56 protein-coding genes (1 of these 56 only partly in view) are annotated in these 56304 nt (G+C 56.3%); 35 read left to right on the forward strand and 21 right to left on the reverse strand.

The annotated features are described in order from the left end of the window. Positions 1–159 precede the first annotated feature (159 nt). From ulaA to ACW14G_RS07240, 6 genes are read left to right on the forward strand one after another with little or no spacing between them, the layout of a single operon-like run. The gene (gene ulaA, locus ACW14G_RS07215; RefSeq protein ID WP_249022420.1) at positions 160–1560 is read left to right on the forward strand and encodes a PTS ascorbate transporter subunit IIC; all 1401 of its coding nucleotides are present in this window, start codon (positions 160–162) and stop codon (positions 1558–1560) included. Positions 1561–1571: 11 nt separating this feature from the next. Continuing rightward, entirely contained in the window at positions 1572–1877 is a 306-nt protein-coding gene (ulaB, locus tag ACW14G_RS07220) for a PTS ascorbate transporter subunit IIB (RefSeq protein WP_163445848.1), read from the forward strand. A gap of 9 nt (positions 1878–1886) precedes the next feature. Continuing rightward, on the forward strand, positions 1887–2354 hold the full coding sequence (gene ulaC / locus ACW14G_RS07225; RefSeq protein WP_167577050.1) for a PTS ascorbate transporter subunit IIA: 468 nt from the start codon (positions 1887–1889) through the stop codon (positions 2352–2354). A 12-nt stretch (positions 2355–2366) separates the two neighbouring features. Beyond that, entirely contained in the window at positions 2367–3017 is a 651-nt protein-coding gene (locus tag ACW14G_RS07230) for a 3-keto-L-gulonate-6-phosphate decarboxylase UlaD (RefSeq protein ID WP_163445846.1), read from the forward strand. A 10-nt stretch (positions 3018–3027) separates the two neighbouring features. Continuing rightward, positions 3028–3882 carry an L-ribulose-5-phosphate 3-epimerase gene (locus tag ACW14G_RS07235; RefSeq protein ID WP_167577049.1) on the forward strand — a complete coding sequence of 285 codons (855 nt, stop codon included), beginning with the start codon at positions 3028–3030 and terminating at the stop codon, positions 3880–3882. Beyond that, entirely contained in the window at positions 3882–4565 is a 684-nt protein-coding gene (locus tag ACW14G_RS07240) for an L-ribulose-5-phosphate 4-epimerase (RefSeq protein ID WP_223803446.1), read from the forward strand. Before ACW14G_RS07235 ends, ACW14G_RS07240 begins: the two co-directional genes overlap by 1 nt. A gap of 80 nt (positions 4566–4645) precedes the next feature. On the opposite strand, the gene ACW14G_RS07245 is transcribed toward ACW14G_RS07240, so the two are convergent. Next, a complete protein-coding gene (locus ACW14G_RS07245) occupies positions 4646–4921 on the reverse strand; it encodes a YdgH/BhsA/McbA family protein (protein ID WP_163445843.1) in 276 nt (91 codons plus the stop codon). A 338-nt stretch (positions 4922–5259) separates the two neighbouring features. Here ACW14G_RS07245 and rpsF point away from each other — a divergent pair, with 338 nt between their 5' ends. The 5 genes from rpsF (at position 5260) to ACW14G_RS07270 (ending at position 7776) form a co-directional block, all read left to right on the forward strand. After that, a complete protein-coding gene (gene rpsF, locus ACW14G_RS07250) occupies positions 5260–5655 on the forward strand; it encodes a 30S ribosomal protein S6 (RefSeq protein WP_001216676.1) in 396 nt (131 codons plus the stop codon). Positions 5656–5661: 6 nt separating this feature from the next. Continuing rightward, positions 5662–5976: a primosomal replication protein N gene (gene priB / locus ACW14G_RS07255; RefSeq protein ID WP_153687702.1), complete on the forward strand. Its 315-nt coding sequence runs from the start codon at positions 5662–5664 to the stop codon at positions 5974–5976. 4 nt (positions 5977–5980) lie between these two features. Next, the gene (gene rpsR, locus ACW14G_RS07260) at positions 5981–6208 is read left to right on the forward strand and encodes a 30S ribosomal protein S18 (RefSeq protein WP_000135199.1); all 228 of its coding nucleotides are present in this window, start codon (positions 5981–5983) and stop codon (positions 6206–6208) included. A 41-nt stretch (positions 6209–6249) separates the two neighbouring features. Beyond that, on the forward strand, positions 6250–6699 hold the full coding sequence (gene rplI / locus ACW14G_RS07265) for a 50S ribosomal protein L9 (RefSeq protein WP_064546889.1): 450 nt from the start codon (positions 6250–6252) through the stop codon (positions 6697–6699). 147 nt (positions 6700–6846) lie between these two features. Beyond that, positions 6847–7776, forward strand: coding sequence for a DMT family transporter (locus ACW14G_RS07270; protein ID WP_163445841.1), 930 nt, complete (start codon positions 6847–6849; stop codon positions 7774–7776). Positions 7777–7862: 86 nt separating this feature from the next. Here the strand turns inward: ACW14G_RS07270 and ACW14G_RS07275 are convergent, their stop codons facing one another. After that, a complete protein-coding gene (locus tag ACW14G_RS07275) occupies positions 7863–8504 on the reverse strand; it encodes an OapA family protein (RefSeq protein ID WP_167577048.1) in 642 nt (213 codons plus the stop codon). 206 nt (positions 8505–8710) lie between these two features. On the opposite strand from ACW14G_RS07275, the gene fklB reads away from it, so the two are divergent. The 3 genes from fklB (at position 8711) to nudI (ending at position 11628) form a co-directional block, all read left to right on the forward strand. Beyond that, positions 8711–9331 (forward strand): FKBP-type peptidyl-prolyl cis-trans isomerase, encoded by a 621-nt coding sequence (fklB, locus tag ACW14G_RS07280; RefSeq protein ID WP_035893271.1) that lies wholly within the window; start codon positions 8711–8713, stop codon positions 9329–9331. A gap of 302 nt (positions 9332–9633) precedes the next feature. Continuing rightward, positions 9634–11040 (forward strand): D-serine/D-alanine/glycine transporter, encoded by a 1407-nt coding sequence (gene cycA / locus ACW14G_RS07285; protein WP_163445839.1) that lies wholly within the window; start codon positions 9634–9636, stop codon positions 11038–11040. A gap of 162 nt (positions 11041–11202) precedes the next feature. Beyond that, a complete protein-coding gene (nudI, locus tag ACW14G_RS07290) occupies positions 11203–11628 on the forward strand; it encodes a nucleoside triphosphatase NudI (protein WP_163445838.1) in 426 nt (141 codons plus the stop codon). A 36-nt stretch (positions 11629–11664) separates the two neighbouring features. Here nudI and ytfE read toward each other — a convergent pair whose 3' ends face one another. Beyond that, positions 11665–12327, reverse strand: a complete 663-nt coding sequence (gene ytfE, locus ACW14G_RS07295) for an iron-sulfur cluster repair protein YtfE (RefSeq protein WP_167577047.1) — start codon at positions 12325–12327, stop codon at positions 11665–11667. Between the two features lie 231 nt (positions 12328–12558). Between ytfE and ACW14G_RS07300 the strand changes: the two genes are divergently transcribed. Continuing rightward, entirely contained in the window at positions 12559–14208 is a 1650-nt protein-coding gene (locus tag ACW14G_RS07300) for a methyl-accepting chemotaxis protein (protein ID WP_249023375.1), read from the forward strand. Positions 14209–14211: 3 nt separating this feature from the next. On the opposite strand, the gene ACW14G_RS07305 is transcribed toward ACW14G_RS07300, so the two are convergent. From ACW14G_RS07305 to ACW14G_RS07315, 3 genes are all read right to left on the reverse strand, one after another. Continuing rightward, positions 14212–15177 (reverse strand): DMT family transporter, encoded by a 966-nt coding sequence (locus ACW14G_RS07305; RefSeq protein WP_167577046.1) that lies wholly within the window; start codon positions 15175–15177, stop codon positions 14212–14214. 75 nt (positions 15178–15252) lie between these two features. Then, positions 15253–16077, reverse strand: a complete 825-nt coding sequence (locus ACW14G_RS07310; protein WP_249022418.1) for an AraC family transcriptional regulator — start codon at positions 16075–16077, stop codon at positions 15253–15255. Between the two features lie 81 nt (positions 16078–16158). Continuing rightward, positions 16159–17007, reverse strand: a complete 849-nt coding sequence (locus ACW14G_RS07315) for an SDR family oxidoreductase (RefSeq protein ID WP_249022417.1) — start codon at positions 17005–17007, stop codon at positions 16159–16161. 84 nt (positions 17008–17091) lie between these two features. Here ACW14G_RS07315 and ACW14G_RS07320 point away from each other — a divergent pair, with 84 nt between their 5' ends. Further along, entirely contained in the window at positions 17092–17478 is a 387-nt protein-coding gene (locus tag ACW14G_RS07320; protein WP_064546910.1) for a winged helix-turn-helix transcriptional regulator, read from the forward strand. Positions 17479–17500: 22 nt separating this feature from the next. Here ACW14G_RS07320 and cpdB read toward each other — a convergent pair whose 3' ends face one another. After that, the gene (gene cpdB, locus ACW14G_RS07325; RefSeq protein ID WP_249022416.1) at positions 17501–19444 is read right to left on the reverse strand and encodes a 2',3'-cyclic-nucleotide 2'-phosphodiesterase; all 1944 of its coding nucleotides are present in this window, start codon (positions 19442–19444) and stop codon (positions 17501–17503) included. A gap of 212 nt (positions 19445–19656) precedes the next feature. On the opposite strand from cpdB, the gene cysQ reads away from it, so the two are divergent. Then, the gene (cysQ, locus tag ACW14G_RS07330) at positions 19657–20403 is read left to right on the forward strand and encodes a 3'(2'),5'-bisphosphate nucleotidase CysQ (RefSeq protein ID WP_249022415.1); all 747 of its coding nucleotides are present in this window, start codon (positions 19657–19659) and stop codon (positions 20401–20403) included. Here cysQ and ACW14G_RS07335 read toward each other — a convergent pair. Continuing rightward, positions 20400–20954, reverse strand: a complete 555-nt coding sequence (locus ACW14G_RS07335; RefSeq protein WP_163445829.1) for a YtfJ family protein — start codon at positions 20952–20954, stop codon at positions 20400–20402. The two genes, cysQ and ACW14G_RS07335, sit on opposite strands and share 4 nt — an antisense overlap. Positions 20955–21277: 323 nt before the next feature. Here ACW14G_RS07335 and ACW14G_RS07340 point away from each other — a divergent pair, with 323 nt between their 5' ends. Next, positions 21278–21484, forward strand: a complete 207-nt coding sequence (locus ACW14G_RS07340) for a DUF1107 domain-containing protein (protein ID WP_064546918.1) — start codon at positions 21278–21280, stop codon at positions 21482–21484. Between the two features lie 56 nt (positions 21485–21540). Here the strand turns inward: ACW14G_RS07340 and araC are convergent, their stop codons facing one another. The 9 genes from araC to ACW14G_RS07385 all read right to left on the reverse strand — a co-directional run bounded on the left by araC (position 21541) and on the right by ACW14G_RS07385 (position 33455). After that, complete coding sequence (gene araC, locus ACW14G_RS07345; RefSeq protein WP_249022414.1) at positions 21541–22413, reverse strand: arabinose operon transcriptional regulator AraC; 873 nt, start codon at positions 22411–22413, stop codon at positions 21541–21543. Between the two features lie 20 nt (positions 22414–22433). Next, positions 22434–24443, reverse strand: a complete 2010-nt coding sequence (locus ACW14G_RS07350) for a beta-galactosidase (protein ID WP_249022413.1) — start codon at positions 24441–24443, stop codon at positions 22434–22436. Positions 24444–24461: 18 nt separating this feature from the next. Continuing rightward, the gene (locus tag ACW14G_RS07355) at positions 24462–25685 is read right to left on the reverse strand and encodes an oligosaccharide MFS transporter (RefSeq protein WP_163445826.1); all 1224 of its coding nucleotides are present in this window, start codon (positions 25683–25685) and stop codon (positions 24462–24464) included. A gap of 192 nt (positions 25686–25877) precedes the next feature. After that, positions 25878–27221, reverse strand: coding sequence for a hemolysin family protein (locus ACW14G_RS07360; RefSeq protein WP_163445825.1), 1344 nt, complete (start codon positions 27219–27221; stop codon positions 25878–25880). A 143-nt stretch (positions 27222–27364) separates the two neighbouring features. Then, positions 27365–28909 carry an MFS transporter gene (locus ACW14G_RS07365; protein WP_163445824.1) on the reverse strand — a complete coding sequence of 515 codons (1545 nt, stop codon included), beginning with the start codon at positions 28907–28909 and terminating at the stop codon, positions 27365–27367. 88 nt (positions 28910–28997) lie between these two features. Next, positions 28998–30020 (reverse strand): Gfo/Idh/MocA family protein, encoded by a 1023-nt coding sequence (locus tag ACW14G_RS07370; protein ID WP_223803439.1) that lies wholly within the window; start codon positions 30018–30020, stop codon positions 28998–29000. Between the two features lie 12 nt (positions 30021–30032). Further along, the gene (locus ACW14G_RS07375; RefSeq protein ID WP_249022412.1) at positions 30033–31100 is read right to left on the reverse strand and encodes a Gfo/Idh/MocA family protein; all 1068 of its coding nucleotides are present in this window, start codon (positions 31098–31100) and stop codon (positions 30033–30035) included. Positions 31101–31102: 2 nt separating this feature from the next. Then, positions 31103–32281, reverse strand: coding sequence for a Gfo/Idh/MocA family protein (locus ACW14G_RS07380; protein WP_249022411.1), 1179 nt, complete (start codon positions 32279–32281; stop codon positions 31103–31105). Between the two features lie 19 nt (positions 32282–32300). Next, a complete protein-coding gene (locus ACW14G_RS07385) occupies positions 32301–33455 on the reverse strand; it encodes a Gfo/Idh/MocA family protein (RefSeq protein WP_163445820.1) in 1155 nt (384 codons plus the stop codon). Positions 33456–33644: 189 nt separating this feature from the next. On the opposite strand from ACW14G_RS07385, the gene ACW14G_RS07390 reads away from it, so the two are divergent. After that, a complete protein-coding gene (locus tag ACW14G_RS07390) occupies positions 33645–34703 on the forward strand; it encodes a LacI family DNA-binding transcriptional regulator (RefSeq protein ID WP_163445819.1) in 1059 nt (352 codons plus the stop codon). Here ACW14G_RS07390 and msrA read toward each other — a convergent pair. After that, the gene (msrA, locus tag ACW14G_RS07395) at positions 34700–35344 is read right to left on the reverse strand and encodes a peptide-methionine (S)-S-oxide reductase MsrA (RefSeq protein ID WP_167577034.1); all 645 of its coding nucleotides are present in this window, start codon (positions 35342–35344) and stop codon (positions 34700–34702) included. The two genes, ACW14G_RS07390 and msrA, sit on opposite strands and share 4 nt — an antisense overlap. Before the next feature lie 270 nt (positions 35345–35614). Between msrA and tamA the strand changes: the two genes are divergently transcribed. Genes tamA through ACW14G_RS07410 form a run of 3 tightly spaced genes read left to right on the forward strand, consistent with a single transcriptional unit; the run spans position 35615 to position 41468 of the window. Further along, positions 35615–37348 carry an autotransporter assembly complex protein TamA gene (gene tamA / locus ACW14G_RS07400; RefSeq protein ID WP_167577033.1) on the forward strand — a complete coding sequence of 578 codons (1734 nt, stop codon included), beginning with the start codon at positions 35615–35617 and terminating at the stop codon, positions 37346–37348. Continuing rightward, complete coding sequence (gene tamB, locus ACW14G_RS07405; protein WP_419057307.1) at positions 37345–41121, forward strand: autotransporter assembly complex protein TamB; 3777 nt, start codon at positions 37345–37347, stop codon at positions 41119–41121. The genes tamA and tamB overlap by 4 nt, the downstream gene beginning before the upstream one ends. Before the next feature lie 2 nt (positions 41122–41123). After that, positions 41124–41468: a gamma-glutamylcyclotransferase family protein gene (locus ACW14G_RS07410; RefSeq protein ID WP_064546942.1), complete on the forward strand. Its 345-nt coding sequence runs from the start codon at positions 41124–41126 to the stop codon at positions 41466–41468. Between the two features lie 102 nt (positions 41469–41570). Here ACW14G_RS07410 and ppa read toward each other — a convergent pair whose 3' ends face one another. Continuing rightward, positions 41571–42098, reverse strand: coding sequence for an inorganic diphosphatase (gene ppa, locus ACW14G_RS07415; protein ID WP_064546944.1), 528 nt, complete (start codon positions 42096–42098; stop codon positions 41571–41573). 402 nt (positions 42099–42500) lie between these two features. Here ppa and ytfQ point away from each other — a divergent pair, with 402 nt between their 5' ends. The 5 genes from ytfQ (at position 42501) to ACW14G_RS07440 (ending at position 48763) form a co-directional block, all read left to right on the forward strand. After that, complete coding sequence (gene ytfQ, locus ACW14G_RS07420; RefSeq protein ID WP_163445815.1) at positions 42501–43457, forward strand: galactofuranose ABC transporter, galactofuranose-binding protein YtfQ; 957 nt, start codon at positions 42501–42503, stop codon at positions 43455–43457. A 130-nt stretch (positions 43458–43587) separates the two neighbouring features. Continuing rightward, positions 43588–45090, forward strand: coding sequence for a galactofuranose ABC transporter, ATP-binding protein YtfR (gene ytfR, locus ACW14G_RS07425; RefSeq protein ID WP_167577031.1), 1503 nt, complete (start codon positions 43588–43590; stop codon positions 45088–45090). 10 nt (positions 45091–45100) lie between these two features. After that, on the forward strand, positions 45101–46126 hold the full coding sequence (gene ytfT / locus ACW14G_RS07430) for a galactofuranose ABC transporter, ATP-binding protein YtfT (protein ID WP_249022409.1): 1026 nt from the start codon (positions 45101–45103) through the stop codon (positions 46124–46126). Further along, positions 46113–47114: a galactofuranose ABC transporter, permease protein YjfF gene (gene yjfF, locus ACW14G_RS07435; protein ID WP_163445812.1), complete on the forward strand. Its 1002-nt coding sequence runs from the start codon at positions 46113–46115 to the stop codon at positions 47112–47114. The genes ytfT and yjfF overlap by 14 nt, the downstream gene beginning before the upstream one ends. A gap of 86 nt (positions 47115–47200) precedes the next feature. Then, positions 47201–48763 (forward strand): methyl-accepting chemotaxis protein, encoded by a 1563-nt coding sequence (locus tag ACW14G_RS07440; RefSeq protein ID WP_163445871.1) that lies wholly within the window; start codon positions 47201–47203, stop codon positions 48761–48763. 153 nt (positions 48764–48916) lie between these two features. Here the strand turns inward: ACW14G_RS07440 and fbp are convergent, their stop codons facing one another. After that, positions 48917–49915 (reverse strand): class 1 fructose-bisphosphatase, encoded by a 999-nt coding sequence (gene fbp / locus ACW14G_RS07445; protein WP_064546953.1) that lies wholly within the window; start codon positions 49913–49915, stop codon positions 48917–48919. A 176-nt stretch (positions 49916–50091) separates the two neighbouring features. Between fbp and mpl the strand changes: the two genes are divergently transcribed. Beyond that, the gene (mpl, locus tag ACW14G_RS07450; RefSeq protein WP_167577029.1) at positions 50092–51459 is read left to right on the forward strand and encodes a UDP-N-acetylmuramate:L-alanyl-gamma-D-glutamyl-meso-diaminopimelate ligase; all 1368 of its coding nucleotides are present in this window, start codon (positions 50092–50094) and stop codon (positions 51457–51459) included. A 141-nt stretch (positions 51460–51600) separates the two neighbouring features. Next, positions 51601–52122: a GNAT family N-acetyltransferase gene (locus ACW14G_RS07455; RefSeq protein ID WP_249022408.1), complete on the forward strand. Its 522-nt coding sequence runs from the start codon at positions 51601–51603 to the stop codon at positions 52120–52122. 36 nt (positions 52123–52158) lie between these two features. Here ACW14G_RS07455 and yjgA read toward each other — a convergent pair whose 3' ends face one another. Continuing rightward, entirely contained in the window at positions 52159–52710 is a 552-nt protein-coding gene (yjgA, locus tag ACW14G_RS07460) for a ribosome biogenesis factor YjgA (RefSeq protein WP_064546960.1), read from the reverse strand. A gap of 106 nt (positions 52711–52816) precedes the next feature. Here yjgA and pmbA point away from each other — a divergent pair, with 106 nt between their 5' ends. The 6 genes from pmbA to ACW14G_RS07490 all read left to right on the forward strand — a co-directional run. Beyond that, positions 52817–54157, forward strand: a complete 1341-nt coding sequence (gene pmbA / locus ACW14G_RS07465; RefSeq protein WP_419057308.1) for a metalloprotease PmbA — start codon at positions 52817–52819, stop codon at positions 54155–54157. A gap of 60 nt (positions 54158–54217) precedes the next feature. Beyond that, positions 54218–54604, forward strand: coding sequence for a cytochrome b562 (gene cybC / locus ACW14G_RS07470; protein WP_223803431.1), 387 nt, complete (start codon positions 54218–54220; stop codon positions 54602–54604). A gap of 289 nt (positions 54605–54893) precedes the next feature. Then, positions 54894–55232 (forward strand): glycine dehydrogenase, encoded by a 339-nt coding sequence (locus ACW14G_RS07475; RefSeq protein WP_077248635.1) that lies wholly within the window; start codon positions 54894–54896, stop codon positions 55230–55232. A gap of 10 nt (positions 55233–55242) precedes the next feature. Next, on the forward strand, positions 55243–55605 hold the full coding sequence (locus tag ACW14G_RS07480; protein ID WP_004206501.1) for an SFCGS family glycine-rich protein: 363 nt from the start codon (positions 55243–55245) through the stop codon (positions 55603–55605). 2 nt (positions 55606–55607) lie between these two features. After that, complete coding sequence (locus ACW14G_RS07485) at positions 55608–55907, forward strand: DUF4312 family protein (protein WP_065358446.1); 300 nt, start codon at positions 55608–55610, stop codon at positions 55905–55907. Between the two features lie 21 nt (positions 55908–55928). Beyond that, a protein-coding gene (locus tag ACW14G_RS07490; protein WP_167577026.1) for a DUF4311 domain-containing protein crosses the window boundary here: on the forward strand, positions 55929–56304 show its beginning. The gene runs 401 nt beyond the window's last position; 376 of the gene's 777 nt are visible here — the first part of the coding sequence; the start codon lies at positions 55929–55931; the stop codon falls past the right edge of the window.

Raw genomic sequence — 56304 nt, forward strand, 5'->3', positions numbered from 1 at the left:
AAGAGGTCACTATTCCATGTTAAGCATAAGCTTATTATTGCGGCGTCCGTCACACTTAATCAAATTAAATCTTGTTGTGATTATTTTTGATTATTAGAGTGTTTAGCACCCGGCTGAACAGGGCTGTCGGTTCAGCATCCTCATTTACTGGAGAGCGTTATGGAGATCCTCTACAACATCTTTACCGTCTTTTTTAACCAGGTGATGACCAACGCCCCGCTGCTGCTGGGTATCGTGACCTGTATCGGCTACATCCTGCTGCGTAAAAGCGTGAGCGTGATTATCAAGGGCACCATCAAAACCATTATCGGTTTTATGCTGCTGCAGGCGGGTTCCGGCATTCTGACCAGCACCTTTAAACCGGTGGTGGCGAAAATGTCTGAGGTTTATGGCATCAACGGCGCGATTTCCGATACCTACGCATCCATGATGGCGACCATTGAACGTATGGGCGAGGCCTATAGCTGGGTGGGATATGCGGTGCTGCTCGCGCTGGCGCTGAACATCTGCTACGTGCTGCTGCGGCGAATTACCGGCATCCGCACCATCATGCTCACCGGCCACATCATGTTCCAGCAGGCCGGGCTTATCGCCGTGTTCTTCTATATCTGTGGTTATTCCATGTGGACCACCATTATCTGCACCGCGGTGCTGGTGTCGCTCTACTGGGGGGTTACCTCCAACATGATGTACAAGCCGACTCAGGAAGTGACGGATAATTGCGGCTTCTCCATCGGCCACCAACAGCAGTTCGCGTCGTGGATTGCCTACAAGGTAGCGCCGTATCTCGGTAAAAAAGAGGAGAGCGTTGAAGAGTTAAAACTGCCGGGGTGGCTGAATATTTTCCATGACAATATCGTCTCGACGGCGATTGTGATGACCGTCTTTTTCGGCGCCATTCTGCTCTCCTTCGGCCTTGACGTGGTGCAGGCCATGGCCGGTAAGACCCACTGGTCTATCTATATCCTGCAAACCGGCTTCTCGTTTGCCGTGGCGATTTTCATCATTACCCAGGGCGTACGCATGTTCGTCGCCGAGCTTTCGGAGGCCTTTAACGGCATCTCCCAGCGGCTGATCCCCGGCGCCGTGTTGGCGATTGACTGCGCCGCCATCTATAGCTTTGCACCGAATGCCGTGGTGTGGGGCTTTATGTGGGGCACCATCGGCCAGTTGATTGCCGTTGGCATCCTGGTGGCCTGCGGCTCTTCCATCCTGATTATTCCTGGCTTTATCCCGATGTTTTTCTCCAACGCCACCATTGGCGTGTTCGCGAACCACTTTGGCGGCTGGCGAGCGGCGCTCAAAATTTGTCTGGTGATGGGGATGATTGAAATCTTCGGCTGCGTGTGGGCGGTGAAACTCACCGGCATGAGCGCCTGGATGGGCATGGCTGACTGGTCGATTCTGGCGCCACCGATGATGCAGGGCTTTGCCTCGATTGGACTGATTTTTATGGCCGTCATTATCGTGATTGCCCTGGCTTATATGTTCTTCGCTGGCCGCAGCCTGCGCGCCGAGGAAGATGCACAAAAACAAATGGCAGAAGTTTCTGCTCACTAAGGAGTGTGATTATGACCGTACGTATCCTGGCTGTATGTGGTTGTGGGCAAGGCAGCTCCATGATTATGAAAATGAAAGTCGACCAGTTCCTCAAAGAGCAGGGCGTAGACCATACGGTAAACAGCTGCGCCGTCGGCGAGTACAAAAGTGAACTCAGCGGAGCCGATATCATTATTGCCTCCACCCATGTGGCGAGCGAAATCACCGTCTCCGGCAACAAATACGTGGTAGGGGTGCGCAACATGCTCTCGGCGGCTGATTTTGGCCCGAAGCTGATGGAAGTGATCAACGCGCATTTTCCGAAAGACGTTAAGTAAGGGTCAGTCATGAAGCTACGTGATTCATTGGCGGAAAATCATTCCATCCGCCTGCAGGCAGAAGCGAACAGCTGGCAGGAGGCGGTCAAACTGGGCGTTGACCTGCTGGTGGGGGCCGAGGTGGTTGAGCCTCGCTACTTCCAGGCCATCCTCGACGGCGTGGAGCGTTTTGGCCCCTATTTTGTGATTGCGCCAGGCCTGGCTATGCCGCATGGCCGGCCAGAGGAAGGGGTGAAGAAAAACGGCTTTGCGCTGGTCACGCTGAAAACACCGTTGGTGTTCAACCATGAAGATAACGATCCGGTCGATATCCTTATTACGCTGGCGGCGGTAGATGCCCGCACGCATCAGGAAGACGGCATCATGCAGATCGTCAATCTGTTTGAAGATGAAGCTAACTTCGACCGTTTACGCGCCTGCCGCAGCGAGCAGGATGTTCTGGATTTAATCGATAGCGCCACCGCGGCGGCTGTGTAAGGGAGAATCAAAATGTCATTACCAATGTTGCAGGTGGCGCTGGATAACCAGACGCTGTCCCACGCTTATGAAACCACCCGCCTGATTGCGGAAGAGGTCGATATTATCGAGGTTGGCACCATTCTTTGCGTGGGTGAAGGCGTACGCGCCGTCCGCGATCTGAAGGCGCTGTACCCGCATAAAATCGTGCTGGCGGACGCCAAAATCGCCGATGCGGGCAAAATTCTCTCCCGTATGTGTTTTGAGGCCAACGCCGACTGGGTCACCGTGATCTGCTGTGCTGATATCAACACTGCCAAAGGCGCGCTGGAGGTGGCGAAAGAGTTTAGCGGCGACGTGCAGATCGAGTTAACCGGTTTCTGGACCTGGGAACAGGCACAGGAATGGCGCAATGCGGGTATTCAGCAGGTTGTCTATCACCGCAGTCGCGATGCGCAGGCCGCGGGCGTGGCGTGGAGTGACGCGGATATCAGCGCGATTAAGCGTCTGGCGGATATGGGCTTTAAAGTCACCGTCACCGGTGGGCTGGCACTGGAAGACCTGCCGCTATTCGCCGGCATTCCAATCCACGTCTTTATCGCCGGGCGCAGCATTCGTGATGCGGCATCCCCGGTGGAAGCGGCGCGTCAGTTTAAGCGTTCTATTGCTCAGCTCTGGGGCTAAGGAGCGGCCTATGTTGTCGAAACAAACGCCGCTTGGCATCTACGAAAAAGCGCTCCCTGCCGGGGAGTGCTGGCTCGAACGTCTGCGGCTGGCGAAAACGCTGGGTTTTGATTTTGTTGAAATGTCGGTTGATGAAACCGACGAGCGCCTGGCGCGTCTCGACTGGAGCCGCGAGCAGCGCTTAGCGCTGGTGAGCGCGATTGCCGAAACCGGCGTACGCGTACCGTCGATGTGCCTGAGCGCCCATCGCCGTTTCCCGCTCGGCAGTGAAGATGACGCCGTTCGCAACCAGGGGCTGGAGATCATGCGTAAAGCCATCCAGTTTGCCCAGGATATCGGCATTCGGGTAATTCAACTGGCGGGCTACGACGTTTACTACCAGCAGGCGAACGATGAAACGCGCCGTCGCTTCCGTGACGGGCTCAAAGAGAGCGTTGAAATGGCCAGTCGTGCGCAGGTGACGCTGGCGATGGAGATCATGGATTACCCGTTGATGAACTCGATCAGCAAAGCGTTGGGTTACGCGCACTACCTCAATAATCCGTGGTTCCAGCTCTATCCCGACATCGGCAACCTGTCGGCGTGGGATAACGATGTACAGATGGAGCTTCAGGCGGGGATGGGGCACATTGTGGCCGTACACGTGAAGGACACGAAACCCGGCGTTTTCAAGAACGTGCCCTTTGGTGAAGGCGTTGTCGATTTCGAACGTTGCTTCACCACGCTGCGGGAAAGCGGCTACTGCGGACCCTATCTGATTGAAATGTGGAGCGAAACAGCTGCCGATCCGCTGGCGGAAGTGGCGAAAGCCCGCGATTGGGTGAAAGCGCGGATGGCCCGCGCCGGTTTGCTGGAGGCGGCATAATGAAAACGCTAAAGCAGCAAGTGTTTGAAGCCAATATGGATCTGCCGCGCTACGGGCTGGTGACCTTTACCTGGGGCAACGTCAGTGCGATTGACCGCGAGCGCGGCGTGATAGTGATCAAACCCAGCGGCGTCGCCTATGAGACGATGAGCGTGGACGACATGGTGGTGGTTGATATGGCTGGAAACGTGGTGGAAGGGCGGTTTCGGCCCTCTTCCGATACCGCCACGCATCTGGCGCTATATCAACGCTACCCATCGCTTGGCGGCGTCGTGCATACCCACTCGACTCACGCCACGGCCTGGGCGCAAGCCGGATTGGCGATCCCGGCGCTGGGCACCACTCATGCCGACTACTTCTTTGGCGATATACCCTGTACCCGCGGCCTGAGCGAGGTTGAAGTGCAGGGGGAGTATGAGCTGAACACGGGTAAGGTGATTATCGAAACGTTGGGCGACGTTGAACCACTGCATACGCCAGGCGTTGTAGTTTATCAGCACGGCCCGTTTGCCTGGGGTAAGGACGCGCACGATGCGGTGCATAACGCCGTGGTGATGGAAGAGGTGGCTCGAATGGCGTGGATTGCGCGCGGGATTAACCCAGCGCTCAGCCCCATCGACGGCTATCTCATGAATAAACACTTTATGCGTAAACATGGGCCAAATGCCTACTACGGACAGTAGCAGGCGGCACTAATGTGGCTCCGGAATCTGTACATCCCTGGGATGTGACGGGTCTGATTCCGGAGCCTTTTTTATCGCTATTAGCGATACAGCGCGGCGCTGGCGTGGATCAAGCCGTCGCTGCCCGGTTCATGCACCAGGATTGGCTGGAAGTATTTTGCTCCCTGAGCATCGCTCTCCTGACTGAGCGCCCGATCGGCCTCTTGCTCAGTGGCGATATTATGATTGATATAGATAACCCCCAGGCTGTGAACATCGTCCATGTTACGCGCCTGACGGCCATCGATCTTAATGGCGGCCTGTGCGCTGGCGCTAACCAGTAGCGTAGCGATAATGGCAATCATGATGTTTTTCATACTCGACTCCTGACTCACGGTCCTGACGGTTACTCGGCTCTCCTGTGGTGGTGGGGGGCTTCTGATTTAAGTGTAATCACTCTTTAGCGGATGTATCGCGACCATTTCTGATGCTGTCGTTCAAAAAAATGCATCATCCGTTACTGTTCAATTTTAAATCATCTACTTAGATCAACTTCACGCTTTGTGCGAACTTTTTGTGCAATTAGCTTGAGTTTCAGGGGGGAGGCCAGTATTATGACGCGTCAATTTTTCAGCCGCCCTTTAACACGTTCCTTGCCTCCATGGGCCGCGGCTGACCCAGACAGGAGGCTGAATAATCCGTAAGGAGCAATTCGATGCGTCATTACGAAATCGTTTTTATGGTCCATCCTGACCAGAGCGAACAGGTTCCGGGCATGATCGAGCGCTACACTGCTGCCATCACTGGTGCAGAAGGCAAGATCCACCGTCTGGAAGACTGGGGCCGCCGTCAGCTGGCTTACCCGATCAACAAACTGCACAAAGCTCACTACGTTCTGATGAACGTTGAAGCGCCGCAGGAAGTGATCGATGAGCTGGAAACTACCTTCCGCTTCAACGATGCCGTTATCCGCAGCATGGTTATGCGTACTAAACACGCTGTTACCGAAGCATCTCCGATGGTTAAAGCGAAAGACGAGCGTCGTGAACGTCGCGATGATTTCGCTAACGAAACCGCAGATGATGCTGAAGCTGGGGATTCTGAAGAGTAATTTCTGATGACCAACCGTCTGGTGTTGTCCGGCACCGTGTGCAGGGCTCCCCTTCGAAAGGTCAGTCCATCAGGAATTCCTCATTGCCAGTTCGTGCTTGAGCATCGTTCTGTGCAGGAGGAAGCCGGTTTTCACCGGCAGGCGTGGTGCCAAATGCCCGTTATTATTAGCGGACACGAAAACCAGGCCATTACTCACAGTATAACGGTCGGTAGCGCAGTAACCGTTCAGGGGTTCATCTCTTGCCACAAGGCAAAGAACGGCCTGAGCAAAATGGTTCTGCATGCCGAGCAGATTGAATTGATAGATTCTGGAGACTAGCCATATGGCACGTTATTTCCGTCGTCGCAAGTTCTGCCGTTTCACCGCGGAAGGCGTTCAAGAGATCGACTATAAAGATATCGCTACGCTGAAAAACTACATCACCGAAAGCGGTAAGATTGTCCCAAGCCGTATCACCGGTACCCGTGCAAAATACCAGCGTCAGCTGGCTCGCGCTATCAAACGCGCTCGCTACCTGTCCCTGCTGCCGTACACTGATCGTCATCAGTAATCGGTCACGGTCCATTAATACGACTTTGAGAGGATAAGGTAATGCAAGTTATTCTGCTTGATAAAGTAGCAAACCTGGGTAGCCTGGGTGATCAGGTTAACGTTAAAGCGGGCTACGCTCGTAACTTCCTGGTCCCGCAGGGTAAAGCTGTTCCTGCTACCAAGAAAAACGTTGAATTCTTCGAAGCACGCCGCGCTGAACTGGAAGCCAAACTGGCTGACGTTCTGTCTGCTGCTGAAGCTCGTGCTGCGCAGATCAACGCACTGGAATCCGTAACCATCGCGTCTAAAGCTGGCGACGAAGGTAAACTGTTCGGTTCCATCGGTACTCGCGACATCGCTGACGCTGTAACTGCAGCTGGCGTTAAAGTTGCTAAGAGCGAAGTTCGTCTGCCGAACGGCGTTCTGCGTACCACTGGTGAGCATGAAGTGGACTTCCAGGTTCACAGCGAAGTGTTCGCTAAAGTTATCATCAACGTTGTTGCTGAGTAATCTGCAACCCACGTTTTGATAACAACAAGACGCCGGCCTCGTGCCGGCGTTTTGCCTTTCTGAGCCACCACTTTTCGACTGGCTATTTTTCATCCTTTTCGCGATAATCAAAAAATTAAAACAATATTTTAATTTTTTGGTGAAAGAATGGACACTCTCCGCCAGCATCCGCTATTTTCCCGCAAGAACGTTGTCTACCTCTGTGCCGCTTTCTGCTGTCTGCTGTGGGGCAGTGCTTATCCGGCGATCAAGAGCGGATACGAAATTTTCCAGATTGCTGCCGACGATATCCCGACTAAAATCGTTTTTGCCGGCTACCGCTTTCTGTTTGCCGGACTGCTGCTGTTGCTGCTGGCGATGGCGCAGCGAAAGCCTATCGCACGTTTAAGCCCGCGCCAGTTCGGCCAGCTCACGCTGCTGGGGCTCACGCAGACCTCGCTACAGTACATCTTCTTCTACATCGGTCTGGCCTTCACCACCGGGGTGAAAGGGTCCATCATGAATGCGACCGGAACCTTCTTCAGCGTGCTGCTGGCGCACTTCATCTACCAGAACGACAAACTCAGCTATAACAAGACGCTGGGCTGTATTCTCGGGTTTGCCGGGGTGATGGTGGTGAACTTCAACAGCGGCCTGATGGACTTCAGCTTTAGCCTGCTGGGCGATGGTTCGGTGGTGCTGGCGGCGTTTATCCTGTCGGCGGCATCGCTGTACGGTAAGCGCATTTCCCAGACGGTCGACCCGACGGTAATGACCGGCTATCAGCTGGCGATTGGCGGCCTGGCGCTGGTGATTGGCGGCTACCTGAGCGGCGGCACGCTGACCTTCCACGGTCTCTCCTCGGTGGCGATTCTCGGCTACCTGACGCTGCTCTCCTCGGTGGCCTTTGCGCTGTGGAGTATCCTGCTTAAGTACAACCGCGTCGGGATGATCGCGCCGTTTAACTTCCTGATTCCGGTATCGGGGTCGGTGCTATCGGCAATTTTCCTCGGGGAAAATATTCTCGAATGGAAATATGCGATTGCGCTGGTGCTGGTGTGTTCGGGGATTTGGTGGGTGAATAAGGTTAAGCGGTAAGCCTGATAGCGCTGCGCTTATCAGGCTTACGTTTACCGCGTGTGTAGGCCGGATAAGGCGCAGCCGCCATCCGGCACTGTGTGTGTTTAGCGGGCGCGAATAAAGCTGCCGTCCGCCTGACGGGTAAACAGCACCTGCCCGTTATCGGATTCAATGGTCAGTCCGGTCACCACGCCGTTGGCGTTCTTACGAATCTGTACCTTTTGTCCGTTTTTGAGGTTGCTGAGCGGTTTGCCTGCCCCTTCTACCTGCGCCATCGCGTAAACGTCAGTCGGCGGCAGATTATTGTCGCGGAACAGCTGCGCCATCGTTTTCCCTGCCTCAACCTGATAGGTTCGCCATTCGGTACTGCTGCTGCTTTCCTGGTACGGCTGAGTGCGCGAAACAGGGGCCTGCTCCTGTTCATTTGGCTGCTCTTCCTGCACCGGCTCGGGTGCGACCGGGGCGACCTGGTCGAGGTCGTTAGACGGCGTCACCAGTTGGGCATGCAAAGGCTGCGCGTCGGGCTGCGGCTGTGACTGCGACTGGAAGTCGAGCTGTGCGGTACGGCTGACCGGCGTCACCGGGGCGTCGTCAGCGGAAGGCAACAGGAACCCGACAATGATGGCCAGGGCAGCGACAATCACACCTCGGCGGTGTGCAAGCGGCAACGGATCCAGGATGCGAAGATTGTCCGGCGCGTGCCAGATCTTCTCCAGCAAAGGTTTTAGTTCAAATCTCCCGGGCATGGCTCTCCTCCTGCTCCGTGTCATTGCTATCCATTATAGATAACTGCCTGATGAACGTGCTAAAGCGTTCTCTCATCATATCCTATGGGCGATCGGTATTGTTTCTTTTTCCCGGCAATTTGTCATCTTTCCTGACACAAAGTTTTACCCTGTGCGGCGTGGCTGCTATGCTGCCCGCTACTTTATACCCGAAGAAAGGAAAGACGATGGCCACCCCGACTTTTGACACCATTGAAGCACAGGCAAGCTACGGTATCGGCCTGCAGGTAGGACAGCAGCTAAGCGAGTCCGGTTTGCAGGGTTTACTGCCAGAAGCACTGGTTGCCGGTATCGCCGATGCGCTGGAAGGCAAGCAGCCTGCTGTGCCGGTAGACGTTGTTCATCGCGCGCTGCGTGAAATCCACGAACGCGCTGATGCGGTGCGTCGCGAGCGTTTTGCCGCGATGGCGGAAGACGGCGTGAAATATCTGGAAGAAAACCGTGAGAAAGAAGGCGTGAACAGCACCGAGTCCGGCCTGCAGTTCCGCGTACTGACTCAGGGCGAGGGGGCAATCCCGGCGCGTACCGATCACGTTCGCGTACACTACACCGGTAAACTGATCGACGGCACCGTCTTCGACAGCTCCGTGGCACGCGGCGAACCAGCTGAGTTCCCGGTTAACGGCGTTATCGCTGGCTGGATTGAAGCGTTGACCCTGATGCCAGTCGGCTCTAAGTGGGAACTGACTATCCCTCACAGCCTGGCCTACGGCGAGCGCGGCGCGGGGGCTTCTATCCCTCCGTTCAGCACGCTGGTCTTTGAAGTTGAGTTGCTGGAAATCCTGTAATTCTGGCATTTATCCTCTCTCCGCCTGGGGGGAGGATATAAAATCCTTAAGTTTGATATATCCTGGGATTTAATCTTGCAAATGCCGCTGTTGCGTGTATTTTTGTGAGCTGTTTCCCATAGGTGAGGTGATATAACACTCACTTTAAACATAAAATTAACATTATATTTAAATCATAGTATTCATCCCTCCGATTCTTACCTAATATCGAGACATCCTATAACCGGGATCGTTTTGCATGACGACATAAAGGGCCAGTAGAGCCCGCACAACACAGACAGAAACAACAGGAAGAAAATCACATGGTTGATCAGATCAAAGTCGCTGCTGCTTCAGAGCAGGAGCCGGCTGAACAGTCGCTACGGCGAAACCTTACTAACCGACATATTCAGTTGATTGCGATTGGCGGCGCCATCGGTACCGGGCTGTTTATGGGCTCGGGGAAAACAATCAGTCTCGCAGGGCCGTCGATCATCTTTGTTTATATGATCATCGGTTTTATGCTGTTCTTCGTCATGCGCGCGATGGGTGAGCTGCTGCTCTCCAATCTCGAATATAAATCATTCAGCGACTTTGCGGCCGATCTGCTCGGCCCGTGGGCGGGTTATTTCACCGGCTGGACCTACTGGTTTTGCTGGGTAGTCACCGGGATGGCGGACGTCGTCGCGATCACCGCCTATGCCCAATTCTGGTTCCCCGGGTTGTCTGACTGGGTCGCCTCGCTGGCGGTGGTCCTGCTGCTGCTGGGCCTCAACCTCGCCACCGTGAAGATGTTTGGTGAGATGGAGTTCTGGTTTGCGATGATCAAAATCGTCGCCATTGTGGCGCTGATTATCGTCGGCCTGGTGATGGTACTGACGCACTTTACCTCGCCAACCGGCGTAGAGGCGTCGTTCGCGCATCTGTGGAACGACGGCGGCTGGTTCCCGAAAGGCATTAGCGGTTTCTTTGCTGGCTTCCAGATAGCGGTGTTTGCGTTCGTGGGTATTGAGCTGGTGGGCACCACCGCCGCAGAAACCAAGGATCCGGAGAAATCGCTGCCGCGCGCGATCAACTCGATTCCGATTCGTATCATCATGTTCTACGTCTTTGCGCTGATCGTGATTATGTCCGTGACGCCGTGGAGTTCAGTCGTACCGGATAAGAGCCCGTTCGTTGAGCTGTTCATGCTGGTGGGCCTGCCGGCTGCGGCGAGCATTATCAACTTCGTGGTGCTGACCTCAGCGACCTCTTCCGCCAACAGCGGCGTGTTCTCTACCAGCCGTATGCTGTTCGGTCTGGCGCAGGACGGCGTAGCGCCGAGCCTGTTTGCCAAGCTTTCCAAACGTGCGGTACCGGCGAAAGGGCTGACCTTCTCCTGTATCTGCCTGCTGGGCGGCGTGGTGATGCTGATGGTCAACCCAAGCGTAATCGCGGCTTTCACCATGATCACCACCGTATCGGCGATTCTGTTCATGTTCGTCTGGACGATTATTCTGTGCTCCTACCTGGTGTACCGTAAGCAGCGTCCGCACCTGCATGAAAAATCCATCTACAAAATGCCGCTGGGCAAGGTGATGTGCTGGGTGTGCATGGCGTTCTTCGCCTTTGTTCTGGTCCTGCTGACGCTGGAAACCGATACCCGTGAAGCGCTGATGGTGACGCCGATTTGGTTCATCGTACTGGGGCTGGGGTGGATGTTCCTGCGTAAGAATCAGCGGGCTAAGTAAGATATTTGCCCTCTCTCCGGCCTTCTCCCCAGAGGGCCGTAGAGGAAAACCGTACAAAGCGCCCATTGTGGCGCTTTCTTCGTTTTTGCGCCCCATCTCGTAGCCCCCCTTTTCTCAACGTGCTAATTTCAAAGCCATAAACGAAAAACGTATGGAGATAAAATGCGTCAGAGAACAATTGTTTGCCCGGTGATTCAAAACCAGGGCGAATACCTGCTGTGCAAAATGGCCGACGACCGCGGCGTTTTCCCCGGCCAGTGGGCGCTGTCCGGTGGCGGCATGGAGGCGGGAGAAACCATGGAAGAAGCGCTGCGTCGCGAAATCCGCGAAGAGCTGGGCGATGCGCTGGAGATTACCGAGGTGAAGCCGTGGGCCTTCCGTGACGATGTACGGGTGAAAACCTACGCTGACGGTACCACGGAACAAATCTATATGATTTATCTCATCTTCGACTGCGTGAGCGCCAATCGTGATGTGACGTTTAATGAAGAATTTCAGGAGATTGCCTGGGTGAAACCCGAAGCGTTAGCGGGGCTGGATCTCAACGTGGCAACGCGAGAAACCTTCCGCCAGAAAGGGCTGCTGTAAAAAAACGCCTCCCGAATGGAGAGGCGTGGGATAACGTTATTCGCCTTTGAGCGCGCGCGGGAACAACACGTTATTCTCGAGGCTGATGTGCTCCATCAGGTCGTCAATCAGCTCGTTGATGCCGTTGTACATCGCCTTCCAGGTGGTGCAGGCTTCCGGCGGAATGGTGACGTTCTGGGTAGTGTGCTTGATCACTTCCAGCAGTTCGCCCGCTTCATCGTGCTCGCTTTCCATTACGCTAATCGGCCCGATGGCCTGGCTACCCATCCCCTGTTTGATCATCGGGAACAGAATCTGCTCCTCTTTCATCATATGGCTGGAAAGCTCCTGGTGCAGCATGGTCAGGTATTTGGCCAGCCCTTTCGGTACGTTCGGCTTGTCGGCGTGCACGCGTTCAACTTTGGTCGCCTGCAGAATCAGCTCCGGCAGCTGTTCACGGTGACGGTCGTGATAACGCACCACGATGTGGTCGATGATTTCGGCCAACGGCGCGGCACGCCAGTCTTTTTCCACCGGTTCTTCTGCCAGTTTCGCCAGCTCGGCCTCAATCACGGCAACGTCCAGATCTTTGCGAGTGGCCGCACGGCCAAGCGTCTGCTTACCGCCGCAGCAGTAATCCATATCATATTTACGGAACAGCGCGGATGCGCGTGGGATGGAGAGCGCCAGCTCGCCTAAAGGTTGGTCGCGAAAGGCCATAGCAGTTACCTCGTCATCAATAATATAAGGTGCATTTTAAATGCATCTTTATGGTGAGGATATACCCCTTTATGGGGAGAGGATTTTAAGTGATGGTTGTCACAAAAAATTATTGCCCTTTAACGTGCTGAATCTTATTGAGAATAGCGCTGGTAAGACCTGAATCGATTAAATAAGCCCGTCGTGCTGCCGATAGTGAGACTTCAGATCACCTGCACAAAAAGGCAAATGATGTTTAAAAGAATAAAAGTAATCACCGTACTGATTGTTGTTCTGGTCGCGCTGGGCGCGATGCAGATGATTTCAGCCGGTGTATTTGTACGCGCGCTGAATAACGATAAGCAGAATTTTACCGTCTCTCAGCTTTCCAGCCAGAACGTGGCCGAGTTTACCGACGCATGGATTAGCCTTAACCAGGCTCGCGTGACGCTTAACCGCGGCATGCTGCGTCTGCAGGGGACGATGGCGAGCAGCGTCAACGGCGGCGAGCTGAAAACGCTGGTCGATACGGCGAATAATCTGTTGGCTGAAGCAAAACATCATTACGACAAATATTACGCGCTGCCGGAAACGCCGGGGCTGGATAGTCATCTGTCGGATAGCCTGGAGAAACAGTACGGTATTTATTCCGCCACGCTGGCGCGTATGAATGAGCTGCTGGCGGAAGGCAAACTTGAAGAGATGTTCAAGCAGAACGCCGAACAGAAGCAGCGGGCCATGCAGGCCGTCTATCAAGACTGGCGCGCGGCGCAGGCATCGTTGACGAATGCCGGCATCAAACAAAATGAAAGCGACTATGTGCGTATTCTGTGGACGCTTGGCGCCATCATGTTGCTGGTGGTGGCGGTGATAGTGGTGAGCTGGATAGCCATGCAGCGCGTGTTGCTCAAGCCGTTGCATAGCGTGATGGCGCACATTCGGCATATCGCAGAAGGCGATCTGACCAACGACATCAATACCGAGGGCAGCAATGAAATGGCCCTTCTGGCGCGTAACGTCAACGACATGCAGCAATCATTAGCGAAGACGGTAGGCGTGGTGCGTGAAGGCGCAGATACCATCTATACCGGTGCGGGCGAAATCTCTGCCGGCAGCAACGATCTCTCTTCGCGCACCGAGCAACAGGCGGCGTCGCTGGAAGAGACGGCAGCCAGCATGGAGCAACTGACCGCGACCGTGAAGCAGAACGCCGATAACGCCCGTCAGGCGACGCAACTGGCCCATAACGCTTCGGAAACGGCGCAGAAGGGCGGTAATGTGGTGGACGGCGTGGTGCGCACAATGGACGAAATCGCCGCCAGTTCCAGCAAAATTGCGCAGATTACCAACGTGATTGATGGCATTGCCTTCCAGACCAATATTCTGGCGCTGAATGCCGCGGTGGAAGCCGCGCGCGCGGGCGAGCAGGGGCGCGGTTTCGCGGTGGTCGCCGGGGAAGTGCGTACGCTGGCGCAGCGTAGCGCCCAGGCGGCAAAAGAGATTAAAGCGCTGATTGATGACTCGGGCAATCGCGTCAGCGCCGGTTCCGCGCTGGTACACGAAGCCGGAGAGACCATGGCGGAGATCGTCAACGCGGTGACCCGCGTCAGCGACATCATGGGCGAAATCGCCTCGGCCTCTGATGAACAGAGCCGCGGTATCGACCAGGTGGGCCAGGCGGTTGCCGAGATGGACCGCGTCACGCAGCAGAACGCCTCGCTGGTGGAAGAGTCGGCCAGTGCGGCCGCCGCGCTGGAGGAGCAGGCCGCACGCCTGAACCAAACGGTAGCCGTGTTTAAAATCAGCCGCCAGCAGCAGCGCCAGCCCACACCGGTGAAGAAAGCTTTCGCTCCGGCGGCAAAATCTACGCCGCTGAGCGAAGCGAACTGGGAAACCTTCTAAACCTCAGGACTCAGAAACCGGCACCACCGCCGGTTTCTGCGGTTTCGAGCGCACCGCAATCACTACGCCGATAACCAGCAGTGTAACACCGCTTAGCGTCAATATTGGCGGCATCTCCTGGCGCAACAGGAAGGTGTACAGCAGCCCCGCCAGCGTTTCAAAGACAATCAATGGCCCGAGGATCACCGTCGGTAGCCGCTGGCTCGCCACGTTCCAGCAGAGCGCGCCGACCCACGAGCACAGCACGGCGATGGCCATCATCAGGCCAATAAATACCGCTGGACGCGGGCCAAAAGGCAGTGAGAAATCCGGCGTCTGGGTATTTAGCCATGCGCAGGCCGCGATATAGCCCACGATGGAAACCGGCAGCGTCACCAGCGCCTGTGCGGTCGCCCACATTAATGGCGGCTGATGCGGATTCTCTCGCAGCCAGCGGGCGTTGCGTAGCGCATACCATGCCCAGCACACCACCGAAATACTCGCCAGCGCAATGCCCGAGCCATAGCGCCAGCCGCTAAAGTTCGGTAGCCCCTGATGCAGCTCGGCGACGTTGACGCACAGCAGCCCAAAACCGATCAGTACCAGGGCGGGCATCAGCCGCAGCCAGGAAAGCTTGCCGTCGCGCTGGCTATAAAGCAGGTTGGCGAATACCGGTATCACCACCGGCAATGTGCCGATGATCATCGTGGAAACAGGCGCACCGGTGCGCTGAATCGCGCTGGCCAGGCAGAAGTAATAAATCAGGTTGCCCATCATGGTGAGCCATAGCGCCGTCCACCAGTCTTTGCGCGTGAGCTGGCACAGGCGTGCGCGGCCCAGCCAGGCCAGCGGCAGGGCAATCAGCCCCAGCGCCAGATAGCGCCCCATCGATTGTAATATCGCCGGGTAATCCGGCACGATAAGCGGCCCGACAAAAATCAGCCCCCACATCAAACCCGCTAACAGGGCGTACAGCACACCGCTAATCATCGTGATATCCACTTCGGTTAAACATGCGCAAAGTGTAGGAGGGGAAATGGATTCAGTATTGTACGAGATTGCTGATTAGCGACGGATGACCTGTTTTTGATAACGCACGGGGGTAATGCCATAGCGCTGGGTAAAGGCTCGGGTGAGATGAGACTGGTCGGTCAGGCCGGTGGCCGCTGCGACTTCGGCAGCAGGCATGCCGCGGGTGAGAAACTCTTTGGCGCGCCACAGGCGTACCGCCATCAGCATCTGGTGCGGCGTGACGTGGAAGTGGGCCTTAAACTGGCGCTGGAAGTGCCACGGGCTCAGCGCCGCGACGTTCGCCAGCTCATCGAGCGTGATCGGATGCATGTAGTTGTCGTACAGATAGTCGCGGACGTGGGCGAAGCGGTGAATTCCTTCGGCCAGTACCGGCGTGTGACAGGCCAGCGGCTGGAATGTATCGATTAAATCCAGCAGCAGCCCTTTCTGCGCCAGCGGATCGTCGGTGTGCCATAAGGCATGGATCTGGCGGCCAATTTGCAGCGCGCGAAGCGGATCGTGACGAGTAGCATCTGCAAACCACCAGTGGCGAATGCCGGTGACGCTTTCAAGCAGATCGGGGTCGAGATAAATCATCCGGTAACGCCAGCCGTCGGCGGTTTCTGCTTCGCCGGTATGCAGCTCGTCCGGATTCATGGTGACGATAGAGTGGGTGGGCGCGACATGCTGGGTACCACGATAACGAAAGCGTTCGGCCCCGGCTTCAATCACGCCGATACCAAACGCTTCGTGGGTGTGAGGCTCAAAGGCGTAACGCGAGATATGGGCATGATACAGCTCTAAGCCCGGCACCTGCGCCAGGTGGCGAAAGCGCGCGCTGTCTTTCTCGTCGTTGAACTGTTCTGGTACGCCTTCCACGTCACTTCTCCCTCCGGGTCATCCCTTCATTATCAGAGATGACCTGCGGAGGCGCTACCCCATTTAACCTATCCTTAACGCTTACAGGATACCTTTGACGCTCTCGGCAAGGGGCGTGCTAGGGCGACCAATCAGTTTGCTGAGGGTATGGCTGTCGTCGAACAGGCCGCCTTTAGAGGCGCCGACGTCTGAGTCTGCGAGCATGTCAGCCAGTCCGGCAGGCAGGCCAACGCTCTTCAGCGCGGCGGCAAAATCCGCCTGGCTCAGGTTCTGGTAAACCACGTTCTTACCACTCTGTTTTGCCAGTTCCGCGGCCAGTTCACTCAGCGTCCAGCCGTGGTCGCCCGCCAGTTCGTACACCTTCCCGGCATGACCGTCTTCGGCTATCACGCGCGCGGCGGCAGCGGCGTAATCGGCGCGGGTCGCGGAGGCGATTTTGCCTTCACCGGCAGCCCCGATAAACACACCGTGTTCCAGTGCGGCAGGCGCGCTCGCCAGATAGTTTTCGGTATACCAGCCGTTGCGCAGCAGCGCGAAAGGAATGCCGGAGTCGGCCAGCATTTTTTCCGTGGCGACGTGCTCGTCGGCCAGCCCCAGCGGAGAAGTGTCGGCGTGCAGCAGGCTGGTATAGGCGATGAATTTTACGCCTGCGGCTTTCGCGGCGTTGATGATATTGCGGTGCTGCGGCGCGCGCTGGCCGACTTCGCTGGAGGAGATAATCAGCAGCTTATCGACACCTTGCAGGGCCCTGGTTAACGCCGCTTCGTCGCCGTAATCGGCCTGACGCACAACGACGCCTTTCTGGCTTAGCGCTTCGGCTTTTGCCGGGTTACGGACAACGGCAACGAGTTGGTTGGCGGCAGTGGTGTTGAGTAGGTTAGCAAACACCTGTTGGCCCAGTTGGCCGGTGGCTCCGGTAATCGCGATCATGGGTATTCTCCTTCGTGTTCGTATGATGTTGTGGTAAGCTAACACCATAACTAACTTTTAGTAAGTACGTACGGAAAGGTAAGTATGAAAGAAAATAATCCGACGCTGACGCAAAAGATGCGTAACGGCAATTTGTTTGCCGAGCGCTGTCCCTCGCGAGACGTACTCAAACATGTGACCAGCCGCTGGGGCGTGCTGATTCTGGTGGCGCTGCGTGAGGGCACGCACCGATTTAGCGACCTGCGGCGTAAAATGGGCGGCGTGAGTGAAAAAATGCTCGCCCAGTCGTTGCAGGCGCTTGAGCAGGATGGCTTTATCAACCGCGTTTCCTACCCGGTGGTACCGCCGCATGTAGAGTATAGCCTGACCCCGTTGGGAGAAGAGGTGAGCGAAAAGGTGGCGGCGCTGGCGGACTGGATTGAGGTGAACTTGCCAATGGTGATGGCGCAACAGAGCCCGACACAGGCGTAAAACGTCTGTGTCGGCTCGTTGTTTACTTACTCAAATCCAGCTGATAAATCGCGAAGCCAATGTCATCGGTCGCCACCTGTTTCATCGGATACTGCGCTTTTTCTTTGATAAACGCCGCCGCTTTTTCTGACGGCGAGGTTTCAAAGCGAATATCCAGTTTGGTGTCGCTGTGAATCGGCGCTAAACGCCAGTTGTTGTCCGCCGCCGGGTGAATTTCACCGGCTTTCTTCGACTCGGCGCCAATCCAGGCCGCCAGCACCGAGCGGTTTTCGTCCGGCGAGGCGAAGGCAATGTGGCTGTCACCCGTGCCCGCGAACTTACCGCCGTAGGCACGGTAGTTGTTGGTGGCGACAAGGAACGTGGCGTTTGGATCAATCGGCTTGCCGTTGAAGGTCAGATGCTTAATACGCTCGGCCTTCGGGTTAACGACCTGACATTCACCGTCATAACGTGCAGGCTGAGTGATATCAACCTGATAGTTCACACCGTCAATCACGTCGAAGTTATAGGTGCGGAAGCCGTCCCAGTTGATCAGAGACTGCGGCTTGCTGCTGTGCGGATCGATCTGGTTGAACTGCCCGGCAGAGCACTCCAGCCACTCTTTCACCTCTTTGCCGCTGGCTTTGACCACCACCAGGGTGTTCGGGTAGAGATAAAGATCGGCGGCGTTGCGGAAGGTGAGCTGGCCTTTTTCCACTTCGACATAGCTGGCCGGATCGTTCTTACGGCCACCCACTTTAAACGGCGCGGCGGCAGACAGCACCGGCAGTTTCGCCAGATCCGGATCGCCCTGAATATAGTGCTCAACGTAGGCCTTCTGCGCCATGTTAACCACCTGGACGGTTGGGTCGTCCTGCACCAGCGACAGGTAGCTGTACATGTTGTCGGAGGATTTCCCGATCGGCTTGCTGACGAACTCACGCGTAGCGTCGTGGTCGGCCTTCAGCGCATCGACCAGCTTACTGTCTTCTGCCGCCAGCGATTTCTTCGCCGCCGCATCGTAAATCGGTCGCGCCTGCGCCTGTGCCGAGGTCACTTGCCATTTGCCGCTGTCATTGTTCAGCACCAGATCGACCACGCCCAGGTGATCGCCCCACATCCCCGGCATGACCGCGGGAACGCCATTCAGAGTGCCTTTGGCGATATCCGCGCCTTTAATGCTGGCGAAGTCTTTGCTCGGGAACACCGCGTGGGCGTGGCCGAACATAATGGCGTCAACGCCCGGTACCTGGCTTAAGTAGTAGACCGAGTTTTCCGCCATCGCCTGGTAGGGATCGGCAGAGAGGCCGGAGTGGGCAATCACCACCACCACGTCCGCACCGTTGGCGCGCATCTCCGGCACGTACTTGCGGGCGGTTTCGGTGATGTCGTTAACGGTGACTTTGCCGCTCAGGTTGGCTTTATCCCAGGTCATGATCTGCGGCGGCACAAAGCCGATATAGCCGATTTTCAGCGTGTGCTTGCTGCCATCTTTATCGACTACGTCCGTTTCTTTAATCAGATACGGAGTAAACATCGGTTTTTGGGTCTTAACGTCGATGATATTGGCGTTAATATACGGGAATTTCGCACCCGCCAGCGCTTTGTGCAGATAATCCAGACCGTAGTTGAACTCGTGGTTGCCGAGGTTACCCACCGTGTAGTCGAGCAGGTTCATCGCTTTATACACCGGGTGCGTATCGCCCTGCTTTAACCCTTTTGCTGCCGCGTAGTCACCCATTGGGCTACCCTGAATAACATCGCCGTTATCCACCAGCACGCTGTTCTTCACCTCGTCGCGAGCGGCGTTAATCAGGCTCGCCGTGCGGACCAGGCCGAACTTCTCGGTGGCGGTATCTTTGTAGTAATCAAAATCCATCATATTGCTATGAAGATCGGTGGTTTCCATGATACGGAGGTCCACCGTTGCCGCATTGACGCTGGCGGCGATCAGCGTGGCCAGAAGCGTTGCGCTAAACTTGATCATCAGAGGCATCCTTTTTTTCGATCTAAGACACAGATTTAAATGTATTTGTTTTCTGTTGCTTACAAGGATGTGAATCATGCCAGAAAATCATGACGGGAAATCGGCAGCGGTTCACAGTTATCCGGAACGATGATGGGAATAGCGGATTAAGCGGCAATACGATATAAATAAAACAATAAGTTAACACCACTGTAATTTTAACGAGGTGGAAAATGTTAGAACAAGTCTGTCAGCTTGCGCGCGATGCGGGCGATGCCATCATGGACGTGTACGATGGTAAGCAGCCGTTAGACATCGCCAGCAAGAAAGATGATTCGCCGGTGACTGCGGCCGACATCGCCGCTCACCATGTGATTATCAAAGGCCTGAAGGCGATGACGCCGGAAATCCCGATTCTCTCCGAAGAAGATCCGCCGGGCTGGGACGAGCGCCAGCACTGGCAGCGCTATTGGCTGGTGGACCCGCTGGACGGCACTAAGGAGTTCATCAAACGCAACGGTGAATTCACCGTCAACATCGCGCTGATTGAGAATGGCAAAGCGGTACTGGGTGTGGTCTACGCGCCGGTGCTGAAGGTGATGTATAGCGCCGCCAACGGCAAGGCGTGGAAAGAAGAGTGCGGCGTGCGTAAGCAAATTCAGGTGCGCGACGCTAACCCGCCGAAAGTGGTGGTTAGCCGCTCGCACTATGCCAACGATGACGAGCTGAAAGAGTATCTGCAACAGTTAGGCGAGCATGATACGGCGTCGATTGGTTCGTCGCTGAAGTTCTGCCTGGTGGCGGAAGGCGAAGCGCAGCTTTACCCGCGCTTCGGGCCAACCAACATCTGGGATACCGCGGCGGGACACGCCGTCGCCGCCGCTGCCGGCGCGCACGTCAACGACTGGCAGGGTAAAACGCTGGATTACACCCCGCGCGAATCGTTCCTTAACCCCGGCTTCCGCGTTTCAATTTTTTAATTCAACAGCTTATGCAGCAGGGCGACGACCTGCTGCACTTCTGCCGCCGTCAGGCCACCGTCTTTTGCCCACTGCACTCGCCCGTCTTTATCCAGCACCACAATCGCTGAACTGCCTTCTTCAAGCTGCCAGGCTTTGCGCACTACGCCGTCGCTATCGACGACAAACTGCGACCACGGGAACAGCTTCTTATTGCTTTCAATGCTGCTGCGCACAAACATCGATGAACCCGGAATGGCGTCATCGGTATTCACGATGGTGGTGGTCTGATAGCGATCGTGCGGCAGATTGGCGGCCTTAATGGCTTCAATCAACGAGGCGTTTTTCTCTTTTGCTGACGAACGTCCGGCAATATGTTGCACGACGCGCACTTTGCCGGGGAGCTGCGCGCTATTCCAGCTTTTATAGCTAAACTTATCGTTATCAAGAATGAGTTCACCGCGATCGGCCACGCCAACGGGGGCCACGCGTTGTCCATTTGTGAAATTATGTGCGGCTGCCATTAACGGCATTAACAGGCATGAAACCGCAAGAAGCGTACGTAGAGTCATGGTTTTTCCTTTTTATATGCAGGTGATCCGACCACTTGGTCGATGCTTTTAATCATAAGTGCGATTAATGGAGTTTTCCCGCAAAGGCGGTGCCAGTTTGTGGAGGAACGCACACAATCTCACGAAAATGAAGCCTTATACTGTCTTCGTCGTATAGCTGAAAAGAATGTTCTGAATTATTGTAATAAAAAAGTAAATTAGGACCTCTATGATAGAGGACCTCTGTTGTTATGGACTATAGTTAACGAGTACTTCACTTTGCGCCCCGGAGCGTTGAAGCCAAATGTGGATCAACTAGGGCGTAGTACTCGCAGGAGATTAGAATGAAAATTTTCCAACGCTACAACCCGCTTCAGGTTGCGAAGTATGTTAAGACCCTGTTTCGTGGACGGTTGTATATCAAGGACGTTGGCGCTTTTGAATTTGATAAGGGTAAAATTCTTATCCCAAAAGTCAGAGACATCCAGCACCTTTCTGTGATGTCTGAAGTGAACCGTCACGTACTGCGTCTTCAGACCGAAATGGCCTAACGCAGATATCACGCGGTAGAATTAAAAACGGCTCCTTATGGGAGCCGTTGATGTTTTTAGCCCTTCATCGCCGCATAGCGCTTGCGGTACTCCCCCGGCGGAATGCCGTTGTGTTTGCGGAACACCTTCGTGAAATAGACCGGGTCGCTATAGCCGATCGACAGCGCTACTTTATTCAGCGGCAGCGTGGTGGTCTGCAGTAACCACTTTGCCCGATTCACCCGCTGCATCTCGCGCCAGGCGTAGATGGTTTGCCCTAACTCATTCTTAAACAGATGCGCCAGTCTGGAAGGCGACAGGAAAACCATCGCTGCCAGCGTCTCAATTTTCATCTCCTGGGCAATATTTTCGTTCAGGTAATCACAGATAGCGTTGATGCGCGGGTCGTGGGCGTGGCGGTTGCTGATCGGCTGTAGCTGGAAGCAGCTCAAAATAAGCCGCTCCAGCGCGTTCATCGCCAGCGCTTCGGCGAGCGGGGCGGTATCGTTGTGGTGATGGATAACCTCATAAAAAAGATCGCGTAGCGCCTGCTGCTGCTGGGGATCGTTCACCTTGGTTTTGCCAATACTGTGGGTCGTGTGGTCCCACTTGAGCCAGTCGATCCAGTAAGGACGTGGAATAAAGTAGATCCACAGGTGGTCCCAATGTTCGCTGTGCTCATCGCGCCCGTAGTGGTGTGGCACGCCAGGCGGGAACAGCAGCAGTTCGTTTTCGCCAAACAGCAGCGACCCTTCTCCCGCCTTCGCGCGCGCCTGGCCGCGCAGGGTCAGGTTGATAATATAACCCTTCATCCCCTGCGGGCGGTTGATGTAGTAGTCGAGCTTTGAACCGCGAGTAATAGGCGTAAAGCCAGCGACGACCCAGGCGTTGAAGGTGAAAGTTTTTATCAATGGTGAGAAGTGCAAAAGCGCATTGATATCTAACTCCATAACTCCTCCGCCCGTTGCCGTTAACTTTCGATGATACTAAATTCCCAGCCTTTGAGACGCAATGGCTCGCCGAGCGTCACCGATTTACCGCTTAGCAGCTCGGTGCCGCTGGTTTCGGCGAGCATCTCTTGACTATCGCCGCTGTAGTTAAACAGGAAGTGAATGCGTTTGCCGTCGCGGTTACGCAGGGTTCTGGTAATTAAAGGATAGCGGTAGGCTGACGTGCGCGAATGGAGTTCCAGCCCGTCGGTCAGGGTGTCAAACAGCTGACTAATCAGCGCCTTGTGCGGCAGGAAGCCCACGTACAGCGCCCGGCCTTTGCCGTAGTTCGCTTCGGTCGCCGCCGCATACTTGCTCCAGGCCGGATGCTGATAGCGCAGCAGCGTGCGGGTCCCCGGCGCAGGCGTTAGCAGCTCCATCCACAGCTCGGCGGCGTTGTGTTCGCGGCAGTCCAGGGCCGAAGTACAGCCGACAACGGTCACGTCCTCCGGCAGGGTGAACTGGCTGTAGGTTACGCCACATGCGCTGTGCAGAATGCCCGGCTGCGCGCTGCTGCGCACCTTCACGTTTTCATCACTGAAGCCGGACTTAAAGCTAATCAGCGCCCGTCCTCCTTGCTCAACGTAGCGGTTAATCCGCGTGAGCAGACCGTCATCGGCGGCGTACAGGGCGGGTACGATCAGTATTTTGTAGCGCGACGTCTCCTCGGTGACGTCGTTGATGATATCCAGCGCGATGTTGTGGTCATACAGTGCATCGTGGAAGCGGCGGAAGATATCGTTATAGACGTTGCCCTGCGCGTCGCCGGGGCGGAACTGATTGAGTGCATCCATGGCTTCATTGTTAATCAGCAGCGCCACATCGTTCTCGGCTCGCAGTCCGGCTAGCTGAGGTGACAGGCGAGCGAAATCAGCGCCGATAGTAGTCGCTTCCTGCCAGGTCGCGTTGCGGGAAAAATCGTGGCTCAGCAGCCCCTTCCAGTAGGTTTCAAATGAATTGTGGATGGAGTGCCAGTGCCAGTACGAGACCATCGCCGCGCCCGACGCCACGTGACTAAAGGCCTGGAGCCGCAACTGGCCGGGGAAGGGCGTCCACTGGGCAAAGCCTTGCGCCTGGGTTTCCAGTACAAAGTAGTTATTGCCACCTTTTAGCGCGCGGGTAATGGCGCCGCCGAAGGCAATTTCTCGTCCGGTTAAATGCTTCTGGCTGGGATGATAAATATCGACCCCGGCAATATCCAGCGCTTTGGCTGCAGCGAAGTGGTCTACGCGCGGCTGGACGCCGAACGAATATCCACGCCATTCAAAATCAAAATTGTGGGTGACGAACTGGTGTGGCTGCGCATACTCGCGCACGATCTCCGCCTGCCACGCCAGATACTCCGTTACCTGCTGGCGCTGATAGCGCGAGAACGCACAGGCGAGGCTGGCATTGATGGTGTTTTCCACCGGCGGGAAGTCATCCCAACTGTCGATGCGGTTGCTCCAGTAGTCGAGGCCGAAGTCGCGATTCAACTGGTCGAGGCTGGGATATTTTTCCTGCAAGCTGCGCACAAAGCCTTCCTGCATATAGCGTCCGACGTTGTCGTAGTGCTTGGTTTCGTTATCCAACTGCCAGCCGATAATCGCCGGATGATCCTGCACATGGGCCATCAACGTGCGGATAATGTTCTCTGCATAGCGGCGAAACGTGGGGTTCACGATGTCCATAATCTGCCGTGGGCCGTACTTTTGCTGGCCTTCGGCGGTGGTCACCAGAATGTCAGGGTGCTTTGCCACCAGCCATGCCGGTACCGCGTAGGTCGGCGTACCGATAATCACCGCGATGCCTGCTTCGTGCATTGCGTTTAGCACGCGGTCAATGTGATAGAAATGGTATTCGCCTTCCTGCGGCTCCAGCGTACTCCAGGTCGATTCCGCAATACGCACTACGTTGATGCCTGTTTCACGCATCAGCGCGATGTCTTTCGCCAGGCGATCCTCCGGCATATATTCGTCGTAATAAGCGACACCATAATATAAATCAGACATGCAGATTACCTCGTGTAATTAGTGCGTGGTTGCGGAGTGCGGGGTGAAAAAGCGCGCGTTATCCAGCGTAATAAAGGAAATCAACGTAAAGCACAGCGCAATGCTGCCCAATACAACGTAGCTGCTGGTAAAGCCCATGCTCTGGTACATATGCCCAATTCCGGTTGAGAGGAAAATTGAGCTGAAACTCTTGGCGAACTGGAAACCAATCAGATAAACGGTGGCGGAAAGCAGCGGGTTGAAGTTGGCGCTGATATATTTCAACGCGGCCACCAGCAGCACGGAGCTTTCAAAACCGTGCAGCAGCTTAATCAGGCTGATGGAGACAGGGCCAATCGCCCAGGCGGAGCCGATAATGCGCAGACTCATGATCATGCCGCAGTACAGCAGGGCATTTTTCGGGCCGATTTTGTTGACGAACCACGGGGCGAAGAACATCACTACCGCATCGAGGAAGATCTGCCCGGTGGTCAGGTAGCCGAAGACTTCCGCACCACGTGCTTTGCTCTCAAAGAAGTGGCTGTAGTAGATGGCAAATTGCTGGTCGTAGGTTTCATAGACGGCGCCAACGCCAATCATATAGATAGCGAAGAACCAGAATTTCTTCAGCTTTAGTAGGGCGGCCGCGTCTCGAAAGGTGACAGGCGTAGCTTTGGTTTGCTGATGTACCGCGGCGTTGGACGTATCGACCTGGGTTTTCCAGACGATCAGCAGCAGGCAGACGCCCGCGGTGCTGGCCAGCCAGAAAATCATGTTCTGGTCGATGCCGTAGAGCTTGCCGGCGGCAAAGGTGCCAATGGCGGCACCAATCCCGCCAAACATGCGCGCGCGGCCAAACTCGAAGCCGGAGGCGCGGCTGACCTTATCAATATAGGCTTCACAGATACCGCAGCCCGCGCCGTAGGCCATCCCGATGTATACCCCACCCGCCAGCGCGCCAAGAATGACGTTGTACTTCAGCAGCGGGGCGAAAACGTAGATCCACCAGGGGGCAAAAAGCGTGATGATGATGGCCAGCATCCACATCAGGTGTTTACGGTAGACCAGCTTGTCGGAGATAAAACCGAACAGCGGCTGCACGCACACTGCGATGATGGCGGTAAACGAATAGACCAGGCCAACGTCGGTATAGCTGATACCGATGGTTTCGGTCAGCCACAGCGACAGATAGGGGTAGCAGCAGCCCCAGCCGATAAAGAAAAACAGGAAGAACAGGCAGCTCATAGAGTAATTTTTATTCATGATACCCTCGTTTCCTTATCCAGGAATCTTGTTGTAGAGACGCGAGCAACGTTACCGTTTCGCGCCACGGGGAGTCATAAATGTTCCGCTATCGACCAGTACTAATCTGCTATGGCGAAACGGGCGTGAGCCGCTTCACATTCTGCGGGGAAGGAGGGTTTTCCGGGCTACAGGCGTAGCCCGGTAAGGGAATCAGGCGGCGCCCTGTTCGCGTTCCGCGATGTCCGCCTGTTTCGGTACCAGCACCGTTGGTTTGTTGTCGATGCGGGTCACCAGCAGCTGATCGATACGGTAGTTATCGATATCCACCACTTCAAATTTATAGCCGGAGAATTTCACCGAGTCGGTGCGTTTCGGGATTTTTCGCAGCATAAACATCATGAAACCACCGATGGTTTCGTAGTTGTCCGACTGTGGGAAATCATCGATATCCAGCACGCGCATCACGTCGTCGATCGGTGTGCCGCCGTCAATCAGCCAGGAATTCTCGTCACGGGCGACAATTTGCTCTTCCAGGCCCTGGCCGACAAGGTCGCCCATCAGGGTGGTCATCACGTCGTTGAGGGTGATAATGCCCACCACCAGCGCGTACTCGTTCATGATCACCGCGAAGTCTTCACCGGCGGTTTTAAAGCTTTCCAGCGCTTCGGACAGCGTCAGCGTATCCGGCACGATCAGCGTGTTGCGAATCTGCACACCGCTGTTCAGCGCCATGCTCTGGTTGGCCAGCACGCGGTTCAGCAGGTCTTTGGAATCGACGTAGCCAATGATGTGGTCGATATCTTCGTTACACACCAGGAACTTGGAGTGCGGATGCTCGGCCACTTTGTTTTTCAGGCTCTGCTCGTCTTCATGCAGATCGAACCAGATGACGTTTTCACGCGGCGTCATTGATGACGGCACGGTGCGGGACTCCAGCTCGAACACGTTTTCAATCAGCTCGTGCTCTTGTTTACGCAGCACGCCCGCGAGTGCGCCGGCTTCCACCACCGCGTAGATATCGTCGGAGGTAATGTCGTCTTTACGCACCATCGGCAGTTTGAAGATACGGAAAATGATGTTAGCCATGCCGTTGAAGAACCACACCAGCGGCCGGAAGACCAACAGGCAGAAGCGCATCGGGTTGATGATACGCAAAGCCACCACTTCAGGCGCAATCATACCGATGCGTTTCGGAGTTAAGTCCGCAAACAGGATAAACAGGCCAGTGACCAGCGAGAAGGAGAGAATAAAGCTCAACTGCTCGGAGAGTTCCGCTGACATATAGTTGGAGAACAGCGAGTGAAACGCCGGAGAGAACGCCGCGTCGCCGACGATACCGCCGAGAATGGCAACCGCGTTGAGGCCAATTTGCACCACGGTGAAGAACATACCCGGGTTTTCCTGCATTTTCAGCACGCGTTGGGCGTTGATGTTGCCTTCATCGGCAAGCAGTTTCAGTTTGATTTTGCGCGATGCGGCAAGTGAAATCTCAGATATTGAGAAGAACGCACTGACGGCGATCAGGCAAAGTATGATGAATATACTGTTTAACATATCTTATCTAACCCGTGGGGCCAGATCCTCGGAAGGGAAGTTGATAAATCCGTGTGAAATACACATTGAAAACCGGCCCGAAGGCGTTGGGCCGGCAATTTCAGGGGTTAGTATAGCGTAAGGGACTGTAAAGCTGCCAGAGGTTAACCGTTAGTCGGTAACGGTGTGGTTTTTGCGCGACGCTTCGGTGTCGCATCCCAGACTTCATTATAGGCATAGCCCGTCAGTGCGTGGATGACGTCACGGGTCTCCCGATCGCAGTCTTCGGCGTTGCCGCCAAGCTTACGGCGGGCCACTTCTTTAACCAACAGGCTGTGAGTTTTCTGCGTCAGCTTAAAGCGATATGTGACATAGAAGCTGATGGCCAGTAGCCCGGCGGTGGCGAAAATCATCAGGCCAATAATCGCGTGCAGGGCGCTGGCCGGCTGCGCGCCGCCGCCTTTGACGAAGCCGCTCTCTTCGAGCACGATGCCAATCAGCATAATCGCTAATGCGACGGTGCTTTTGCGGGTCAGGACCATCACGCCCGCGAAAATCCCCTCGCGGCGCTGGCGGGTGACGATTTCATCAACGTCCGGAATAAAGCTGTAGATGTTCCACGGTATGTAGTACAACCCGGCTTTCGCCAGCCCCAACAGGACAAACACCGAAGAAAACAGCAGCGTCGGGACCTGGAGATTACCGATATAGACGGTAAACAGAAACGCCAGCACCAGCAGAATACTGCCGTAGGAGAGCCGCAGCGCCCCGGAGGGGGTGAGGTTGAATTTATTCATCAGCATCATAAAGCCGAACGTGCCGGGAATAGAGACAAAAGCGGCGATACTTAATAAACCGGAAACCATTTCGGCATCGTGGTGCAGAGCATAAACCACGTAATAGGTAAATACCGAGCCAAAGACATCCATGGCGGTAAAAGAGCAAATATAAATTAAAATATGCTGGCGAAATATTCTTATCTTAAATGAAGAAATGAGGTCGATTACCAGGTATTTCAAATGGTTTAAAAGACCGCTGCTGCGTTGATTATCCGGCTGAAATTCATACTCTTCTCGCACATCTTTGGCTTCCCAGGTGCAGGCCCAGGTGGTGAATACCGCGACGCAATAAATAACCGCAAAAACAATCCCGGTCAGGGTGTAGGTAAAGGAATTATCTTTACCGGTATATTGCATAATAATACCGGGGACGGAGACTGCGAGAAAACCACCGAGGGCGGAACACATCATGCGTACGCCGGAAAGCCGCGTCCGCTCGCTGAAGCGGTTGGTCATTTCAGCGGCCAGCGTCTCCCAGGGGACCAGCACCATCGCTGAGAGCAGTTCGATAGAGAGATAGGTGCCCAGGTAGTACCAATAGTTCATATCGGTCAGCCAGACGAGGGCGTAGAGAAACATCAGCGGAGAGCTAATCAATAAGAAAAAGCGGCGGCGGCCAAATTTACGGCCAAGCCAGGTATTGCCAAAGTTATCAGTAATGTATCCCATCACCGGGCTTAAAATAGCGTCGATAATACGTGCAATGGCAAATATTGAACCGGCTTCTAATACGGATAAACCGCAATAGGTAGTATAGAAAAATAAAAGCCATGTTCCGATAACGGCAAAGGCGCCGCCGCCAAATAAATCAGTGACTCCGTAGCCAATAGCAATGCCATAGCCAACACGACGTTCGGTTGGTTTCACCATAATATTATTATTCCTGTACTGGTAGGGTGTCGGTGCAGAGTGACCTCTGCACCTTATATTATTGACAGCAGGAAAAATCGGATGACGATCACTCGTTTATATTCACCCATTTCCTCAATAGTGACGATTGGTAAATGGTATTAACCATCTGTAATGATTTCGCCGCTTCGCGGATATCGCAGAAGCTGGCGGCCGCGGGAGTGTCTAACGCCTGATAAAAATGCAGTACGGCTTGTTGATGGCCGATGCCCCAATAGCTTTTGCCCACGCCGTCTGGCGAAGCGTCGCTGGCCAACAGAACGTGCTCATCGGCGCAAATTTGCCACAGCGCGTTGTCATGCAACCTCAGCATGCCGTGTTCGAACTCTATTTCCAGCAGCAGCGGGGAGTCGCTGGCGTAGCAGTTACTGGCATAGAACAGGCCGCGCGCGCCGTTGTTAAAGCACAGCGTCACCATCGCGCTGTCTTCGGTCTCGATTTCGTCGGCCAGCAGGGTGCTGTCGACTACGCCCTTCAGACGCCGCACGCCGCCGCCAAACCACTGCATCAGATCCAGGGTATGAATGGCCTGGTTGATCAACAGGCTGCCCCCCTCGGTGGCGAAACTGCCGCGCCACGGACTCGCGGCATAGTAGTTGCCGGAACGTGACCAGGTGAGCACCGCTTTCACGGCGCGCATTGCGCCAAGCCGGCCTTCCTCAATGCAGCGTTGAATCGCCAGACTGGTAGGATTAAGGCGGTTCTGATAACAGACACCCACATGACGTTGGGCGATCGTGGCGGCGGCCTGAATGTCGCTCACCTCCTGCGGATTCATCACCACCGGCTTTTCGCAGAACACCTGTTTCCCTGCCGCCAGCGCGGCAAGGATCATCGGCTTATGCAGGTAATGCGGCGTGCAGATGTGCACCACGTCAATGGCATCATCCAGCAGCATCTCGCGATAGTCCTGATAAAACTGACAGCCATAGTCGGCAGCGAGCCGGCTCCCCTTTTCGCTATCGATATCGACTATCGCGCGTAGCACCGCGCCCGGAACGTGGCGCAGCGCGTCCACGTGACAGGTGTGAATAGCGCCGCAGCCGATAATCGCCGCATGACGTGTTTGCATCGCCGCCTCCTGTTATTCCACCGCGTTCGCCAGCATCTGCGCTTTTACGCACAGCTCGGCGGCTTTAAAGGTGTGCGCCTGGGTCATGGCATTTTCCGTACGGTTCAGGCAGTCCAGAATCAGCTGGCCGAAGTACGGGAAGCCCACCTGACCGGCGACCGGATAGCGGAATTCGCCCTCCTTGTTGACCAGATACACCACATCCTGCTCGCCGCGAGTGATATCGACGTATTTACGGATTTCGATATAGCCTTCGGTGCCGAGCAGGGTCAGGCGACCGTCGCCCCAACTGGAGAGGCCGTCCGGGGTAAACCAGTCGCAGCGGAAGTAGCCAGTCGCGCCGTTATCCCCGGCCAGCATCGCGTCGCCGAAATCTTCGAACTGCGGATACTGCGGATGGTTAACGTTGCGCACCTGGCTTGCCACGACACGCGCGTCGGTGTTACCGGTGTAAAACAGAAACTGCTCAATCTGGTGGCTGCCGATATCACACAGGATGCCGCCGAAGAATTCCTTCTCATAGAACCAGTCCGGGCGACCTTCGCCTTCACGGTGTGGGCCGACGCCGAGCGTCTGCATCACGCGGCCAATTGCGCCTTGCTGCACCAGTTGCCCGGCGAACACGGCGCTTTCAACGTGCAGGCGTTCGCTGTAGTAAACCGCGTATTTGCGCCCGGTTGCCGCCACCTTACGTTTAGCGGCCTCCAGCTGCGCCAGCGTGGTCAGCGGCGCTTTATCGGTAAAGTAATCTTTACCCGCGTCCATCACTTTCAGCCCCAGCGCGCAGCGTTCAGAAGGTACGGTGGCACCGGCAACCAGCTGTACGCTGCTGTCGTTGAGGATGGTTTCCAGCGAAGGCGCAACCTGTACCTGCGGATACTGCTGGACGAACTTGTCGACTTTGGCTGGATCGGGGTCATAAACCCATTTCAGCGTCGCCCCAGCTTCAATCAGGCCGTTGCACATGCCATAGATATGACCGTGGTCCAACGCGGCGGCGGCAATAATAAACTCGCCCTCGCCGACAACCGGTTGCGGTTTACCCACCGGGGCGTAGTTCATACCGTCTTTGATACTCATGCTTATGCTCCTTTGTCCAAATTTTTACCCAACGGAATTGCGCCTACTTCCGAGAAGTTCTCCACCGAGGCGGCCTTTTCGTAGAAGTGCGGGGCGAGGGAAACCAGGCCGCCGGTTTTGTACCAGGGCTCATCCGGGCTGACGGGAAGCGTCACCACCCGTCCGGTAATTGACGATTGATAAATCGCGGTGATCAGCTCCAGCGAGCGTTTGCCCTGCACGCCATCAATCAGCGGCTCACCGTGCTGTTCAACGGCATTGAGCAGGTCGTTAATCTGCCCGGCGTGTAGCGTGTATTTCAGCGGCGGCGTATGGCGGAACAGCGCATCCAGCCGCGCTTCACGTTCACTATCGTGTTGCTCTTGCGGGAATCCGTTGTCGGCGGAGACGCTGGCCCACACGTCCCACGGTGCGGAGATGCGCGCTTTATCGCCCTGAATCACGATTTTCTGGTCTTCACCGTGATGGACTACCGAGGCGGTCAATTGCGTCAGCGCGCCGCTGTCGTAGCGGAATATGGCGGCGGAAAGATCTTCCACTTCGGCGTTATCGTGGGCGACGTTAGTCATCATCGCCACCACCTCTTTCGGGAAGCCGAGCATCCACTGGATGGCGTCAATGTGGTGCACCGCATGGTTAAGCGTGCAGCCGCCGCCTTCTTTCTCCCACGTCCCGCGCCACCACAGGTCGTAGTAGCAGTGGCCGCGCCACCAGAAGGAGTCCACCTGCGCGTGGCAGATTTTCCCCAGTTCGCCGGAATCGACGACCTGCTTTAAGCGCCAGAAGGCGTCGGTAAAGCGGTTTTGGGCGATAATGGAGAGGATTTTGCCGCTGGCGCGTTGGGCGGCGATCATCGCGTCGCACTCTTCCAGCGAGGCCGCCATCGGCTTCTCGCACAGCACGTGTTTCCCGGCGTTGAGCGCGTCGATGCTGATTTCGGCGTGCACGTACGGCGGCGTACAGACGTCGACGATATCCACCTCAAGGCCGGACTCCAGTAGCGCCTGATGGCTGCTGAACACGGTGGCGTGCGTCAGCCCGTAGCGCACTTTCTTTTCCTGCGCCTTTTCCGGGTAGATATCGACCAGCGCCACAATCTGGCAGCGGTCGGCAAATTCCTGATAGCCCTGAATATGGCTGTGGGAGATGTTGCCGGTTCCCACAATCGCAATGCGTAACATGGTGTTCTCCTGCTGCGGATTACCAGGTGCCGGAGGCATCGAGAGTTTTACTGACCACCTGTTTATCGATGGAGGTGGCGATGCGCTCATCGAGCAGCTTTTTAAACAGGGCTTCGTCGAACGGCAGGTCAACCCAATCATCGGTCCAGGTGGAGAGGTGCATGGCGTTTGACAGCGTCAGGCCGTGAATACCCTCGGTACCCGGCGCCAGTAGCGGCGTGCCATGCAGCACCGCGGCGGCGAAATTGGCGGTGATGACGTGGTGGTCGCTGCACTCCGGCGCGACGGGAATGGTCACTTCCCAACATTCGGGTTCGCCAAAGCCGTTTTCCCAGCGGGCGTTAAATTCGGTTTCCGATTCCCGCAGCCGCCAGAAGCGCAGCTTGCCGTCTTCCACCACCACTTTGCCGCGATCGCCGGCGATCTCCAGACGGTTGGTCCCCGGCGCTTCGGCGGTGGTGGTGATAAAGACGCCGGTCGCGCCGTTGGCGTATTCGGCATAGGCGGTGACCTCGTTTTCCACTTCGATATCGCGATGTTTACCGAACTGGCAGAAAGCGCGCATCCGTACCGGCATACCGACCAGCCATTGCCATAAATCCAGCTGGTGTGGGTCCTGATTCAGCAGCACGCCGCCGCCTTCACCCTTCCAGGTGGCGCGCCAGCCGCCGGAGTTGTAGTAACTCTGCGAGCGATACCAGTTGGTGATGATCCAGTTGGAGCGGCGCAGTTCGCCCAGCTCGCCGCTGTCGATCAGATCTTTCACTTTTTGATACAGCGGGTTAGGGCGCTGATTGAACATCATGCCGAACACCACGTTGCAGCCGCGGGCGAATTCGTTCATCTCGCGCACCTGCGCGGTGTAGACGCCAGCCGGTTTCTCACACAGGGTGTGAATGCCGTGACGCATGGCCAGCATGGAGAGACCTGGATGGTCATAGTGCGGCGTGGAGACGATGACCGCGTCAATCAGCCCGCTTTTCAGCATCTCTTCGGCGTTGCTGAAGAGGGTGACGTCATTGCCAACCACCTGGCGAATGGCGGAATGTTTGTCGGGATTGTTGTCACACACTGCCGTCAGGCAGGCTTCTTTTACCGTACCCGCCAGTAGGTATCGGGCGTGGACGGTCCCGATATTGCCCACGCCGATAATGCCAAAACGCACCTTATCCATGTTGCACCTTACGTAATAGAAATGACTGAAATCTGAAAATAGGGAAGCGGGCGAAGGTGGACAAACGGAATTTGTGAGAATGCTCGCAGGTAGAAAAGGAATATGCGCGGAAAACTGAAAATGGGTTTTAAAATCAGCGAACTGCATCTGCAAAAATTTGCAAAATATGATTGCGAGCGAGGTCACACAATGCCAGGTAAGCTCAAAATGGATGAAATTGCCGCCCGTACCGGCTACTCCATCAGTACCGTTTCCCGGGTGCTGAGCGGTAAATCCTACACCAGTGAAAAAGCGCGAGAGGCGATTGTGAAATGCGCCCGCCAGCTCGGGGTGCTGGACTCGCTGGCTAACGGACGGCTGCTGATTAACGGCATTGCGGTGTTCGCGCCGGAGCGCACCTTTCAGGGGCGGGGCGATACCTTTTATCTGGAAGTCACGAAGGGGATTGCCGAAGCCAGCGCGCCGCATGATGTGTGGATCAGCCACTGTGCGCTGGAGGAGCAGCACGCCGACGTTAAGTTATTCCTCGAAAAAGCCAGCCACAAGAGCATCAACGCGGTGATCATTATCGGCACGGATGATCCCATGATCCTTAAACTGGCCAGCACGCTGAATAAGCCTTGCGTGCTGATCAACTCCATCGACCGAGAGATGTCGCTGGACTGCGTGTCGCCCGACCACCGGGCGATTGGCTTTACCGCGATGCGCTATCTGTTTGAGCAAGGTCATCGGCGGGTTCTGACGATGACCTGCCTGCGTCGGGAAACGCTCTATGCCCGGCTGGACGGGATTAAAGAGGCCTATCGCTATCACCATGTTCCTTTCAATCCTCAGCATGACCTGCTGGTCACCGAGTGGTTTACGGCGGAAGAGGCGGAGCTGGCGCTGGACACCTGGCTGACGACCCACGATCGCGCGCAGTGGCCTGATGTTATCTTCCCCAACAGCACCAGCATGACTGAGGGGGTGATGAAGGCGCTGCGACGCCACGGGCTGCGTGTCCCCGAAGATATCTCTCTGATTACCACCGATTTTACGTGGAATCTGGAAAGCAGCCTGACTGCGCCGGTCACTGGCATTCTCGTGCCCTGCCGCGATCTGGGCATTGAAGCCGTACATCTGCTGCAAACCCGCCTCAACCGCCCGCAGTCGCCGGTCTACAACCTGTTATTACAGGGCAAAGTGATGGATTTTGGCACGGTGGCAAACGCTACGCGCCATGCGGCGCGTCTGGCGTTGGACGGTTAGCCCTGCAGCTGTGGCGGCAGGCACACGCCAATTCCCCCGATGCCGCAGTAGCCGTACGGGTTTTTATGCAGATACTGCTGGTGTTCATCTTCCGCGTAGTAGAACGGCTTCGCGAGGGCGATTTCGGTCGTGATATCACGTGCGTCGCCCGCGCTGCGCATGGCTTCCTGGAACTGTTGCAGGCTGGCGTGCGCTTCCTGTTCCTGTTCTGGGGTCAGCGGATAGATTGCCGAGCGATACTGCGTGCCGTGATCGTTGCCCTGACGCATGCCCTGCGCCGGATCATGATTCTCCCAGAACACTTTGAGCAGTTCGCCATAGCTAATCACCGCCGGGTCATACACCACACGCACCGCTTCCGCGTGCCCGGTCTGCCCGCTACAGACTTCCCGGTATGTCGGGTTCGGCGTATAGCCGCCGGTGTAGCCCGCCGCAGTGCTGTAAACGCCGGGAAGCTGCCAGTACAGCCGCTCCACGCCCCAGAAACAGCCCATCGCAAACAGCGCGACCTCCATGCCTTCCGGCACGTGGGTCATTGAGTGTTCCGTCACAACATTGAGCGTTGCAACCGGCATGGGGGTATTTCTTCCGGGTAATGCATCCGATTGAGATACAATATGTTTTTTGTCGAACAAGCTCATAGGGACCGCCTCCGGGGAACAGTAATTTCCGTTAAGGTTGTAACCGGGCGTGTCTTTTAACACAATAACCACGCCGAATACGTCTAAATTTAAACATAAGAATAATTTGGGGCTCTGTCTTTATTTCAACCCGACAAAGAGTGGGTTTTTTAAGCTGACGTTGAATGCCGCGCGCCATCAGGGCGTGAAAAAGGCTAAAACGCAGTCATGGCCGCGGAGCGGACTTCCGTTTCCCTTTTGGGGTGGAAACAAGGATATTCAGGAGAAAACGTGCGACAAATCCGCCAGTTATGTGTGGTGAGCTTACTGCTGACCAGCGGTGTTGCCAGTGCAGCAAACATCCGACTACAGGTTGAAGGGCTCTCAGGCGAACTACAAAAAAACGTTCGAGCCCAGCTATCGACCATCGACAGCGACGAAGTATCGCCGGATCGTCGCTTTCGCGCACGCGTGGATGATGCCATTCGCGAAGGGTTGAAAGCCCTCGGCTATTACGAACCGACCATCGATTTTGAACTTAAGCCACCGCCGGCCAAGGGGCGTCAGGTGCTGCTGGCCAAGGTGACGCCGGGTGAACCGGTGCGCATTGGCGGCACCGATGTGATCCTGCGCGGCGGGGCGCGTACCGACCGCGATTATCTGGATCTGCTGAAAACCCGACCCAAAATTGGCACGGTGCTCAACCATGGCGATTACGATCATTTCAAAGGGTCGTTAACCAGCGTGGCGCTGCGTAAGGGATATTTTGATAGCGAGTTCAAAAAGAGCCAGCTTGGCGTGGCGGTCGATCGTCATCAGGCATTCTGGGATATCGACTATGACAGCGGCGAGCGCTACCGTTTTGGTGACGTCACCTTCGAAGGCTCGCAGATTCGCGAAGAGTATTTGCAGCATCTGGTGCCGTTCAAAAAGGGCGACTATTACCAATCCAGCGATCTGGCGGAATTGAACCGTCGTCTGTCCGCCACCGGTTGGTTTAACTCGGTGGTTGTGGCGCCGGAGTTTGATAAATCACGGAAAACTAAGGTCTTACCGCTGCATGGTGTGGTATCGCCGCGCAGCGAAAATACCGTAGAACTGGGGGGAGGTTACTCCACCGACGTTGGCCCGCGGGTGAAAGCGTCATGGAAAAAACCGTGGGTGAACTCTTACGGTCACAGCCTGACGACCAGCCTCAGCGTTTCGGCGCCGGAACAGCAGCTGGACTTCAGCTATAAGATGCCGCTGCTGAAAAACCCGCTTGAGCAGTATTATCTGGTGCAGGGCGGTTTTAAAAGTACCGACCTCAACGACACCAAAGCCGACTCCACCACGCTTGCGGTCTCACGTTTCTGGGATCTTTCCAGCGGCTGGCAGCGCGCGATTAACCTGCGCTGGAGTCTTGACCACTTTACGCAGGCCGATGTCACCAACACCACCATGCTGTTTTATCCGGGGGTTTCTATCAGCCGTACCCGCTCACGCGGCGGCCTGATGCCCACCTGGGGCGACTCTCAGCGCTACTCGATCGACTACTCGAATACCGCCTGGGGTTCGGATGTCGACTTCTCGGTGTTTCAGGCGCAAAACGTCTGGATTCGTACCCTTTACGATCGCCATCGCTTTGTGATTCGTGGCAACCTCGGCTGGATTGAAACCGGCGACTTTGACCGCGTACCACCTGACCTGCGTTTCTTCGCCGGCGGCGACCGCAGTATTCGCGGCTACAAGTACAAGTCAATTTCCCCGGAAGACAGCAAAGGCAAGCTCATCGGGGCATCAAAACTGGCCACCGGCTCGCTGGAATATCAGTACAACGTGACGGGGAAATGGTGGGGTGCCGTGTTCATGGACGGCGGGGAAGCGGTCAGCGATATTCGCCAGAGCGACTGGAAAACCGGCGCGGGGGTTGGCGTACGCTGGCAGTCGCCAGTGGGGCCCATCAAGCTCGACTTTGCCGTCCCGGTGGGCGACAAAGATGAACACGGATTACAGTTTTACATCGGTCTGGGGCCTGAGCTATGACGTTATGGAAAAAAATAAGCCTCGGCGTACTGATTTTTGTCGTGCTGCTGCTGGGCATCGTGGGATTTCTGATTGGCACCACCACGGGGCTGCATCTGCTGTTTAACGCGGCGAACCGCTGGGTCCCGGGGCTGGAGATAGGCCAGGTCACCGGCGGCTGGCGCGATTTATCGCTGAAAAATGTCCGCTACACCCAGCCGGGCGTGGCGGTGGATGCCGGTGAACTTCATCTGGCGGTGGAGCTCAATTGCCTGTGGCACAGCAGCGTGTGCGTTAACGATGTCGCGCTCAGCAACATCAACGTGGCAATCGACAGCAGCAAAATGCCGCCTGCCGCGCCGGTGGAGGAAGAGGACAGCGGGCCGCTGAATCTCTCGACGCCGTATCCAATCACTTTGAAGCGGTTCGCGCTCAACAACGTCAATATCAAGATTGATGACACCACGGTGTCGGTGATGGACTTCAGCAGCGGCCTGACGTGGCAGGAAAAGAACCTGACGCTCACGCCAACCACGCTGCAAGGCCTGCTCATCGCTTTGCCGAAAGTCGCCGACGTGGCGCAGAAAGAGGTGGTGGAGCCGAAGATAGATAACCCGCAGCCGCAGGAAAAACCGCTCGGCGAAACCATGACCGAGCTGTTCTCGAAACCGGTGCTGCCGGAGATGACCGATGTGCATCTGCCGCTGAACCTGAATATCGAATCCTTTAGCGGCGAGCAGCTGCGTATTACCGGCGATACCGACCTGACGGTGTATAAGATGCTGCTGAAGGTCAGCAGTATCGACGGCAATATGAAGCTCGACGCGCTGGATATCGACTCCAGCCAGGGCACGGTGAACGCCAGCGGTACAGCGACGCTGATCAACGACTGGCCGGTAGACCTCACGCTCAACAGCACCCTGAATATGGACCCGCTGAAGGGCGAAAAGGTGAAGCTGAAGGTGGGCGGCGCGGTGCGCAAGCAACTGGAAGTGGGGGTTAACCTTTCCGGCCCGGTGGATATGGGCATTCGCGCGCAGGCACAGCTGGCGGAAGCCGGGCTACCGTTCAACCTTGAGGTGAACAGCAAGCAGCTCTACTGGCCGTTTACCGGCGAGAAACAGTTCCAGGCCGATGACCTGAAGCTGAAGCTAGGCGGTAAGATGACCGACTACACCCTGTCGTTCCGCACCGCGGTGAAAGGGCAGGACGTGCCGCCAGCGGATATCACCCTCGACGCCAAAGGCAACGAGCGGCAGGTGAACCTCGACAAGCTCACCGTCGCGGCGCTGGAAGGCAAAACGGAGTTGACCGCGCTGCTCGACTGGCAGCAGGCGATCAGCTGGCGCGGCGAGCTGGCGCTGCATGGCATCAACACCGTGAAGCTGGCGCCGGACTGGCCGTCGAAGCTCGATGGCCTGATCAAAACTAACGGCAGCCTGTACGGCGGTAGCTGGCAGATGAACGTACCGGAGATGAAAATCAGCGGTAACGTGAAGCAAAATAAAGTGAAAGTCGATGGCTCTCTGCGCGGTAACAGCTATTTGCAATGGACCATTCCGGGGCTGCACGTGGCGCTGGGCAATAACACCGCCGACGTGAAGGGCGAGCTGGGGGTGAAAGACCTGGAGCTCGATGCCAATATCGACGCGCCGAAGCTCGACAACATGCTGCCGGGATTAGGCGGCACGGCGAAAGGGCTGGTGAAGATTCGCGGTACGGTGGATGCGCCGCAGCTGCTGGCGGACATCACCGCGCGTGGTCTGCGCTGGCAGGAGCTGTCGATTGGCCAGGTGCGCGTCGACGGCGACGTGAAATCCACCGATCAGATTGGCGGTAATCTCGACGTGCGCGTTGAGCGTATCGTGCAGCCGGATGTGAATATCGGGCTGGTGCATCTGGCGGCGAAAGGCAACGAAAAGCAGCACTCGCTACAGCTGCAAATTCAGGGCGAGCCGGTCTCTGGACAGCTGGCGCTGGCGGGGAGCTTTGACCGCAAAGAAGAACGCTGGAAGGGGGCGTTAAGCAATACCCGCTTCCAGACGCCGGTCGGCCCGTGGTCCATCAACCGTGATATCGCGCTGGACTACCGTAACCTGGAACAGAAAATCAGCATCGGGCCACACTGTTGGGTGAATCCGAACGCCGAGCTGTGCGTACCGCAGACAATTGATGCGGGCGCGGCAGGGCGTGCGGTGGTGAACCTCAACCGTTTCGATCTGGCGATGCTCAAGCCGTTTATGCCGGAGGAAACTCAGGCTAGCGGCGTGTTTAGTGGCAACGCGGATGTCTCCTGGGACACCACTAAGGAAGGGCTGCCACAGGGTAAAGTCACCCTCGCCGGACGCAACGTTAAGGTCACCCAGATCGTCAACAACGCGCCGCTGCCGGTGGCTTTCGATACGCTGAATCTGAGCGCCGATCTGCACAACAACCGCGCCGAATTGGGCTGGCTGATTCGCCTGACCAACAACGGCCAACTGGATGGACAGGTGCAGGTGACCGACCCGCAGGGGCGACGTAACCTCGGCGGTAACGTCAACATCCGTAACTTCTCGCTGGCGATGGTGAACCCGATCTTCTCGCGTGGTGAAAAGGCGGACGGCAAGCTGAACGCGAATCTGCGTCTCGGCGGCGATCTTCAGAGCCCGCTGATGTTCGGCCAGCTTCAGCTGAATGGGCTGGACGTTGACGGTAACTTTATGCCCTTCGACATGCAGCCAAGCCAGCTGACGATGAACTTCAACGGCGCCACCTCGACGTTGCAAGGGGAGGTGCGAACCTCACAGGGGCAGATCAGCCTGAACGGCGACGCTGACTGGCGGCAGATTGAAAACTGGCGCGCGCGTATTGCGGCGAAAGGCTCTCGCGTGCGAATTACCGTGCCGCCGATGGTACGTCTCGACGTCTCGCCAGACGTTGTGTTTAACGCCACGCCGAGCCTGTTTACCCTTGACGGTAACGTTGATGTGCCGTGGGCGCGTATCGTGGTGAAAGAGGTGCCAGAAAGCGCAGTGGGCGTTTCCAGCGACGAAGTACTGCTGAATAACGATCTCCAGCCAAAAGAGACCAAATCGGCTTCAATTCCGATCAACAGTAACCTGACTATCCACGTCGGCAACAACGTTCGTCTGGATGCGTTTGGCCTGAAGGCGCGTCTGACCGGCGACCTGAAGGTGGCGCAGGATAAACAGGGGCTGGGGCTTAACGGGCAGATCAATATTCCGGAAGGGCGCTTCCACGCCTACGGCCAGGATCTGATCGTGCGTAAAGGCGAGCTGCTGTTCTCCGGCCCGCCGGATCAGCCGCTGCTGAATATCGAAGCGATTCGTAACCCGGATGCCACCGAAAACGATGTGATCGCCGGCGTTCGCGTAACCGGCTCGGCGGATCAGCCAAAGGCGGAAGTCTTCTCCGACCCGGCGATGTCGCAGCAGGAAGCGCTCTCCTACCTTGTTCGTGGACAGGGACTGGACAGCGGTCAGAGCGACAGCGCAGCGATGACCTCAATGCTTATTGGTATGGGGGTTGCACAAAGTGGTCAGGTTGTGGGTAAAATCGGCGAGACGTTTGGCGTAAGTAATCTGGCGCTGGATACCCAGGGGGTGGGCGACTCTTCCCAGGTGGTGGTCAGCGGATACGTATTGCCAGGTCTGCAGGTGAAATATGGCGTTGGGATCTTTGACTCGTTAGCGACGCTCACGTTACGCTATCGCCTGATGCCTAAGCTGTATCTGGAAGCGGTGTCTGGCGTAGACCAGGCGCTCGATTTGCTCTATCAGTTTGAGTTTTAGCAATGCGAATATTTGTTTACGGCAGTTTACGGCGCAAACAGGGCAACAGCCACTGGATGACCAACGCTCAGTGGCTGGGCGATCACAGCGTGACCGATTATCAACTGTACAGCCTGGGCCACTATCCAGGCGCGGTGCCCGGCGATGGCACGGTACACGGTGAAGTCTATCGGATCGATGCCTCGACGCTAGCCGAGCTGGATGCGCTGCGTACCAAAGCGGGCGAATACGCACGTCACCTCATTCAGACGCCGTATGGCAGCGCCTGGATGTACGTCTATCAGCGCCCGGTCGATGGGCTGAAGCTGATAGAAAGCGGCAACTGGTTGGATAAAGACCAGTATTGAATACGACAACGCCACCCTCGGGTGGCGTTGTTTTTTTATCAGCGTGGTCTACAAACAAAAACACCGCCCGGAGGCGGTGTTTTTAACGCTCAAAAAGAAATCTTATTTCTTCGCGCGCTCGAAGGAAGCAACGATTTCAGCTTTAGCCGCTTCAGCGTTGTCCCAACCGTCAACTTTAACCCATTTGCCCGCTTCGAGGTCTTTGTAGTGCTCGAAGAAGTGGGTGATCTGCGCTTTCAGCAGATCCGGCAGGTCGTTCACATCTTTGATGTGATCGTATTCTTTGCTCAGCTTGGTGTGCGGTACCGCAACCAGTTTCGCATCTTCACCGGATTCGTCGGTCATTTTCAGAACGCCAACCGGACGGCAACGGATCACAGAACCCGGCTGCAGCGGGTACGGAGTCGGGACCAGTACGTCAACCGGGTCACCGTCCAGAGACAGGGTGTGGTTGATGTAGCCGTAGTTGCACGGATAGAACATCGCGGTGGACATGAAACGGTCAACGAACAGCGCGCCGCTCTCTTTGTCGACTTCGTATTTGATAGGATCTGCGTTAGCCGGGATTTCGATGACTACGTAGATATCTTCCGGCAGATCTTTACCCGCAGGGACGTTGAGTAAGCTCATGTCTGTTTCCTTTAGAATGTGTGGCAAATCAGTGCCCGGTATTATAGCCAACTCGCCGCGAATGTCTTGGGCTGTTTTACATCTCCTGCCGTGAAACACGGTCTTTTCAGTGCCTTCTTATGGCAGGAAAATCCATAAAGTTAGCCGCATACTGAATAAAATCGTGGAACCGTTTACATTGCGCCAGGAAATGGGCTGATGCGGGTTAAAATTTCCACAAAATCGATAGCCTTCAACGGGTGCGCGACGCCTACTCCCTCCTGAACTTGTTCTGTTAATGGTAATTAACAAATAATTTACTTTTTTGAAGTGTGATGTAACGCATTCCGTTACATCTCCCATTGTCTATAGTTTTTCCGCAGATGAATATTTGACCAACAATAACCCTACGAGGATACCTCTATGTGGAAGCGCTTACTTCTTGTCACAGCAGTTTCCGCAGCCATGTCGTCTATGGTCATGGCTGCCCCTTTAACGGTGGGATTTTCACAAGTTGGCTCTGAATCGGGCTGGCGCGCGGCGGAAACCAACGTCGCGAAGCAGGAAGCGGAAAAACGCGGTATCACCCTGAAGATTGCCGACGGGCAGCAAAAACAGGAAAACCAGATAAAAGCGGTGCGTTCGTTTATCGCTCAGGGCGTTGATGCCATCTTTATCGCGCCGGTGGTGGCGACCGGCTGGGAACCGGTACTGAAAGAGGCCAAAGAGGCCAAAATTCCGGTGTTCCTGCTCGACCGTTCTATCGATGTGAAAGATAAATCGCTGTACATGACCACCGTGACTGCCAACAACGTGCTGGAAGGGCAACTGATCGGCGAGTGGCTGATCAAAACTGTCGACGGCAAGCCGTGTAACGTGGTGGAACTGCAGGGGACCGTCGGCGCGAGCGTGGCGATAGACCGTAAGAAAGGTTTCGCTGATGCCATTTCGAAAGCCTCTAACATCAAGATTATCCGTTCCCAGTCCGGCGACTTTACCCGCAGCAAGGGGAAAGAGGTGATGGAGAGCTTCATCAAGGCGGAGAACAACGGTAAGAACATCTGCATGGTTTACGCCCATAACGACGATATGGTGATCGGTGCCATTCAGGCGATAAAAGAGGCCGGGCTGAAGCCGGGTAAAGATATCCTCACCGGCTCAATTGACGGTGTACCGGATATCTACAAAGCGATGATTGCCGGTGAAGCGAACGCCAGCGTCGAGCTGACGCCGAACATGGCCGGCCCGGCGTTTGATGCGCTGGAGAAATTCAAGAAAGACGGCACCCTGCCGGAAAAAGTGACGCTGACCAAGTCCACGCTGTATCTGCCGGATACGGCGAAAGAAGAGTTAGAGAAGAAGAAAAATATGGGCTACTAAGCGGTTGATACCCTCACCCCAGCCCTCTCCCTGTAAGGAAGAGGGCGCCGTTCGGTGCAGGGCTATCAATCAGGCACAATACGTCCCCTCTCCCCCTCGGGGAGAGGGCCAGGGTGAGGGGGAGCGCACCATGACCACTGAAACCAACCCGGAAATCCTCCGCACCGAGGGGCTCTGCCAGTATTTTCCCGGCGTGAAAGCGCTGGATAACGTCAACTTCAGCCTGCGGCGCGGCGAAATTATGGCGCTGCTCGGCGAAAACGGCGCGGGTAAATCCACGCTGATTAAAGCGCTGACCGGCGTTTATCACGCCAACAGCGGCAGTATCTGGCTGGAAGGGCAGCAAATTCATCCGAAAAATACCGCGCATGCTCAGCAGCTGGGTATCGGCACGGTATATCAGGAAGTGAACCTGCTGCCGAACATGTCGGTGGCGGACAACCTGTTTATTGGCCGCGAGCCCAAACGCTTTGGCTTTATTCAGCGCAAAGAGATGGAAAAACGCGCCACCGCGCTGATGGCTTCCTACGGTTTTTCCCTCGACGTGCGCGAACCGTTAAACCGCTTTTCGGTGGCGATGCAGCAGATCGTCGCCATCTGTCGGGCGATCGATCTCTCCGCCAAAGTGCTGATCCTCGATGAACCGACCGCCAGCCTCGACACCAAAGAGGTGGAGATGCTCTTCACCCTGATGCGCCAGCTACGCGATCGCGGGGTCAGCCTGATCTTTGTCACCCATTTTCTCGATCAGGTGTATGCGGTGAGCGACAGGATCACCGTACTGCGCAACGGCACCTTCGTCGGCTGCCGGGAAACCCGCGAGCTGCCGCAGATTGAGCTGGTAAAAATGATGCTGGGTCGTGAGCTGGAGAGCCAGGCGCTGCATCGCGCGGGACGCACGTTACTGAGTGATAAACCGGTGGCTTCCTTTGAAGGCTATGGCAAAAAAGGCACCATCGCCCCGTTCGATCTGCATGTCCGCCCTGGCGAGATCGTCGGCCTGGCGGGGCTGCTGGGATCCGGACGCACCGAGACCGCGGAAGTGATCTTCGGTATTCATCCCGCCGACAGCGGGCAGGCGACGATCAAAGGCAAGCCGCAAACCCTGCGATCGCCGCATCAGGCCTCGTGTCTGGGGATCGGCTTTTGCCCTGAGGATCGTAAAACGGACGGCATTATTGCCGCCGCCTCAGTGCGCGAAAACATTATCCTCGCGCTGCAGGCGCAACGCGGCTGGCTGCGGCCAATTCCGCGCAAAGAACAAAACGAGATTGCCGAGCGCTTCATTCGCCAGCTGGCGATCCGCACCCCCAGCGCCGAGCAGCCGGTGGAGTTTCTCTCCGGCGGCAATCAGCAAAAAGTGCTGCTGTCGCGCTGGCTGCTGACGCGCCCGCAGTTCCTGATCCTCGACGAACCGACGCGTGGGATAGACGTTGGCGCGCACGCGGAGATCATTCGCCTGATCGAAACCTTGTGTGCGGACGGCCTGGCGCTGCTGGTGATCTCGTCTGAACTGGAGGAGCTGGTGGGCTACGCCGACCGGGTGATCATCATGCGCGATCGCCAACAGGTGGCGGAGATCCCGCTCGCCGAGCTCTCTGTTCCCGCCATTATGAACGCGATTGCGGCCTAAGGAGTTAACCGTGATGCCCCGAACTGTCCCCCAAACCGATAAGCCAGCGCGCCGCTTTCGCTGGCCGCCGGGTATGCCGCAAATTGCGGCGTTAATCCTGGTGCTGCTGGTCGATAGCCTGGTGGCGCCGCACTTTTTCCAGATAACCTTACAGGATGGCCGTCTTTTCGGCAGCCCGATTGATATCCTCAACCGCGCGGCGCCGGTAGCGCTGCTGGCGATCGGCATGACGCTGGTGATCGCCACCGGCGGTATCGATCTTTCCGTTGGCGCGGTGATGGCTATCGCCGGCGCCACTGCGGCCTCAATGACCGTGGCCGGGCACAGTCTGCCGGTAGTGCTGCTGGCGGCGATCGGATCCGGCGTGCTGGCCGGGCTGTGGAACGGCATCTTGGTCGCGATCCTGAAAATTCAGCCCTTCGTCGCCACGCTGATTTTGATGGTCGCCGGGCGCGGCGTGGCGCAACTTATCACCTCCGGGCAGATCGTCACCTTCGACTCGCCGTCGCTGGCGTGGATCGGCAGCGGCAAGTTTCTCTTGTTCCCGACGCCGGTCATTATTGCGCTGGTGACGCTGATTGTCTTCTGGCTGCTGACGCGTAAAACCGCGCTCGGTATGTTTATTGAAGCGGTGGGGATCAACATTCGCGCGGCGAAAAACGCCGGGGTGAATACCCGCATCGTGGTGATGCTGGCCTACGTGCTGAGCGGCATCTGTGCGGCGATCGCTGGCACGATCGTGGCGGCGGATATTCGCGGCGCCGACGCCAACAACGCCGGGCTATGGCTGGAGCTGGACGCGATTCTGGCGGTAGTGATCGGCGGCGGTTCGCTGATGGGCGGGCGCTTTAACCTGCTGCTTTCAGTGGTGGGCGCATTGATTATCCAGGGGATGAACACCGGTATTCTGCTCTCCGGATTCCCGCCGGAGCTGAACCAGGTGGTGAAAGCGGTGGTGGTGATGTGCGTGCTGATCGTCCAGTCACCGCGCTTTATTCAGATACTGATGAGGATGCGGGGCCATGATAAAACGTAACTTACCGCTGATGATCACCCTGGGGGTGTTTATCCTGGGTTATCTCTACTGTCTGACCCAGTTTCCCGGTTTCGCCTCGACGCGAGTGATTTGCAATATTCTGACCGACAACGCTTTCCTCGGGATTGTCGCGGTAGGCATGACCTTTGTGATCCTCTCCGGTGGTATCGATCTTTCCGTCGGCTCAGTGATCGCCTTCACCGGCGTATTTCTCGCCAAGGCGATCGGCTTCTGGGGGTTATCGCCGCTGGTGGCCTTTCCGCTGGTGCTGGTGATGGGCTGCGCCTTCGGCGCGTTTATGGGCTGGTTGATTGACGCGCTGAAGATCCCGGCATTTATCATTACGCTCGCCGGGATGTTTTTCCTGCGCGGCGTGAGCTACCTGGTGTCTGAAGAGTCGATTCCTATCGATCACCCGGTATACGACACCCTCTCCGGGCTGGCGTGGACCCTTCCCGGCGGCGGCCGTCTGAGCGCGATGGGGCTGTTAATGCTGCTGGTCGTGGTGTTGGGGATTTTCCTGGCCCACCGTACGCGCTTTGGCAATCAGGTCTACGCTATCGGCGGTAACGCTACCTCGGCTAACCTGATGGGTATTCCGACGCGTAGCACCATCGTGCGCATTTATATGCTGTCGACGGGGCTGGCAACGCTGGCGGGCATTGTGTTCTCCATTTATACCCAGGCTGGTTATGCGCTGGCAGGGGTTGGCGTGGAGCTGGATGCCATCGCCTCGGTGGTGATTGGCGGCACGCTGCTGAGCGGCGGCGTCGGTACGGTGCTGGGCACGCTGTTTGGCGTGGGCATTCAGGGGCTGATTCAGACCTACATCAACTTTGACGGCACGTTGAGCTCGTGGTGGACCAAAATCGCTATCGGCATTCTGCTGTTTATTTTTATTGCTCTCCAACGAGCGCTGACGGTGCTGTGGGAGAACCGGCAGAGTGCGGCTGTCACCCGCGTCGATCTCCCGGTAACAAAGAACTAACATACTGAAACGCTAAAGTTTTTCCGGTAGCAGCCGATACCAGTCATTTACGCCAAACAGTACCCCTGCTACCGGACAAAACTATGATGCTAAAAACGCTCTCTATCCGTACCGGCCTGCTGTCCCTGCTCGCCGTGATGACATTGCTGCTGATTCTGGTCAGCGGTATTGGCATTTATGCTCTCACCCAAAGTTCTGCTTCCCTCCAGCGTATTGACCATCTGCAAAGCGAGCAAATGACGCAGCTGAATGAGGGTTATACGCTGCTGCTGCGTGCGCGTAACGAAGCAGGCCAGGCGATCCGCTTGATGGAAATCGGCATGCTGGACGACGCGGCGAAGGCCGTCAAAACCCTTAACGGCGAAGTGACGCAGGGGCAAAAAATTATCGCCAGCGTCAGCCAGTCATCGGTTGACGATGCTGATGGCGCAAAACGGATGGCGGATGTCGCGAAAAGCTATGAGGTCTATAACACTCAGGCGATCAAACCGATGCTGGCGGCGCTCGAGCAGCAGAACGTCGACGGTTATTACGATCTGCTGGAAAAAACGATGATCCCGGTGGCCCGCCAGTTTGATAACGCCATTCACGCCTTCCAGGATTGGGGGGAGTCGCGTGGGCAGATTGAAGTCGCGGCAGTACACAGCACCAAAAATCGCGTATTGGCACTGATGGTGTTGGCCATTGCGCTGACCGCAGGGGTGATAGCGCTGGCCTGGCTGCAACTGCAACATTTGCTGTTGAAACCGTTGGCATCGGCGATTGGTCAGCTTGAGCAGGTGGCGTCCGGGGATTTAACCCCTTCGCCGCTGAAAACCAGCAGCGCCGAAATTAAGCGTCTGAATGTGGCGATTGCCGGGATGCGCGAGTCAATGATGAACTCGGTCATGCGGGTGCGCGACGCCAGCTCACAGATTGATATCGGCAGCCGCGAGCTGACGGCGGGTAACAATCATCTGGCGCAGCGTACGGAGTCGACGGCCACCTCGCTGGAACAAACCGCCGCCAGCATGGAACAGCTGACCGCCACCGTGAAGCAGAACGCCGACAACGCCGAGCAGGCGCACAAGCTGGCGCGCGATGTCTCGGATACCGCCGATCGTGGCAGCGAGATGGTGTGTTATGTGATTGAAAAAATGCAGGATATATCCGGCAGCGCGAAGCGTATTGCGGACATCCTGAGTGTGATTGATGGCATTGCCTTCCAGACCAATATTCTGGCGCTTAACGCCTCGGTGGAAGCGGCCCGTGCGGGTGAACAGGGGCGCGGATTTGCGGTCGTAGCCGGTGAAGTGCGTAACCTCGCCAGCCGCAGCGCCGATGCGGCGAAAGAGATTCGCCAACTGATTGCCGACTCGCAAACCCACGTCAATGAAGGCAGCGACCTGGCGCAGCAGGCGGGGGAAACCATGGATGAGATCGCCAGCGAAGTGATGCGGATGACCAAGCTGATGCGGGAAATTGCCAGCGCGTCGCAGGAACAGAGCCGCGGCATTGAGCAGGTGAATATTGCGGTGAGCCAGATGGATGAAACCGCACAGCAGAATGCGGCGCTGGTACAGCAGTCTTCGGCGGCAACCCGTTCGCTGGAAGAGCAGTCGCAGGCGCTGGTGGCGGCGATGGCGTCGTTCCGGTTGCAGGTGGCGTAATCGGGTTACCCCCTCACCCCGGCCCTCTCCCCAAAGGGGCGAGGGAGAAAATCGACCGACCCCTCTGCTCATGTGGCGAGGGGGAAAACCGGACAGTCCCCTCTCCCCCATGGGGAGAGGGTTAGGGTGAGGGGCTACCCAGCTCCTGACGTATTACGCGTCCGGGAACTCACGAATAAAGCGCTCAACGTCTTCAACCATATGGTCGTTGCCGACGAAGAATGAACGGCGCTGGTGCAGGCTCTCTGGCACGATATCCAGAATACGCTCTTTACCATCGCTGGCCTTGCCGCCGGCCTGCTCCGCGAGGAACGCCATCGGGTTGCACTCATACAGCAGACGCAGCTTCCCTTCCGGGTGGCTGGCGGTGCTTGGGTACAGGTAGATGCCGCCTTTCAGCAAGTTGCGGTGGAAATCGGCCACCAGAGAACCGATGTAGCGTGAAGTGTACGGGCGCTGCGTGGACTTATCTTCTTCCTGGCAGAACTTGATGTACTTCTTCACCCCGTTCGGGAATTTGATGTAGTTACCTTCGTTGATCGAGTAAGTGCTGCCGCGCTGCGGGAAGCGCATGCGCTCCTGACACAGGCAGAACACGCCCAGCGACGGGTCGTAGGTAAAGGCATGCACGCCACAGCCGGTGGTGTACACCAGCATGGTGGAAGAACCGTAAACCACATAACCGGCGGCTACCTGACGGTTACCCGGTTGCAGGAAGTCTTCCTCGGTCACCGGCGTACCCACTGGGGTAACGCGGCGATAGATGGAGAAAATGGTACCGACAGAGACGTTAACGTCGATATTAGATGAGCCATCCAGCGGGTCCATCAGGACCACGTATTTCGCGTGCTCGCAGCCGTCGAAGACGACGATTTCGTCTTCCTCTTCGGAGGCGATACCGGCGACGATGTCACGTGCACGCAGCGCAGCTTTCAGTTTCTCGTTCGCGAACAGATCGAGCTTTTGTTGTACTTCTCCCTGTACGTTTTCAGCGCCGCTGGCACCCAGGATATCGACCAGACCGGCTTTATTGATATCGCGGTGGATGATCTTAGCACCTAACTTTATTGCCGACAGCAAAGCAGTGAGCTCACCGGTTGCGTGGGAGAACTCGTGCTGCTTCTCGACAATAAATTCACCTAACGTTTTCATAACACTTTCCCTGACAGTGGATGTTGAGTAAAACGGCTGCAACAATACTAACAAAGAATAAAAAAAATACGCACAGGTGAATCGCGCCAGCAAACTACGGAATATCCTGAAATGCATTTCTCTGCCGGCAAACATATGAGTAAAATGCGGGGCAGATAAAAAAAGGATAGTGACGTATGCGCATTCATATTTTGGGTATTTGTGGCACTTTCATGGGCGGTCTGGCAATGCTGGCTCGTTCGCTGGGTCACGAAGTCACGGGTTCGGATGCCAATGTGTATCCCCCGATGAGCACGCTGCTTGAAAAGCAAGGCATTGATTTAATTCAGGGCTATGACGCCAGCCAGCTTGATCCGCAGCCAGACCTGGTCATCATCGGCAACGCCATGACGCGCGGTAACCCGTGCGTGGAAGCGGTGCTGGAGAAGAACATTCCGTATATGTCCGGCCCGCAGTGGCTGCACGATTTCGTGCTGCGCGACCGTTGGGTTGTGGCGGTTGCCGGTACCCACGGTAAAACCACCACCGCCGGTATGGCGACCTGGATCCTCGAAGAGTGCGGCTACAAGCCGGGCTTCGTGATCGGCGGTGTGCCGGGTAACTTCGAGGTTTCCGCGCGTTTGGGCGACAGCCCGTTCTTCGTGATTGAAGCCGATGAATACGACTGCGCCTTCTTCGATAAGCGTTCCAAATTCGTGCATTACTGCCCGCGTACCCTGATCCTCAACAACCTTGAGTTCGATCACGCGGACATCTTCGACGATCTGAAAGCTATCCAGAAACAGTTCCACCACCTGGTGCGCATCGTGCCGGGTCAGGGCCGTATCATCCTGCCGGAGAACGACGCAAACCTGAAGCAGGTGATGGCGATGGGCTGCTGGAGCGAGCAGGAGCTGGTGGGTGAGCAGGGCCACTGGCAGGCGAAAAAGCTGAACACCGACGCCTCCGAGTGGGAAGTGCTGCTCGACGGTGAAAAGGTCGGTGAAGTGAAGTGGGGCCTGGTGGGCGAACACAACATGCACAACGGCCTGATGGCAATTGCCGCCGCGCGTCATGTCGGCGTGACGCCTGCTGACGCCGCCAATGCGCTGGGCAGCTTTATCAACGCCCGTCGCCGCCTGGAACTGCGCGGTGAAGCCAACGGCGTGTGTGTTTACGATGACTTCGCGCATCACCCGACCGCGATTCTTGCCACGCTGCAAGCGCTGCGCGGCAAAGTGGGCGGTACCGCGAAGATTATCGCCGTGCTGGAACCGCGCTCGAACACCATGAAAATGGGCGTCTGCAAAGACGACCTCGCGCCGTCTCTGGGCCGTGCGGATGAAGTGTTCCTGCTTCAGCCACAGCATATTCCATGGCAGGTGGCGGAAGTGGCGGAAGCCTGCGTGCAGCCAGCCCACTGGAGCGCCGACGTTGACGCGCTGGCGGATATGATCGTCAAAAGCGCCGAGCCGGGCGACCATATTCTGGTGATGAGCAACGGCGGGTTTGGCGGTATTCATCAGAAGCTGCTGGAAAGGCTGGAAAAGAAAGCTCAGCACTAAACGGCTGAGCTGGGCCCCTCACCCTAACCCTCTCCCCACAGGGGAGAGGGGACCGACCGAGCAGCGAGCACGATTGGTTTTCTCCCTCGCCCCTTGGTGAGGGGGCTCGCTCAATACAACACTCTCCCTCGGTACCCAAACATGCTCACCGCCAAAAAAATCACGACCACCGATTCCCCCTTATTCCCTCCGCTCAATGCCCTCTATACCCACGCCTTTCCGTGGCACGAACAGCGCGAACTCCCCGCCAAACAGCGCGCACTCCACGACCCGCACTACGCGCTGGAAGCGTGGTTCGACGGTGAGCTATTCATCGGGATGAGCGGGACATGGGCATTTGACGGCTATATCTACATTGAACATCTGGCCGTTGACAGCAGCCTGCGCTCACAGGGCTACGGTAAGCGCCTGCTGGGGCAGGTTCTTAAGCGCGCGCCGACAACGATTCTGGAAATCGACCCGCTGACCACCGAGATTGCCCACAAACGTCTGCGTTTTTATGAGGGGATGGGGTTCTTCGCTAACCCGTGGCCGCATACGCACCCGACCTATCACGCCGGTATCGCCGATCACGCATTAATTGTGCTGAGCTATCCGCAGCCGATTGACGAGGCGCAGTACCAGCGTTTCAACGATGATTTACGTCGGGTGGTGATGGCATAAAAAAATACCCTCACGAAGAGGGCATTTTACGGAAGCTTATTCCTGGTTTTCAGACAGCTCGCGCAGATACTGGAAGATCTGGCGGGAAGATTTCGGCGGCTTGTTGCCGGCTTTTTCTTTCCTGGCGTTACGCACCAGCGAACGCAGCTGTTGGCGATCGGCGGCAGGCCACAGGTTCATCACTTCTTCGATGGCTTCATCGCTACCGTCGACCATACGATCGCGCAGTTGCTCCAGCTTGTGGAACACAACCACCTGCTGGTTGTGACGGTTTTTCAGCTTATCCAGCGCCTGACGGTAAGGTTCAACGTCACGCTGACGCAGCATTTTACCAATCAGCTGCAGCTGGCGGCGGCGGCCTTCCATCTTAATGCGCTGCGCCAGTTCAATGGCGGCGCGCAGGTCGGCGTCCAGCGGAATTTTATCCAGCGCGTTCTTACCAAGCTCAACCAGTTCTACCCCAAGCTTTTTCAGCTCTTCGGCATCACGTTTAATTTCACTCTTGCTGACCCAGATAATTTCATCATCTTCGTCCTCGATATCATCACCGGGGACTTCGTCGAGCCAGTCTTCGGGCTGCTTTGTCATTTCAGGCTCCTTAAAAAAGAGGCTAATACTAACAGCTTGAGCGCATACTGAGAAAGGGTTCTCTGTTAGACTTCATTTAACTTTACCTCAGATTATGGCTTAGACGATGAAAGTGATCACACAAGTTGCGGAACAACGTATTGCGCTGGAAAAAGCGGTCTCCACGGCACTCGAGCTGGCAGCCGCTCAATCGGACGGCGCGGAAGTCGCGGTCAGTAAGACCACCGGTATCAGCGTCAGCACGCGCTACGGTGAAGTTGAAAACGTCGAATTCAACAGCGATGGCGCGCTGGGCATCACCGTTTATCACCAGAATCGTAAAGGCAGCGCCTCCTCCACCGACCTGAGCCCGGACGCCATCGCCCGTACCGTACAGGCGGCGCTGGATATTGCCCGCTACACCTCGCCGGACCCGTGCGCGGGCGTGGCGGACAAAGAACTGCTGGCCTTTGACGCGCCGGATCTTGACCTGTTCCACCCGGCGGAAGTCTCACCGGATGAAGCGATTGAACTGGCGGCCCGCGCTGAGCAGGCTTCCCTGAAAGCCGACAAACGCATCACCAACACCGAAGGCGGCAGCTTCAACAGCCATTACGGCATTAAAGTGTTCGGCAACAGCCACGGTATGTTGCAGAGCTACAGCTCAACCCGTCATTCCCTTTCCAGCTGCGTGATTGCCGAAGCGAACGGCGACATGGAGCGTGATTACGCTTACACCATTGGCCGCGCGCTGGGCGACCTGAAGTCTCCGGAATGGGTCGGCGAAGAGTGCGCGCGTCGTACCCTGTCGCGCCTGGAACCGCGCAAACTCTCCACCATGCAGGCGCCGGTCATTTTCGCCAATGAAGTAGCGACCGGGCTGTTCGGTCACCTGGTCGGCGCGATTGCCGGTGGCTCGGTGTACCGTAAATCGACCTTCCTGCTGGACTCCCTCGGTAAGCAAATTCTACCGGAATGGCTGACCATTGAAGAGCATCCGCATCTGCTGAAAGGGCTGGCTTCGACGCCGTTCGACAGCGAAGGCGTGCGTACCGAACGTCGCGACATTATTAAAGACGGTATCCTGACCCAGTGGCTGCTGACCAACTACTCCGCGCGCAAGCTGGGCCTCAAGAGCACCGGTCACGCGGGCGGCATCCACAACTGGCGCATCAAGGGCCGCGGCCTGAGTTTTGAAAAGTTGCTTAAAGAGATGGGTACGGGTCTTGTCGTCACCGAACTGATGGGGCAGGGTGTTAGCGGCATCACCGGCGACTACTCGCGCGGTGCCTCAGGTTTCTGGGTGGAGAACGGTGAAATTCAGTATCCGGTGAGCGAAATCACCATCGCGGGCAACCTGAAAGATATGTGGCGCAATATTGTCACCATCGCCGACGATATTGAGACACGGAGTAATATCCAATGTGGTTCCGTACTGTTGCCGGAGATGAAAATCGCCGGGCAGTAATCACGTGTTGGGCGCATCCTGCTGCGCCCGTTCGCTTAAATAATAAAAAGGAAGTGAGCAATGCGTAAAAAACTGGTAGCGATGCTGGCGGTCTCCGCGCTGGCACTGGGTTCGGCTTCAGCGTTCGCCGACCTGGGTGAAGATATGGACACCCTGGCGGAAAATCTGCAGGTGGTGCAGAAAACCTCCGACGCGGGTGAGCTGAAAGCGGCGCTGACGAAGATGCGCACCGCGGCAGAAGACGCCAAAAAAGAGACCCCGCCGAAGCTGGAAGGCAAAGCGGCTGACAGCGCGGAAATGAAAGACTATCGTCATGGCATGGATACGCTGATTGGTCAGATTGACGGTGCGCTGAAGCTGGCGAACGAGGGCAAAGTGAAAGAGGCCCAGGCCGCTGCGGAAGAGTTCAAAACCACCCGCAACGAGAACCACAAGAAGTTCCGCTAACGCCTTTTCCGGAAGGTGTCGCCCGATGCCTTCCGTCTTTCTCCCCTGTAAAACTTCATCGATATCACACTTTTCACCTTCATTTTGCCATTCGTCTTTCCAATGACCTTGTCCCTCAGACGTGACATTCATCACGCGAATATATCGAAATCGTTATTTTCGTGGCGAATGTGTGAATCCGATCACTCAGGCCGTCTACCTTTCCACTTCGAAGTGGAAAACAACTCGCTACAAACTCCCATCCCCCAGCGTTAGGTTTATCCCCAGAGACATTAGCGGGGTAACACGAGTGAATAACGGAGCGGTAATACACGACGCAGGGGAGCAGGCGCTACAGACCGAACGGCTGGCCGACAAAATGTTGCAGCAGGTGTTCGCACTGTTACGCCGCCGCGATATCACCCCTAACGACGTGCAGGAGCAAATGCTGACCTCCCACGTGCGGGCCATGGCCCACCGGTCAATCAGCGGCGAGCCGCTGCCGGAAGTGGATGCCAGCCTGTTTGAAGAGATTTCTGACGATTCAATGATGCTTGCCCGCGAAGTGGTCGCGGCGTTTGGCAACCTGCCTGATGAAGAGGCCTGGCTGCTGTCCGTTCACTTCGAAGTAGCAAAAGACAACCTGTAAGGAGCAACAAATGGAACAGATCACCGTAGTAATTGGCGACCGCCTGGGTAAAGGACAAAAAGTTGCCGCTGGCGCGGAAAAAGCCGGTGCTCGTGCAGTGGTGGTACCGGGCGTGGCCGCCGATATGAAGCTGGGCGACATGATGAAGGCCGAGAACGCGACCTTCGGTATCTCCTTCTGCGGCAGCGGTGGTGCGGGGGCTATCACCGCGCAGACCAAATATGGCTACAAGGCGAAATACGGCATGCGTTCGGTGGAAGAGGGCGTGACTGCCATCAACGAAGGCTGCAACGTGCTGGGCTTCGGCTTTATGGACAAAGAAGAGCTGGGCGAACGCCTGGTCGAGGCCTGGAAGAAGAAGTACGGCGCTTGAGTATGAAAGAGCAATTCACCACCACGGTGAGGGTCACGGGCAAAGGCGAGAGCAAAACACGGGCGTTCGCCGATGCCCTGAACCACGTGCAGGCTGCGGTGATGAAAACATCATCGCATATCTTACTGCGTATTGAGCCACAGGATGTGCAGGTTGTTCATGCGCGCGAAGCGGTACGAAAAGAGGCGTTCTTATTCTTCTTTTTACGCCGTGAACGACGAGCGTACAGCGTGGAGCTGGACGTTACCGTCAACGTGACCGCCATTGATATCGATAAAGTGGATTTCGTCACGCACACCTGATTTTCACCAAAGGGTCAGACTATGTTCCTGATAATTTTAATAAAATCGCTCATTATCGGCGGCCTGGTTGGCGTCGGCGTGGGCGCCGGAGCGGCACGCATGTTTCACGCGCCCACCACGCAGGGGATGGGGGCGTTTCGTACCTTGGGCGAGCTGAACTCCTGTGAAGGCGATCCGGCTTCCCACTTCTCGTTTGGCCTCGGTTTCTTCTTTAACGCCTGGGCTTCTTCCGTTGCAGCAGGCTCCTTCACCCAGGACGTTGACCACCGCATTATCCCGAACTGGGGCGCGGCGGCGTTGATGCTCAAAAACCGCAACGTCGGTGAGACGCTGCATGACCCACGCAAAATGGCGATTGCCTGCGGCATCATCGGCATGATTGTCGTGGCCTTCCTTA

The sequence above is a fragment of the Kluyvera sp. genome, assembly GCF_965301105.1.

Coding starts and splice junctions, on each gene's coding strand:
- ulaA (WP_249022420.1), top strand. CDS start 160: ATGGAGATCCTCTACAACATCTTTACCGTCTTTTTTAACCAGGTGATG.
- ulaB (WP_163445848.1), top strand. CDS start 1,572: ATGACCGTACGTATCCTGGCTGTATGTGGTTGTGGGCAAGGCAGCTCC.
- ulaC (WP_167577050.1), top strand. CDS start 1,887: ATGAAGCTACGTGATTCATTGGCGGAAAATCATTCCATCCGCCTGCAG.
- ACW14G_RS07230 (WP_163445846.1), top strand. CDS start 2,367: ATGTCATTACCAATGTTGCAGGTGGCGCTGGATAACCAGACGCTGTCC.
- ACW14G_RS07235 (WP_167577049.1), top strand. CDS start 3,028: ATGTTGTCGAAACAAACGCCGCTTGGCATCTACGAAAAAGCGCTCCCT.
- ACW14G_RS07240 (WP_223803446.1), top strand. CDS start 3,882: ATGAAAACGCTAAAGCAGCAAGTGTTTGAAGCCAATATGGATCTGCCG.
- ACW14G_RS07245 (WP_163445843.1), bottom strand. CDS start 4,921: ATGAAAAACATCATGATTGCCATTATCGCTACGCTACTGGTTAGCGCC.
- rpsF (WP_001216676.1), top strand. CDS start 5,260: ATGCGTCATTACGAAATCGTTTTTATGGTCCATCCTGACCAGAGCGAA.
- priB (WP_153687702.1), top strand. CDS start 5,662: ATGACCAACCGTCTGGTGTTGTCCGGCACCGTGTGCAGGGCTCCCCTT.
- rpsR (WP_000135199.1), top strand. CDS start 5,981: ATGGCACGTTATTTCCGTCGTCGCAAGTTCTGCCGTTTCACCGCGGAA.
- rplI (WP_064546889.1), top strand. CDS start 6,250: ATGCAAGTTATTCTGCTTGATAAAGTAGCAAACCTGGGTAGCCTGGGT.
- ACW14G_RS07270 (WP_163445841.1), top strand. CDS start 6,847: ATGGACACTCTCCGCCAGCATCCGCTATTTTCCCGCAAGAACGTTGTC.
- ACW14G_RS07275 (WP_167577048.1), bottom strand. CDS start 8,504: ATGCCCGGGAGATTTGAACTAAAACCTTTGCTGGAGAAGATCTGGCAC.
- fklB (WP_035893271.1), top strand. CDS start 8,711: ATGGCCACCCCGACTTTTGACACCATTGAAGCACAGGCAAGCTACGGT.
- cycA (WP_163445839.1), top strand. CDS start 9,634: ATGGTTGATCAGATCAAAGTCGCTGCTGCTTCAGAGCAGGAGCCGGCT.
- nudI (WP_163445838.1), top strand. CDS start 11,203: ATGCGTCAGAGAACAATTGTTTGCCCGGTGATTCAAAACCAGGGCGAA.
- ytfE (WP_167577047.1), bottom strand. CDS start 12,327: ATGGCCTTTCGCGACCAACCTTTAGGCGAGCTGGCGCTCTCCATCCCA.
- ACW14G_RS07300 (WP_249023375.1), top strand. CDS start 12,559: ATGTTTAAAAGAATAAAAGTAATCACCGTACTGATTGTTGTTCTGGTC.
- ACW14G_RS07305 (WP_167577046.1), bottom strand. CDS start 15,177: ATGATTAGCGGTGTGCTGTACGCCCTGTTAGCGGGTTTGATGTGGGGG.
- ACW14G_RS07315 (WP_249022417.1), bottom strand. CDS start 17,007: ATGATCGCGATTACCGGAGCCACCGGCCAACTGGGCCAACAGGTGTTT.
- ACW14G_RS07320 (WP_064546910.1), top strand. CDS start 17,092: ATGAAAGAAAATAATCCGACGCTGACGCAAAAGATGCGTAACGGCAAT.
- cpdB (WP_249022416.1), bottom strand. CDS start 19,444: ATGATCAAGTTTAGCGCAACGCTTCTGGCCACGCTGATCGCCGCCAGC.
- cysQ (WP_249022415.1), top strand. CDS start 19,657: ATGTTAGAACAAGTCTGTCAGCTTGCGCGCGATGCGGGCGATGCCATC.
- ACW14G_RS07335 (WP_163445829.1), bottom strand. CDS start 20,954: ATGACTCTACGTACGCTTCTTGCGGTTTCATGCCTGTTAATGCCGTTA.
- ACW14G_RS07340 (WP_064546918.1), top strand. CDS start 21,278: ATGAAAATTTTCCAACGCTACAACCCGCTTCAGGTTGCGAAGTATGTT.
- araC (WP_249022414.1), bottom strand. CDS start 22,413: ATGGAGTTAGATATCAATGCGCTTTTGCACTTCTCACCATTGATAAAA.
- ACW14G_RS07350 (WP_249022413.1), bottom strand. CDS start 24,443: ATGTCTGATTTATATTATGGTGTCGCTTATTACGACGAATATATGCCG.
- ACW14G_RS07355 (WP_163445826.1), bottom strand. CDS start 25,685: ATGAATAAAAATTACTCTATGAGCTGCCTGTTCTTCCTGTTTTTCTTT.
- ACW14G_RS07360 (WP_163445825.1), bottom strand. CDS start 27,221: ATGTTAAACAGTATATTCATCATACTTTGCCTGATCGCCGTCAGTGCG.
- ACW14G_RS07365 (WP_163445824.1), bottom strand. CDS start 28,909: ATGGTGAAACCAACCGAACGTCGTGTTGGCTATGGCATTGCTATTGGC.
- ACW14G_RS07370 (WP_223803439.1), bottom strand. CDS start 30,020: ATGCAAACACGTCATGCGGCGATTATCGGCTGCGGCGCTATTCACACC.
- ACW14G_RS07375 (WP_249022412.1), bottom strand. CDS start 31,100: ATGAGTATCAAAGACGGTATGAACTACGCCCCGGTGGGTAAACCGCAA.
- ACW14G_RS07380 (WP_249022411.1), bottom strand. CDS start 32,281: ATGTTACGCATTGCGATTGTGGGAACCGGCAACATCTCCCACAGCCAT.
- ACW14G_RS07385 (WP_163445820.1), bottom strand. CDS start 33,455: ATGGATAAGGTGCGTTTTGGCATTATCGGCGTGGGCAATATCGGGACC.
- ACW14G_RS07390 (WP_163445819.1), top strand. CDS start 33,645: ATGCCAGGTAAGCTCAAAATGGATGAAATTGCCGCCCGTACCGGCTAC.
- msrA (WP_167577034.1), bottom strand. CDS start 35,344: ATGAGCTTGTTCGACAAAAAACATATTGTATCTCAATCGGATGCATTA.
- tamB (WP_419057307.1), top strand. CDS start 37,345: ATGACGTTATGGAAAAAAATAAGCCTCGGCGTACTGATTTTTGTCGTG.
- ACW14G_RS07410 (WP_064546942.1), top strand. CDS start 41,124: ATGCGAATATTTGTTTACGGCAGTTTACGGCGCAAACAGGGCAACAGC.
- ppa (WP_064546944.1), bottom strand. CDS start 42,098: ATGAGCTTACTCAACGTCCCTGCGGGTAAAGATCTGCCGGAAGATATC.
- ytfQ (WP_163445815.1), top strand. CDS start 42,501: ATGTGGAAGCGCTTACTTCTTGTCACAGCAGTTTCCGCAGCCATGTCG.
- ytfR (WP_167577031.1), top strand. CDS start 43,588: ATGACCACTGAAACCAACCCGGAAATCCTCCGCACCGAGGGGCTCTGC.
- yjfF (WP_163445812.1), top strand. CDS start 46,113: ATGATAAAACGTAACTTACCGCTGATGATCACCCTGGGGGTGTTTATC.
- ACW14G_RS07440 (WP_163445871.1), top strand. CDS start 47,201: ATGCTAAAAACGCTCTCTATCCGTACCGGCCTGCTGTCCCTGCTCGCC.
- fbp (WP_064546953.1), bottom strand. CDS start 49,915: ATGAAAACGTTAGGTGAATTTATTGTCGAGAAGCAGCACGAGTTCTCC.
- mpl (WP_167577029.1), top strand. CDS start 50,092: ATGCGCATTCATATTTTGGGTATTTGTGGCACTTTCATGGGCGGTCTG.
- ACW14G_RS07455 (WP_249022408.1), top strand. CDS start 51,601: ATGCTCACCGCCAAAAAAATCACGACCACCGATTCCCCCTTATTCCCT.
- yjgA (WP_064546960.1), bottom strand. CDS start 52,710: ATGACAAAGCAGCCCGAAGACTGGCTCGACGAAGTCCCCGGTGATGAT.
- pmbA (WP_419057308.1), top strand. CDS start 52,817: ATGAAAGTGATCACACAAGTTGCGGAACAACGTATTGCGCTGGAAAAA.
- cybC (WP_223803431.1), top strand. CDS start 54,218: ATGCGTAAAAAACTGGTAGCGATGCTGGCGGTCTCCGCGCTGGCACTG.
- ACW14G_RS07480 (WP_004206501.1), top strand. CDS start 55,243: ATGGAACAGATCACCGTAGTAATTGGCGACCGCCTGGGTAAAGGACAA.
- ACW14G_RS07485 (WP_065358446.1), top strand. CDS start 55,608: ATGAAAGAGCAATTCACCACCACGGTGAGGGTCACGGGCAAAGGCGAG.